A 56,024-nucleotide genomic window follows, 5' to 3' on the forward strand; every position below is an offset into this window, starting at 1 on the left:
CATGCGCAGCAGCCCCATGCAGAGGAGGTAGCGGCATGACCAAAACCGTTCTCATTGCCGGAAAATTTCAGAATGGGGCTGGACTGTCAGGATATGTCGCGGAGCTGACGTCCTGTTTCCTCGGCCAACAGCTCGGCTTCACGGCGCATACGCTCGAGATGAACGCGGCCTACCTCTACAACTGGCTCCGGGTCTTGCGCTCGGATACCAATGCGATCTTCAAGCATGCGGCGGACGCGCAGCGCGCCTGCGACTATCTGATCGCCCGGTCGAAGGCGGGCAGGGTGGAGGATGCCGATCGGGCCGCGTGAGGGAATGTCTCTGAGCAAAGGGAAAGAAGGCTTCGGGTCAGGTGGTTTCAACCCATCCGGAAAGGACAGACCCATGAGCAATCCTGAACCCGCCGAGATCTCCCCGCCCGACGCCGCCACCATCGCCGCACAGAACGACGCCTTCCGCAGGCTTGCCTGTCTCGGCATCGCGCCGGATCAACCGATCCAAGGGCGCATGCATGTCACCCGTTCGCTCATGGAGGCCGGAGACGGTTTCATGGCGGAGGCGGTGAAAGCCACGGGGGCGTTCGAGACCTTCGAGCCTGAGAACGATCCCGAGGGCTGGCACGATTTCGGGGCGGTCACGATCCGCGGTGAGACCGTGTTCTGGAAAATCGACATGTTCGAGGCCGACTCTGACTTCCGATACGGTGCCGAGACCCCCGACAACCCCAAGACCACCATGCGCGTGCTGACCGTCATGATGGCGCGCGACTGGTAAGGGCGGGCCAAGCCTGCCGAGCAGTGAAAGGCCCGCTGACCCCATGAAAGGGAATGCGGGCCTTTTGTCCTGTTGGTTCCCGGATCCGGGGATCGGTGAGGCCGCCCGGGACGTCCGGGTGGCGCAGAACCCATAGAAGGACATCTCATGACACAAGCGTTCAAACCCGTTTCCGTCGCCATCGGCGATCTCGTCACCCATCCCGCGAACGTGCGGACCAACTCCCCCGAAACCTATGCCCCCGAGAACATCGCGCATCTGAAGGCCAGCATCGCTGTGCTGGGGCTCCTGCAGCCGCTGCTCGTCCAGAAGATCGATGGCAAGTTCGGCGTTCTCGCCGGCGGCCGGCGGCACGCGGCGCTCCTCGAGCTCGTCGCGGACAAGACCGCCAAGGGGTTCACCAACCGTACCAAGATCGACTGCCGCCTGGTCCCGGACGATTGCGATGTGACCACCGCGCTGTCGCTGGCCGAGAACATCACCCAGGCGCCCATGAACGCCATCGACGAGTTCGAGGCCTTCGCGCGGATGATGGAGGTCGACGGCCAGACGCCCGAGACCATCGCCAGGACTTTTGGCACGACCGTGGCCGCCGTGAAAGGCCGGCTGCGCTACGGGCTCATCCATCCCGACATCCGCGCCGCGGCCCGCGCCAAATCGATTACGCTCGACACGATGAAGGCCTTCGCCGATCACCCGAGCCAGGAGGTGCAACGCGAGGTCTTCGAGGCGCTCACCAAAGAGGACAACTATGTCCAGGCCTATACCGTCCGGAATGCGCTGAAGTCGCGCGGCGTACAGGTCAGCGACGATATCGGTGCCTTCGTGCGGAAAGACTACGAGGCGCGGGGTGGTGCCATCGCGGCCGATCTCCTGGACGAGCATTCCGTGCTGGAGGATTCCGCGCTGGTCGAGACGATCCTGCTGGAAAAACTCGCCGCTGCCGCCGAAGAGGCGCGGGCAGAGATCGGCTTTGCCTGGGCCGATGCGGTGATCCAGTACGACTATGCCGCCATGGCAGACTATGGCCGGGTCTATCCGGGTCCGGTCGAACCCGACGAGAAGGGCCAGAAGCGCTTGGACGCGATCACCGCCGAGCTTGAGAAACTCGAGCGCGAGATGGAGAACGAGGAGCTCGAGGACGAGGCGTACAATGAACTCTACGAACGCGTGGACGCGCTGGAGGCCGAGGCGCGGGACCTACAGGAGGCCTATAGCGCTGAGGATCTTGCGCGCTCCGGCGTGATCGCCTCCTGGTCGCATGGCAAGATCTCCCTGCATGTCGGGATGGTGCGCCCTGAAGACAAGGCGGAGAGCTCCGGCAAGGCTGCTTCCACCGCGTCGGGCGAGAAAGGCACGGCGGATAGTGATGAGATCACCTATCCCGCCTCGCTGACCGAGGATCTGAAGACCGAACGCGCGATGGCGCTCGGCGCGGCCATGGCGATGCATCCGGAGGCCACACTCGACCTCACACTCTTCAAGCTCGTCACCGACGTTTTGGACCACGGCATGGGCGTCACCCAGGCGATCAAGGTCGATGCGCGCCAGGAATATCGCAGTCACGCGAAGATGGACGAGATCGACGGCACCTCGCTCGAACAGGTGGCCGAGGCTCATGACGCGCTCGACCTCTCCTGGGCCAATGACGCGAAATCTCCCGCCGACCAGTTCGCGCTCTTCCGGGCGCTCGATGCGCGCGAGAAGGCGAAACTCGTGGCCTATGCCACGGCGGCGACCACGCAATCCTGTTTCGCACGGGACCGGCAGCGCGACAGCCTGATGCATGATTTCGAGATCGAGGTCATGCCGGACATCCGGGCGCACTGGACGCCGAACGCGGCGCTTTTCAACCGCTTCAAGAAGGCCTGGCTTCTGAAGATTCTCGGTGAGGAGTTGGGGCTCGCACAGGAGGCGGTGACATTGGCCTCTTCGACCAAGAAGCAAGTCGTCGAATTCTGCGACAAGCTTTTCGCCGAGCCCTTCGCAACGCTGACAGATGCGCAGCGGGCGGCGGTCGCCGCCTGGTGCCCGCCGATGATGCAGACGGCGGGTGTCGAGCCGGTTGATGCCAGCGAGGCCGAGGCGCCCGAAGACGAAACCGGGGTCGCTGAAGCGGCTTGATCGAGCAGGCGACCCGCGCCGAAACTTAGGCGCGGGTCGCACCCCTCCCTCCTACCTACAGGTAAATCCCATGTCCCTTCTCAGCTTCACCGCGGCGAGCGTCGCGGCGCAGATCGCGCATGCGCGCGGCTGTTCCACCTTCCTGCCCAACTGGAACGGGCCGGTCGGCAAACCCGCCCTGATCCTGATCGTCGGAAATGGCGTCCATCTGCGCTCAAACGGGATCGACGGCACGACGACGCGGATCGTCACCACTGAACGCGCCGATCCCTCCTACGCCTTCGCCGAGGGCATCAACCCTTTCCGCGATCCGGACTGGATGGCGGCCCGGCAGGCGGCGTTTCGCGATCTGACCGGCCAGTTCTACACTGACATTCTCGATGACGTGCAGATGCTCATCGACCGCGGTCATGACATCATCCGGCTGGCCACTGACGGCCACACGATCCGCGTCTTCCTGCGCCGCGCCGCCGACTATCTGATCGGCGGCATCTATGATGTCCCCTCCGGTCTCGGCGGGACGTTCCGGGTGATCCTGAAGGACGCCAGTGACACCCACGCCATTGTGCAGAACAGTGGCAATTGCGAGGACTTCGACGAGATGCTGCCTTACCGGGTGCCGCTCGATGCGCTCTTCGAGATCGATGATCAGAGGGCGGCGTAACGCGCCCTTTCTCACAATCGCGTCGCCAATACCCTACCGCGCTTCGCGCTCTCGGGACATTGGCGACCAACAATTCCCTTCAAGAGAAAGGACTCTGAAATGGGCTGGCTTTTCTACACCGACCGTCGCGTCAAAACCTACGCGGACGAGAAGGCAGAAATCGCCCGGCTTTGCACGTTCGAAACGGATACGCGCAAGACAGTGCTGCTCAAGGCCTGCAAGGTCGGGTCGACCTGGTATGCCGCTGCAAAAATCACCAATATCAATGACTCGCCAGTGGAAGACGCGACCTACGCCACCGACGACGACGGATCGATCACCTTCGGCGCTGTGTTCCTGACGCGCTACGACGACGGCTGCTGGGGCTACAAGGACATGGAGGAGGGTGCCGGGCCGGTGGAGTCGCGAGCGTCTCTTAGCCTCCTTGCCCTACTGTCTGAGCTGAAGGATCCCGACAGCTATGCCCATGCCTGGCGTCAGCGCTGCCGGGATTGGGCGGCGATCCTGGACTACGAAGAGGGCGACAGAATCAAGCTCGCTGCGCCGGTCACGCTGAGCGATGGCAGCACCTGCCAGATCGTGACCGCCACCCATTACCGGCGCGGAGGGCAAAAGCGTCGCTGCTACCGCATCGAGGAGACAGGCGGCCTCGTGCGTCTGTCGAAAGCCTTGCTCGCCGGGTCCGAGCTCCTCGGCTCGGCGAAGAGTGAGGCGAGTCCGGTTCTGGCCGAGTTTTTCGCCGGGAACGATTCCTGACCGCCGGCAACATCGCTATCTGTTCAGCCTTGAGCCGCCTCCGCGCGTTTGAAAGCGCTGAGGCGGCTTTCTGTCCTGTCGGACCCACAACCTGACTCAAAGGACAGACGATATGGACAACCGAAGCCCGGCACTCGCACGCGATTTCCCATCGAAACCACAGCTTCTGCAGGCCATTCGCCTGATCGGCAGCGAGATTGAGAAGCAACCGCTCAAGAGCTCATCGCTCGCTCGGATCATGCGCGAGAGTTTCGGCGGTAGCGATGCCGGCGGCGCGTGGTCGTGGCGCATGGCCTATGACCTGATGCAGGCCGCCACGGTGACGGCGATCATGCGGGACAGCGGTTCGGACGCGCTCGCGACGGCCAGATTGCTCGCCTCACGGCTCCTGACGGAGACCCGGCGCTCCGAGCAACAGATTCGCCTGCAACAGTTCTCTACGCCGCTGCCCTTTGCGGCACTGGTAATACGCGCAGCCGCCATTCGCCCCGCTGAGACCTTTCTGGAACCCTCGGCCGGCACCGGCGCGCTGGCTGGTTTTGCAGTTTGCGCGGGTGGCAAACCGATGCTGAACGAGATCGATCCCGTCCGTCGGGCGCTTCTCGAGGCGGTGTTCGGGGGCGAGGTGTCCGGCTTTGACGCCGAACATATTGATGATCTCCTGACGGTGCCCGAGCTTCCCGGTGTCATCGTGATGAATCCGCCCTTCGCCTCATCGGTCGATCGGTCGCGCGACAAGCACATTGCGGCGAAACATCTGATCGGCGCTGCCAAACGGCTGGCACCCGGCGGACGTCTCGCGGCGATCATGCCGATGGGATTTTCGCCAAAACGAGACGCGGCCCATTGGGCACGGGCCTCGGCCATCGCAAAGCCCCGTCTCGCGCTCACTATTCCGGGCCACGTTTACCGCAAACTCGGCACCACCGTCGAAACCCAGCTCATGGTCTTCGACAAGGTGCAGGAGGAGATCGAGATCGTCCGTGCCATGGTCGACGATCTGGACGCGGCGCGCCAAATCATCGATGATATCGCCGCAACCCGCACTGCCACTCCCTCGATCCAAACCGGTGCGCAGTTTCGGACTGGGTCGCGCCGGGTCGGTGTCCCTGTTGCACGTCAGCGCCCAATCGCCCAAGCGGCGTCTGCCAAACCCAAATCGCATGCCGCCATCCCGCTGGCCTTCACCTGCCTCGACACCCCCCGCGAGAACACGCCCGTCTCCGACATCTATGCCCGCTATCGTCCGCAGCGGATCGAGATTGAGGGTGCCCGGGAACATCCGACCCCCCTGGTCGAGAGTATAGCCATGGCCTCGGTTGCCCCTCCGGCACCCAACGGCGAAGCCGCCGCTGATCTGCGCCTGCCCGGCCGTCTGATCGAGGAGGGCCATCTCTCCGAGGCCCAGCTCGAGACCATCCTCATGGCGAACGATGCCCACGCGCGCGACCTGCCGGGGCGGTTTACCATTGACCAGGACCAGACCCGGATGACCCGCGCCGACGATGATCCGGAAGCGTGTGCCTACCGCCTCGGCTATTTCCTTGGCGACGGTACCGGCTGCGGCAAGGGCCGGGAATGCGCCGGTCTCATCCTGGTGAACTGGCTCGCAGGTCGTCGCAAGGCGGTCTGGATTTCGAAGTCCACCACGCTCATCGAGGACGCGATCCGCGACTGGACCGATCTCGGCGGCTCGCCCGCCGACATCCAGCCGCTCTCCAAATGGAAGCCAGATCAACCCATTCCGATGGGCGACGGCATCCTTTTCGTGACCTATGCGACGCTGCGGTCGGCGGGCAAATGCGGGAGGACCCGGCTCAGCCAAGTTCTCGACTGGATGGGCGACGGGTTCGACGGCGTGCTGGCCTTCGACGAGGCCCATGCCATGCAGAACGCCGCCGGGTCCGACGAGGGCAGGGGGGTCAAACCCTCCCAGCAGGGCCTCGCCGGGCTGCGTCTGCAGCTCGCGGCTCCCCGGGCCCGGGTCTTCTATGTCTCGGCGACGGGAGCCACCAGCGTGCAGAACCTGGCCTATGCCTCCCGCCTCGGGCTCTGGGGCCAGGGGCCCGAATATCCCTTCCCGAGCCGCGAAAGCTTCGTCTCGGCGATGGAAGCCGGGGGCGTTGCTGCGATGGAAGTCGTGGCGCGCGACCTGAAGACGCTCGGGTTCTACACCGCGCGGGTGCTCAGCTTCGACGGTGTTGAGTACGACGTGCTCGAACATGCGCTCACACCCGCCCAGATCGAGATCTACGATGCCTATGCCGGGGCTTTCCGGACCATCCACCACAACCTCGAAGCGGCGCTGACCGCGACAGGCGTCAATGATGCCTCCGGTCAGACGAACGCCTCTGCCGCGAAAGCCTCGGCGAAGTCGCGCTTCGAGAGCACCAAGCAGCGCTTCTTCAATCACCTCCTGATGGGCATGAAAGCCCCGACCGTCATCCGCGCCATCGAAGAGGATGTTGCGGACGGCTATGCTTGCGTCATCCAGGTGGTCTCGACTGGCGAGAGCCTGTTGAAACGACGCCTCGAGGCGATGGATCCCGAAGACGAGCTGGTGGAAGGTGCGCTCACGCCCCGCGACTATGTGCTGTCCTATCTTGAACAGGCTTTCCCGATCCACGCCCAGAAGCTCGTGGAGATCGACGGAAACATGGTGGCCGAGCCGCTGCGGGATGCGAACGGTGCCCTGGTCGTCTCCCGCGAGGCCGAGGCCTTGCGCGATGCGGCGATGATGGAGCTGATGGCGCTTGCGCCTATTCCCGCCGCGCTCGACCAGATCCTTTGGGCCTTCGGCGATGAGGCCGTGGCCGAAGTAACCGGGCGCTCCATTCGATCCCTGAAATCCAGCGACGGGGCCCTGTTTATCGAAAAGCGCAGCGCCAACAGCAATTCCTCGGAAACCCGCGCCTTCATGGATGGCGAGAAGGACATCCTCATCTTCTCCGATGCGGGCGGGACGGGCCGGTCCTATCATGCCGCAAAGACGGCGAAGAACCAGAAGCGGCGGCGCCACTATCTGCTGGAGCCCGGCTGGCGGGCCGATGCGGCAATCCAGGGGCTAGGACGCACGCATCGTTCGGCTCAAGTGTCAGCACCCTTCTTCCGGGTCTGCACCTCGGATGTGCATGGCGAGAAGCGCTTCACCTCCACCATCGCCCGGCGGCTCGATCAGCTGGGGGCGCTCACCAAGGGCCAGCGCGAGACCGGCTCGCAGGGCATGTTCCGCGAGGAGGACAATCTCGAGAGCCCGATCGCAAGGGGTGCGCTGCGCGGCTATTACGCCGACCTGGCCGCCGGGCGTGCCGGGGCCATGAGCTATGAGAAGTTCTGCGATTGGACCGCCTTGCGGCTGATCGACCAGGACGGCGTGCTGCTCGAAGAGCTTCCACCAATCCAACGCTTCCTGAACCGGGTGCTGGCGCTGCCCATCCACATGCAGAACGCGCTCTTCGCCGAGTTCATGAGCCGGATCGCCGATCAGACCGAGCGGGCGCGGGCGGCTGGCACGCTCGATCTCGGCGTCGAGACACTGCGTGGCGAGCGGATAGAGCAGGTCTCGACCGAAGACCTCTGGACCTGTCCGCGCTCCAGAGCAGTGACGCGCATAATCGGACTTGAGGTGACGGACCCCGTCCATATCCTCTCCGCAGAAGAGGTGCTGGATCGGAACCCCGACAGGTTGCCGATGATCAACCGCGCGTCGGGTCGCGCGGCGTTCATCTCAGCCCGTCCGATGCAGATGTACGACGAGGAGATTGTCACGCTCATGCGCAAGGTGACCCGGCCGAGCGGGTCCACCTATGTCGAGGAAGGGAAGTTCCAGGCTTCCGCCTGGGAAGAGATCGAGCCGTCCGAGTTCCGCCGCCTCTGGGACGAGGAGGCCGATAGCCTGCCGAAGGTGACCACGACGAAGCTCTATCTGCTGACCGGGCTGCTACTGCCGATCTGGAAGGACATCCCCTCGGGCAACGAACGCATCTACCGGGTCACGCCCGAGGGGCAGGGGAGCATGATCGGCCGCACAGTCAGCGAGGACGGTGCGGCCGCGCTCAGAGCCCGTTTTATGGTCGGCACCCCGAAAACCCCGCAGGAGATGCTAACGGCGGCGCTCGGGTCCACCGCGCCGGTCGATCTGGGCCGGGGCCTCACGCTCACCCGCCGCCGGGTCGCGGGCGCGGCCCGCCTCGAGATCGACGGGGCCGACCGGGGCACGATCGACGGGCTGAAGGCCATGGGGTGTTTCACGGAGATCATCGCCTTCCAGCTCCGGGTCTTCGTGCCCCACGGGGAGGGTGTTGATACCGCCGCGATCCTGGCCCGGATCGTGGGGGAAGGGTCTCCAACGGCGGCAGATCGCGCCGCCTGAAAGGAAAAGTGGGCTTTGGGTCGGGGGAACGAGGAGGGGGTCTAGCCCGTCCGCGTTCCGGCGCCGTGGCCGGTCTCCGACCGCCTCGGCGCATCCCTAAATCCCAGACACAAGGACGAGACCCATGACCGATCCCCAGATCGACTTCGCCGAGACGATGGCGAAATGGCAGGCCGAGCGCGAAGCCGCGAACAAGGCTGCCAGGGGCGAACTGCTCCCGCAGTTGCGTGCCCTCGGCGTTACCGAGGTGGCCGCCGAATACGAAGGCTACGGCGATTCCGGCAATGTCGAAGACGTGACGGTGCAGCCCGCGGGCATCGAACTCCCCGACGACCTCCGCACGAAAGTCGAGGATTTCGCCTGGTCCGTCGCCTATCACCAGCATCCGGGCTTCGAGAACAACGAGGGCGGCTATGGCACGCTGACCTGGGATGTCACCGCCGACAGCATCACGCTGGATCACGCCGACCGATATGTCGAATGCTCCCACAGCTTTGACGAGGGGCTCTGATATGGCCCATCCCCTGCATCATGCCGAAAGCTCCGCCCGGAAGTACGGCGGCAAGCCTTCGGACTACCAGGCGCTGCACGAGTTTTTTGATGTCTCCAAGGAGCACCTCGCGCTCTTCGTCCACCGAGCCTACAGGCACAACACGCTCGGCATCTTCGAATTGGAGCGCCAGTTCGGCAGAACGCTGACCAACAGTGCGGGCCGGGTCATTCCGACCCGCTGGATCGGCGAGCAGCATGTCCGCGAGGATTGCCAGGGCCGCATCCCGTCGCTCGCCGACTGGCTTATCCGCATCCGGCCCGAGCCATGGATGGCCAATGGCCGGATCGACTTTGATCCTCCAGATATCGTCGGCGATCCGCGGGTCGCCTGGATGGCAGAGGTGGCAGCGGGCAGGACGATCCTCGGTCTCAAGGACTGGATGGAAGGGAGGGGCTGATCATGCGCAATGTCCGCAGGTTCTACGATTGCAGCACCGCACATTTGCCCGAGGAGACCGCTCAGGCCATCGAAGACGGGCTCTTCGCCAAATCGCCAACCATGCTCAGCGAATATGGCTGGCTGTTCTCCGTCCCGGAAACGCTCGCCGACTTACCGGAAGGCGTCAACTGTGACGCCTTCAAGAGGGTCATGGCGTTGGCGATGGATGCAGGCTGCGACTGCGTCCTCTTCGATCGGGACGTCCCGCCGGTCCCCTATCTCGAGGCCTTTGACTGGTAGATCAATCGCAGTTGCACTGAGGCCCGATCCGCGGATCGGGCCTCTCTTGTTTCTGCCGCCAACACTGAAATGGAGATCCAGATGAACATTGCGGAGATCAAGGCCGCCGTGGGTGCCGGCAAATCCGTCCACTGGGCGAACGAGGGCTACCGGGTTCACCGGGATGGTCTCGGCCAATACCTCATCACCTTTGTGCCAAACGGCAGCACCATCGGTCTGACCGACCGGAGCGGCCGACGGCTGAACGGAGCCGAGGCCGATTTCTTCATATCTGAGCCGATGCACTGTGCAGCGGCAGAGCAGGGGAGGGACGCGCACGTGGCGACGTGGGACACCTCGTCCAGCGCCGGGCCGGGCTGACGGTCAGGAGAGAAAGGAAAGAGGGCTTTCGGTTTTGCGATCCCATGAGGGGTCGAAAAGCAATCCCGCGTGCTCTGGCAAAAAGCCGGGCAGCGGCAAACCCAAGGAGAAGACCCATGTTCGCAGGAACCCTGACGAAAAACGCCGAGACCGCAGCCACCGCCTATTCCGGCATAATCCATTCGACCCGGTTCGATGTTGCCATCCAACTCGAAACCCGGACGAAGATGTCCGAGCGGAGCCCGGACTATGACGTGACCGCGGTGAACAAATCCGGCCGCAAGGTGCGCATCGGCACGGCCTGGAACGAGACCGGCAATACCACCGGCAATCCCTACATCTCGATGCAGATCGATGTCGGCCTCGGGCCGTTTCGGGTCAACGCCGTGCAGACGAAGGAAGCGCGCGAAGCGATGACCGGTGAATTCGAGATCATCCCGCTGGTGTCGAACGGTGCCATGAAGTCCGGCTCGATCTCGGGCGAGTTGACCGCAATGGATGCCGACAACGCCTTCGCCGGTTACATCGCCAACATGATGTTCGACCTCGATTTCATCCTCGTCGAGAACGCGTTCAAGACCGAGGAGACCCATCCCGACTACCGCATCGAGGTCAGCTCGCCCAAGGGCCACCCGATCCGCGTGGGCTCGGCCTGGATGGCGAAGAGCAACCGGACCGGCAACGACTACGTCTCGCTCCTCATCAACACGCCCGATGGCGATCTGCGGGTGAACGCTGTTCAGAACGAGGAGCAGCGGGGCGGCCAGACCTTCTCGATCATTCCCTTCGTCGAGAGCGCCGGCCAGGAGCGGTCTGACAACACCGGCCTCGCTTTGGTGGGCTGACGCGCGACGACTTCCACCGAACGGGCGTCCCGGGCAACCTGGGCGCCTTTCACCCGTGCAGGCCTGATCCTCCTCCGAAACCAGGCCTGACGGGGCGGTGCCGGTCCTGTCTCCGACCGGCCCGCGCCTCCTGTCCCCGAAAGGCAGGTCCCGTGAGGGGAGCCGCGGCAGCGCGGCTCCCCTCTTCTCGTTTCACCCCATCAGAAGGACGACAGCCATGTTCAATCTCTCCCATCCCAAACTGGTCACGCTCGCTGAGACCGAAGGTTACGCCGAGGTCGCGGACTTCCTGGAGGACTATGCGCTCGACAGCATCGTGCCCGCGATCTGCATGGCGCCCAATTGCGATCACACCGCTGATCTCGAACCGGATCAGCGCGCCGGCTTCTGCGAGGCCTGCGGTCGTCCCACCATGAAATCCGGCCTCGTCATCGCTGGCTTGATTTGAGCGGCAAGGATGAGGGGCTTCCCATGACACATAATCAATACACGACGCCCGGCACGCGGCTTACCTGGTCCGACGTCGGCGAATGGGTCGATGCGGCCCACCGGATCGGCAGGCGCCGGCCCGGTGCGGCGCGCAACCGGGCCTTTGCCGCCCATGCGGCGGCATTGCCCCGCGACCTCACCAACCGCGAGACGCATATGCCATCGCTGGAGGCGGCGATTCACCTCCTAAAACACGGACATCCCAGTCTCGCCCGGCCGCAGAGAGGCCATCGGGCGGATCACCCGACCACGCCGGTCATCATGGATCTGATGAACCGTCTCGCCGTCCTGAAACGCCGGGATGAGATACCCGCCGGGAACAACTGGACCGCCATGTTCGGAGGTTCCGATGCGCATTCCGGCTGACATCACCGACCTGATCGAGCGCGGCGCCCTTGTGGCGATCAACCATTCCGGCGGCAAGGACAGTCAGGCCATGTCGATCAGGCTGGTTGAGGCTGGCATCCCGCGCGACCAGCTGCTCATCGTCCATGCCACCCTCGGCGACGTGGAATGGCCGGGAACGATCAGCCATATCCGGAAGACCACGTTCGGGCTGCCGCCGGTGATCGCACGACCGCGCCGGTCGTTCTTCGAGATGGTCCGGGCACGGGGCATGTTCCCCTCCCCGCGATACCGCCAATGCACCTCCGACCAGAAGCGCGGCCCGATCGAGCGGGAGTTGCGTCGCTATCTCGCGGCCAATCCCCGCTTCGCCGGACGCATCGTCAGTGCGATGGGCATGCGCGCCGAGGAAAGCGCCGCGCGTTGGAGCCGTCACGTCGTCAGGCTGAACAACCGCAACAGCGTGGCGGGTCGAACCTGGATCGACTGGCTGCCAATTCATGAGCTATCCCGGCGCGAGGTGTTCGACGCCATCGCCGCGGCGGGGCAGGAGCCACATTGGGCCTATGGCCGCGGCATGACGCGGCTGTCCTGCAGCTTCTGCATCATGTCCTCGCTGGCCGATCTGCGATGCGCGGCGCGGCTGCGACCGGACCTACTTTCCGCCTACATGGCTCTCGAAGACGAGATCGGCCACACCCTGCGTCCCGACGGGACGAACCTCCGCGAAACCCTCAACCGATTGGATGCCGCATGACCGTGCATGACCCCCAAGAAATCGTCGAACGTCCGGGGTCCGGCTTCTCCGAGGCCGAGATCGCCACCATCGACGCCGCGCGGGACATCCTGCGCAGGCATGCCCGGTCCACCGCCGCCTTGCAGTCCTGGACCATGCTGACCGACTACCTGGCGCTCAACGCCGTTCGCGAGCGCGTCGAAGTGTTTCGGGTGCTGCTGTTGGACCGGAAGAACAAGCTGATCCGCGACAGGGTCATGACCCGCGGCAGCATCGATCACGTTCCGGTCTATGTCAGCGAGGTGCTCCGCTCGGCTCTCGTTCTTGATGCCTCAGCCATCATCATGTGCCACAACCATCCGTCCGGCGATCCGCATCCGAGCCAGGCCGACATCGATCTCACCCGGAAGATCGTTGAAGCCTGCAAGGTGATGGAGATTGTCATCCACGATCACATCATCGTCGGTTTCGGACGGGAGAAGAACGCGTTCAGCATGCGGGCGGCCGGGATGATGGGTGACTAGAAATCCGGGAACATGTGCCGGGTGGACGCCAGCCTCATCCAGTTCCGTCCACCAAAGGCAACAAGTGTGAGGTAGATGATACCCGCCTCGACACCCGGCCTGAAGACGATGGTCAGACGATGGCCGGACCCGCCATGTCGCACGAGCCAGCCTTCGAGCTTTCCTTCAAGCCGCACGCCAGATGTCGGGTTGTCTGCAATGGATCGCAGCAAGGCATCGACCTCATCCAGGCGCCGAAGAGCTGCTCCCGAGTCGCCCTGGGTGACTTCGATGATGTGATCGACGATGCCGATGAGATCCCGCTCGAAGAACGGATGCCGGACGAACTGCATCAGGCCTTGCGGGTCATTGCGGTCAGATGCGCCCGCGCGCCAGCGGTGACGTCGGAGGCGTCGCCGACCGGTTCCCATTGGTCGAGCGGCAGAGCCAGACGCCGTTCAAGTTCTGCTTCTAGCACCGCCCGTTCGCGCTCACGTTCTGCCTTGGCCTTCGCCAGTTCCCCCGAAACCGCCGCGCTCACATTGGGATATTCTCCGGCTTCGACCAGCTCCCTGGCGAACGCGTAGGCGGTATCGGTAAAGCTGACGGATTGCTTTTGAACGCTCATGGCGGACTCCTTGGTGCTCCAATAGAGTACTGAAATCCGCGGCATCTGGCAAGCCGGTCAGCCCCGACCGAGGGAACCGACCCATGCCTGACGGCCTCCCCTGCTCGGCTGCGCGTGTCGCAGGGGAGATATCGGCCGTCGGCCGATCGCGCATTCGGCCATGCGGCCTCACCGCGGCGTTGCACCCAGGCCCCCGGTTTGCCCGTCTCGCGAGCACGTCGCTCCCCGGCCACTCCGCCGGATTGCACTCTGGTCTGTTTCGGCCAGAGGCCAAAACGATCCCGCCGCTCCATCCGTCTCCCGCGTCCGGTCGCGCCGTTTGCCTGCTCGCGTCGGGCAAACCTGCCGTCAAAACACACACACATGAGCGTGGAAGCATATCCTCCGGATGGCCCCCGAATCAGCCCGCCTCAAGGATCGCAAAACTTTTCGGCGAGGCCGGCGGGTGTGGAGAAGGCAGTCCAGTGCTCGATGACGCGCCTGTGGTGAGCGATGCGCCCGGAAAACTTTTGCGCCCGGCGCGCCGGCGGCTTCGCCGTCCCTGACCCGGACAGATTCGGTGAACCAGACGTACGGCCATGCCACCACACTCACGTGGTGGTTCCCCGAACATCTGGAGACACCAACATGACATACGAGAACGCGAATGCCTACGAGACCATCGAACTTTTCGGCCTGACGGAGAAAGACGCGGAGCTGCCCATCCCCGAGGATCACGTCCTGACCGATAGCATCGTCCGCGAGACTTTCGAGGCCCTGCTTGGCCAGCTGCGCGGCACCGGTCTCGAGACCGAGATCGAACCGCTCGCGCACGGGCTCGCCACGATTCTGCAGCGCCGCAAGATCGCTCTGGGCAAGGAGCTTGACCGCACCGCTGACAAGATCGGCGCCCTGGCAAAATCCCATGACGGGTCGGAGATCGCCGAGACCGCGCTCGAAGAGGCGCAGGCCCGCTTCCTGCAGGTCCGCGAGATCGTCGGGGCCATCGAGGTGATGAGCGAGGCGGCGGCGGAATGCTACGAGGTCGAGACCGGCCACGCCTTCATCCCGGCCGCGGGATCGCGCGCCAGTGCTCGCGCTCAGGAGACCGGAGCGGTCTTCGAGGCCCGGCAGCTGCTGGAACAGCACGATCGCGAGACAGCCGCGAAGTCGAAGGTCGAGGGGGTTCCCCTGATCGTCTCGGGGGCGACCGACTGGACCGATATCGACGTCATCTTCACGACACTCGACAAGGTTCGCGAGCGCATCCGGCAGAACCGCAACCAGGAGATCTTCCTCTGCCACAAGGGTGGCAAGCACGGGGCCGAGATGATCGCCGCCCGGTGGGCTCGGGCGCGTGGCGTCGCGCAGGCGCGCTTCGATCCGCGCTGGTCCGCGCATGGGCGGGCAGCACCCTTCAAATGCAACGACGAGATGCTGGACGACAAGTTCGCCGCGACCGGGGTCGTGCTCTTCGGCGGCAACGGGGTCGCACTGAACCTCGGGCAGAAGGCGGAAGCCAAAGGCCTGACGGTGATGCGGGTCGCCGATCCGGCGAAGAAGACGGCAGACGCGTGAATGAGAGAGGGTCGCCTTTGGGCGGCCCTTTCGTCGTTTTCATCTGCCTGCCCGTAAACTGGCGGTCTCCTCCGCACAGTAAGCCAAGTCGCGGTGGAGGTATCGGCCTGAGGCCGATCGCGCATTCGGCCATGCGGCCTCACCACGGCGCAGCACCCGGCGTCCCGGTTTGCCCGTCTCGCGAGCACGTCGCGCCCCGGCCGCTCCACCGGATTACGCTCCGGTCTGTTTTGCGGGGCAAAACGATCCCGCCGCTCCATTCGTGTCCCGCGTCCGGGCAGCACCCTTTGCCTGCTCGCGTCGGGCAAACCTGTCGTTAATCACACACACATGAGTGCGGAAGCATATCCTCCGGATGGCCCCCGAACCCGTCCGCGTCAAGGATCGCAAAACTTTTCGGCTAGGGGGGCCGGGGAGGAGAGGGCGGTCCAGTGTTCGATGACGCCCCCGTGGTGGGCGATGCGCCCGGAAAACTTTTGCGCCCGGCACGCCGGCGGCTGCGCCGTCCCTGACCCGGACAGTTTCGGCAACCAGGCATTCGGCCATGCCACCACACTCACGTGGTGGTCCACGAACATCTGGAGATGAGATCATGACCGACGAGAACAAGACCGAGGACGACCTTTGCCGACACTGCGACCGCACAGGCACGTCGCAGCGCGGAACTTCCACCGGGAAAGACCATCACGATATTGGCGGCCATGTCGTCCCCTGCGTCGCCTGCGGGAAAGACGCGTTGCGGACCGATTGGGAGACTATCGATGGCGGGAGCGTCAATTTCCACTGGCGGGAGGCCTGTGCGCATTGTTCGCACCTCAGCGAGTCTCTCTTCGCCTGAACAGTACCTTTCATCGGGCGGCCCCGTCGCCCGGTGATCCCTCTCTCTAACCCTTCCACGCTCTCGACGACTGCGACACCATCCATAAGTGCAGCCCCGCCCGGCTAAGGCCGGGCGGGGCTGCTGCGCTCCTCAACTGTCTGTGGCCCCTCAGTCAGACGCAAATAACATGAAGGTCGGTGGTGATCGATCGTCGGTCATGCCGGGCCCCTGCCGGCGGTTGCACCGCCGTCACCGCGCTCGCAGGTTCCGGCCGTGCCGGCCTCCACCCGGAACACGAGGCCCCTGGACGTGCTGAGTGGCATACCCCGGCGGCGGTCTCCTGACGGAGCCAGCCGGCGGGGTTGCCCTCATGCGCGCCAGAAACCCCGCGATCCGCCCGTCCGGGTGCAGATCGCTGGGGCGGGCGCAGCGCATCGACCGCGCCGCCCGATGACGGCGACCCGTCCGGGCCGACAACTCTGCTGCCAGACCTGCGGCTGTATCACCGCCCCGGATCGCCACACAGGCGACGGGGAAGCCGAGCTTGAGGCAGACGATCGCGGTCGTGCCGATCGGGCGCACGCGAACCATCGCGCCGACGCGTTGGAAGCGGGGGCGGACCTGGTCACGTCTGACATAACTCGACAGGACCGATGGCGGCTGAGGAGCGGGGTGCACATTTGGGTCTCCCCTCTTTGCTCATAGATGTGGATCGCACGGGGTCGGGCGGTCCGTGCCCTCCGCTCACGCTCCGGCAAACACAAATACGGTTTCCACGCGCGGGGCGCGCGGACCCTCCGCATTTGTGTTTGCGGACCTCCCTTGCCCCCCGTGCCGGGTGATCCCCATCGCAAAAAGGAGAGACCCAAATGACCAACCACTACGTCGCCACCGTTCCCGTCAAGTTCACCGACAACGAAGGTCAGGAGCGCACCCGCTTCCAACGCGTCGGCGCGATGTTCCGCAACACTCGCAACGGGGACGGCTCGGAGTTCTTCAGCCTCAAACTCGACTTCCCCGTCGCGGTCCAGGAGCTGGTGATGTTCCCGCCGAGCGCGAAGGAACCGCAGGAATAGTCCGCCTCAAAGATGGGCCGCCCTAGGGGCGGCCCTTTCCCTGTTTCAGGGAAGGCTGCGCTGTACCCGGGAACCCCTGCCTTCGGCCGGCGTCCCCGGGAAGGCGTCAGGACCGCAAGCGGTCCTGACGGGGGATATCAGAGATCGCCTGGAACAGGTCTGCCGGCCAGCCTCAAGGGGGCCATCCGGAATAACAGTCGGGCTACGCCCGCCGGTTTTTCCGGCAGAGATTTGGGCCGAGCCAAATCTGGCCGCCCTTGACCCTGTCCGTCAGCCCCGTCGGTGGAGGGATGCGCCGCCCCTCGCTTCCGTCCGAACACGGGTCCGTGTTCGGCCAGACCCTCGGGCGCGGGCATGACAACGGGCGGCCGAGGTGCGGTTGGAGATGGTCGGGTTTTCTGGGCCCTTCGGGCCGGGCCTCGCACCTGCGGTGCTCGGCTCGAAGCGGAATTCAAGGTCGCCTGGGGGCAATCTGCAATAATATTGTATTGACCGGTAAATATAGTTTCGTATGATGAAGGCGACCTTGAATGAAGGTGGCAGGAAATAGGGGGGCTTTCTTCGTATGAGCCGGACCAAGAGACTGACACAGACGGAGCGGGCGGAGATTATCCGTGAGGCCGCAGCAGGTGTGGGGACTTCCGCGCTCGCGGAGCGGTTCGGGGTCACGCCGCGGGCCATCCAGTACACGTTGAAGGCGGACGAAGAACGCCAGAAGGATGCGGCCGTGGCGACGGCCGCGGTGACGGTGAAGCTGACACCAGAAGAGCTTGCTGCGCTGGATGAGGTGCTGTCCGCGGCGGGGATCGAGACCCGCACGGAGGGGGTCCGGCGGCTGATCCAGGCGGCGGGGGGAACGTTCGTTCCGGACGCGAATCTGGCGGCTGAGATGGCGCGCTACCGGGCCTCCTTGCACGAGGTCGGCAACGGCGTCGTGCAGGTCGCCAAGCAGATGATGAAAGCCAGCCGGGAGGGGCAGGGGGAAGGCTCCGCGCCGAACGCAGAGTTGTCCGAACTGCGCCTCGTGCAGATGCGTGCGCTGGCGCGGTTCATCCTCGATTCCGCTGACGAGATCGACCTGCTTTTGCGCCGTCGTCGGGATGGGATGCGGCTCTCCGCCACTGCCGCTCTGAGGGAGTTCGCCCATGCGGCTGAATGATGCCGTCCATGACGTCACCGGAGAGATCTTCCGGGATGGCTGGAGCCGGATACGGGGCTCGATGCAAGGGCTGCAGGCGTCCCGGCAGAGGCAGCTCGTGCGCGCCGCTGCGGGGCATCGTGCGGCGGTCTTCAAGGCGATCCGGGGCGGGGGCACGCATTCCAAATCCCAGCTCATGAACCAGCTTGATTACCTCACCACCAAGTCCTCGCATATCGTGGACAGCAGCGGGTTCCTGGATGGGAAGACGAGGCTTGAGGGATCGGAGATCAAGGACCTGACGGAGCGGTTCGCCAAGCGCTGGAGTGCGGGGTTCAAGCCCAAGCTCGGACAGACGACGCATATGCTGATGTCCTATCCGATCGGCACCCGGGGCGAGGACGTGCGCGACATCACCGCCAATGTCGCCGAGCGGTTCTTTCAGTCCGAAGAGGGACATTTCGACTACATCATCGCGGTGCATGAGGATCGCGATCACCCCCACGCACATATAGTTTTGAATCGCCGGTCGCAGGAGGGTGAGTTCTTCTTCCTGGGTCGCGATCACCGGTTCAACTACGACGATTTCCGCCTCGCCATGGTGGAAGAGGCCGAGCGGTTCGGCGTGCGTCTGGAGGCCACGCGGCGGCTCGATCGGGGTGTCGTGCACTACCCGCCGCGCACCCGCGAGGTCTATGCGGCCAAGGTTGAGGGGCGGGCCGCGGAGCCACGGCCACGGGTCGGGGCCGATCTTGATCGCGCCCTCGAAGAGATCGCAAACACCCGGATCATCTATCACTCGCTTGCCGCTGAGGCCTCTGCGGACAACCGCGAGGACATCGCCGATGCCCTGTTCCGCTCGGGAGAGCTTCTGGCCAAGGGCGGCAAGCTGACTTTGGAAGGAGGCGTCTACATGGCAGAGGAGCAATCGTTCGAGGATCTGAGGACCCGTTATGCCGATCAGGTCGCGCGCGTCCAGGGCATGATCGATGCGAAGCCGGAGGCCGAACGGCCGCGGCTCGAGCGCAGCCTCAACGAGATCCAGTCGCGGCTCGCGCATATGCAGCCGCTAGGGCTCAGATCCGTGACATTGACCGAAAAGCCCTCGGAGGGCGGGGTCTATTCCGAGACCAATATCGATGCGGCCCGGCTCGACCGGTTGCGAGACCCCGAGGTGCGGGCGCAGGTCGACACCGCGCTGCGCGGGACCGGGATCAGTTCGTCCGTGGTGGTCGCCCGGATGGAAACCGGCGCGCAGAACGCCGCGCTCGAGCGGCAATGGATCGCTGACGATCTGGCGCGGGTGGCCGAGAGGGACGGTCTCAACCTCGAGCGCCGCGCGGATCTGGAGACGGCGCGCGAGACCCTCAACCGGGCCCATGTCCAGCTCGGCGTCGCGCTGGAGCGGGCAGGGGTCTTGCGTGAGGACGGTGTCGTGGAAGATCGCACCGTGACGGAGAGGGTCCATTATCATCGGGACGCCACTGAGGACATGGAGCGCGCCATCCGCCAGGACATGCGTTCGGAAGGTCTGACCGAAGACCAGATCGAGGCGCGGGAGTGGGAGATCGTCTCCCGCGCGGAGCGGCGTATCGAAGAAGAGCAACGCAGCTACCTCGATGCGCATCCCGAACTGCTCGCGCGCCCGGGCGACGTGATCGACCGGTCCGAGCCCTACCGGGAGCGCATCACCGACGAGGCCCGGGCCCGCGAGATCACCCGCGAAGTCGACCGGATCATGGAAGGTCGCGACGCGCGGACCCCCGTTGCGGATGCCGTCACGGACGAGTTCCGCGCGCGCTATCCCGATATGCCGTCGCATCTCGCCCGCGGGCTTGGCGCGACCTATGCTTCCGTCACCGATCTGCGCGACACCGAGGCCCTCAACCAGGTCCGCCGCGACAACGAGTTGCGGGAGGTGGCGCTCGACCTGCGCGACGGGCGGCTTTCGGACGCGCGCGAGGGGGACGCTGTCGAGGGGGCACCGATCGCCGATCCGGACATCCGGCGGGTCGTCGACCATGAACGGGCCGGCAATCTGCAGTCGCCGTTCCAGGACGACGGTCAGCGACTGACCTACCGCGACGCCGTCGAGCGCGAGCTCGACGCGGCGCAGATCGACCGGCTGCGGGACGGGGATGTCGACGTGCTGAAGACCCAGATCGAAGACCGTCTCGATCGGCTCTACGCCGCGAAGACCTACCTGCAGTCGGACGCGGCCACCGCCAACAGCGAGGCGACCCGCGCCGTGGTCGAGGAGATCGCCGACCGCGAGTTCGAGCTCCACCGCGCCGATCTTGTCGATGGCGAGACCGAGCGCGGGGAGACGCACTGATGGGAGGGGTAGGGAAGGGCCGCCTCGCCCTCGGCGTCGCGCTGGTCACACTGGTCGCTATCGCGATCGGCTATGTCATCGCCTCGGCCGTGATCAGTTTCCGGGACCTGGGTTTCCGGGCCGAGATCGACTTCTTCTATATCGTGCAGAACTACCGCGCCATCGGGGCCGCCCGTCCCGACGACTTCCGCCTGATCAACCTGATCATGGGCGGGGCCGGGGTGGCGGGCCTCATGATGAGCCTTGCGATGTCGGGCTCGGCGCTCACCCGGTTCGGCTATACCCATTGGCAGACCCGCCGCGAGATGAAGCGGAACGGCTTCTTCGGCGCGCCGGGCACGGGCTTTGTGATCGGCAAGCTTGGAAAGCCAAGCTCGCGTGCGCCGTTCCTGTGTTCCAAGACCTTTCCCCATGCGTTGATCGTAGCGCCGACCGGGCGCGGCAAGACCACCGGCTTCGTCATTCCGAACCTCCTGACCTGGCAGGGCTCAGCGGTGGTGCTCGACGTAAAGGGAGAATGCTTCGAGGCCTCGGCCCGCCACCGGGCGGCGCAGGGTGACGAAGTGTTCCGCTTCGCGCCCACGGATTGGGAGGACAGGCGGACGCATCGCTACAACCCACTTCTGCGCATCTATGAGCTCAAAGACCCGGCCCGCCAGCAGATGGAGTTGCAGCTCCTGGCCACACTCTTCCTGCAGAACGACAACGACCGTGTTCAGGGGCTTCTCAAAGGGGGGATCGATCTCTTCGTCGCGGCCGGGCTACTCGCGTTCCAACGCCGCAGGCCGACGCTCGGCGAGATATACCGCATCGCCGCCTCGGGCGGGCAGAAGCAGAAGGAATATCTCGCGCGCGCCCATGAGGTCCAAAACGCCGCGGCGCGGCTGATCTTCACACGGCTGGCGTCCACCAACAACGATACGCTGACATCCTATGTCTCGCTCCTGATGACCTCGGGCCTCGATCAATGGCAGAACCCGGCGATCGACGATGCGACGGCGACCTCGGACTTCGACTTCCGGACGATCCGCAAGAAACCCTTCAGCGTCTACCTCGTCGTCCAGCCCCTCATGGTGAAACCCCTCGCACCTCTGATCCGGCTCTTCTTCTCGGACCTGCTGTCGGCGCTTCAGGACAAGGAACCGGGTCCGGACGAGCCCTGGCCGGTTATGATCATGCTCGACGAGTTCAACCGGCTCGGAAAGATGCCGATCGTGGCCGAGAGCATCGAGGTGCTGCGCGCCTATCGCGGGCATCTCGCGGTGGTGACCCAGACCATCCCGGCCATCGACGAGATCTACGGCGAGAACACGCGGCGCGCCTTGCAGGGCAACGCCGGGATCAAGCTCTACCTGACGCCCTCCGACGAGAAGACCGTCGAGGAGCTGAGCAAGGCGGTCGGCAAGACCACGAAAACCGTCGTCACGCGGTCCCGCGCGGTCGGGAAGAACCCGTTCGAGGGCCGCAGCCAATCGGAGCGGACGGAGGAGGTGTCGCTCCTGCCCGAGGATGAGGCGCGGCGCCTGCCGCTCGACGAGATCGTCGTCGTCGTGGACGCCCAGATGCCGGTCCGGGCCAAGCGCGTGGTGTATTTCGAGGACCCATTCTTCAAGGGCATCCATGCCGCCCAGGAGGGGGAGCTACCCTTCCCGACGGGGCCGGTCCCTCCGATGGGGGAATTGCCCCTGAGCGTCAGGGCGATGCCCACGGCGCCGCGGGGGTCAGGTCTCACGGAACGTGATTTCGAGGCCAGGATGGGGCTAACAGAAGGCGGAGGGATTGCACCCCTTGAGTCCGGTCCGGCTCAAGCGCCTCGGCGCGGCCGCGCCGCTGTTCTTGCGGATGATCAGCGGCAGATGGAGATGGAGTTCGGGCGGCAGGCAGATCTGGAGGTGGAGGCTGCGTCCGAAAACGACGTCGCCCGAGTTCAGGACGCCGTGAGTGATCTCGAGCGGTTGGAGGCGGAGATGTCCGGTTCGGAAGCAAACGTCAGCGAGACGGGCGAGAAATTCGGGCTTGGCTGAGCCGCCATGCGGGCGACACGAAAGAATGTCGCGATGGTGTCTTGTGGCCACGGCCTTGAGCCGACCATTGTCACGGGTGAAGAAAGCCAGGGTCGTCGCGCTCTGGTCGAGGGGCTCGCTCAATCGTCGCAGGGTCGATCTCACGCATCGTCAACTGGGCGTTCACCCTGCGGGCCGCGGGGCCCGCACGAAACCACTTCGCGGCGGAAGCCAGGTTAAAGCGCGGACGACGCTGCCCCTTTGCCGGGTTTGCGGCCTCCATCAGAACCTCGATCATTTCATCGATGCGGTAGAGGCCACCCGCAACGGGGAGGGGCATCTTGCGCTGCTGGAGCGCCTGTCGCTTTATCTCGAGCTTCTCGGCGACATCCGCGAGAGACACCAGGTCGGGACGGACCTCGCGCAGGACTGTGCCTTGCGGCAGCGCCTTGATCAGAGCCCGCGCCGCTTCAAGGATCGCGCTCTCGGCCTCATCCCCTTCAAGTTCCAGTTCTACACCCAGAAGACCGGCGTGACCGGTGCCCACGAGCGCATCTTCAAAACCCGCCTCGAAGATCGCGTCAGAGAGCGAAAACGCATCGTGCTCTCCGTCGGGGAGTGCAAAGACCAGTTCGAATTCGAATTCTTCAGCCATTGGCATTACCTTCGTCGTTCTTCTGAAGCTTCACGCAGGCCAGGGCCTTCTGTCGGATCTTTTTCGCGAACTGCTGTGGATTCTTCGGGGTCGACCAGACAGACATCTGACAAAACTCGCCACAGCGGCAATCCTTATCGTTGGCCGGGCATCGGAGGATCCCCCACGCGTGCCCCTTGCCCTCAATAAGGTCCCATCCCAGCTCTTCGAGCTCCTGGATGACGGCCTCGATTTCCTTTGACGTGTGCTTCTTCCTTGGCACCCTAGATACCCCACTTTCTTAAATTGTCAAGTGACAAGTTAATAGCTCAGCAAAACGTCGCTGCAATTTACTGTCCGCTACCGGCAATTTCCCATAGGAAGCTTGCCGTCAAATGCTTTGATGTGAGAACGGGATACAGGACGGACGTCCCAGACAGAAACACCGGCGCGGATGCCGTTGCGTCTGATCCTGTAGCAGTGTGCCGTCCCCAGACGCGGCACGATGCCACCAACGCAAAACCATTCATGCTGTCTGTCATGATCCCAGCAGGCAGCAAAGGTTTGACCTGCGAACAGCCTGTTCCGGCTAGTCGTGCCACCTCCGGTCAACTCTACCGTCGGCCCAGCCTGTTCAGCCGTGCCAGTTGCGCAAGCATGCGGGCACCGGTGCTAGATGAGTCGCCTGAAGGTGCAGCCGGCGCACCACCCGCGGCATTAGGGCGGGTCGGGAGCGCCTGTACGCCGAGAAACTGCCTGGCCCGAAGCGCGGCATATTCGGCGCCTGTCGCGCCTCCGATGGCGTATCGGTTATAGACTTGCTGACTTCCTGCCAAGCCTCGGGCGAAGGCGTAGCTTCCGCCAAAGCCCGCCGAAAGCGCCGGCATCATGATGTTTCCGGAGACCGACCGGACGATGAAGGGCGTGGCGATGATGAACCCCTTGGCCATGAGGACCATCATGAAGAAGGGCAGGAGGGCGCCGATGTTCGAAGCCCCCTCCGGATCACCAAGTTCGGCGAGCAATGCGCGCGAGACCCCGGTGATGGTCGCGAAAACGCCGGCGATGACGATGGGGTAGATCGCGAAGGAAATCAGCGCCGAGAGCCATCGCGCGAAATAGTCCTTGGTCACCTCGAAGAGGGTCAGGAAGATCATCACCGGCGCGATCCCGATCAACAGCGTGATCATGAGCCTGGAGGCGACGACAATGAAGGCCGCCAGCCCTCCGAGGATCGAGAGCAGGAGAACGCCGAGCGTGTCGAGAAGCGCGCCGGCCATCCAGTTCAACTCGGAGCCTGCTGCGTTCAGGTAATCCCCAAGCGCCGCGATGAGCTGATCGAACTCCTCGGCGAAGGTTCCAGACGGACCTGGCATCCCGCCGCCGACCGACGCGACCAGCGATCCGGCGATGCTGTCTATCCCGTTCAGGATCGCGGATGCGAGTGCGTTGAACTGGACCCAGTTGGTCGCGAATATGCCAATCAGGCCGATCTTCACGGCGAGCCAGAAGGCGGTCCGGCCGTCCATGGAACGGTATTGGTAGATCATGTTGAGACAGACGAGGATGACCACGAGCGTCGTCCCGAGGACCAGCATCGTTCCGACCGTGGCGGCCACGGCCCCGAACTGGGTTTCCGCCGCTGAGTCCAGATAGCCTTCGGCCGTTTCCACGAAATACGCGACGACGCTCATGACCCGCTACCAGTTGCCGGCCGCGTCGCAGATCGGCATGGCCTGCTTTCGGAGATCGTTCGCCCGTCGGCGATAGTCTGACGTCGCCTCGACCACGCTCCAATAGTCAGTTGAGGAATAGAGATCAAAATAGACCGCCTCAGTTGCCTCCCAAGGCGGATACCGGGTGGCGCAGGTGCAGCTCTGCGCGTCGACGATGCGTTCCATGCTCTGAAACCGGTAGATTTGCTGGACCAGGAGCCGCTTGTAGGCGTCGCGCGCCTCTGTGTTTCGCATCCACTCCGGCTCGGGCGGCTGATCGGGGCAGACATCGGGTTGATTGTCGAGCGTCGGGACTAGGTCGCGCTCGGCCGATGCGATACTGCCCGAAAAAAGAAGGAATGAGCAGACGAGAATGGTGACGCGTGTCATGTCGCAGTCTCCGTCAGCCGGTCCGCGACCTCACGCTTGAGGAACGCGGTATAGCCGTAATCGCCCGCCTCGGCCGAGATCACCTCCCAGCCTTCGGCGCCCCGTTCGTTCAGGGCGCGCCGCATCTCTTCATAGTCCTTCTGCTTCTTCACCTTGCAGAACAGGATGTCGTACTCAAACTGCTTCATGCATTGTGCCTTTCCTGCAATTCGGTTCCAGGGAGATAGAATTCGGTGATGCCGCGTTCGCCGTCCTCGCGGCCGGCCTGGATAATCACGTCGATCGAGCTCTCGATGTATTGGATCATGTCCTGGTAGGTCATTGGGATCTCGGTCTTGAGCGCTGCGATGGCCAGCCGCTGGACGGCGAGTTGTGGGGTCTCGGCGTGGAGTGTTGTCATCGAGCCGCCATGGCCGGTGTTGATCGCCTCGAGGAAGGTCATGGCCTCTTTGCCGCGCACCTCGCCGAGGATGATGCGGTCGGGCCGCATGCGCAGCGTCGCGGTCAGGAGCACGTCGGCGGACTGGAACTCCGCGTCGCGGTTGGCGATGAGCGTTACGGCATTGGGCTGGGCGGGCAGCAGTTCCGCCGCCTCTTCGATGGTGACGATACGTTCCTCGTCGGGAACGTAGGAGAGGATCTTGCGCGCCGCGACGGTCTTGCCGGTCGAGGTGCCGCCGGAGACGATCATGTTGAGCTTGTTTTCGACGCAGAAGCGGATGGCCGCGTAGATGTCACCGGAGGCGACGACCTCGCGCAGCGCGCGGTTCTTCTCCTGGCGCAGTTCCTCGAGCTTGCGTTCTTCGCCGTAGAGGAAGCTGAGTTCGATCCGGTCGAGCGGCAGGTTGGAGAAGAATCGCAGCGAGATCGACATGCCCGCGAGGACGGCGGGCGGGGTCACGACCTGGGCACGGATCGGTCGGCCCCGATAGGTGATAGAGACCGAGACGATGGGCTTGTCCTTGCTCATCGTCGTATTGGCCGACGACGCGATCTGGTTGCCGAGATCGCGCAGCTCGGTGACGCTCAGGCGCTGGTCCAGCGCGCGCATGAAGTGATCCCCTTGGAACTCACCCCAGCAAGAGCCGTCGGGGTTGATGCATATCTCGATGACGTCGTCGCGACCGGCGTCCGCGAGCTTGTCGAGTGAGGTCTGCAGATAGGAGAGCGTCATCTCAGAAAATCTCCAGATCCCGGTCGACCATGACGGTGACGCGTGCGCCTTGGTCGACGTAGATGACGGGCCCGATGGCGAGATATTCGCCGATCACGGAATCGGTGGCGTCCGCCAGGTCATCGCCCACATCTTCAAGTACGTCTGCGGTGGTCTCATCCTCGACCTGGGCGGCGGCCACACTCGGGGCGGCCGAAATGATGGAAATCAGCGCGGCGGAGCCGAACCGCTCGTCAAAGCGGGTATCAACAAAACCGGTGACACCCGAACGGCCCAACGCGTCTCCCCCGAAGGAGCTGATCTGGACGGTCTGGTTGTTTGGTAGAATGATCCGGTCCCAGGCGATGGTGACGCGCTTCTGGGCTATCTCGATGCCGGAGCGGTAGCGTCCAATAAGGCGCGAGCCGCGCGGGATCAGGAGCCGTGAGCCGTCATAGCTGAAGACGTCTTCGGAGATGATGGCACGGGTCTGTCCGGGGAGCGAGCTGTCGAGTGCGGTCTCCATCACGGCCTGGATCATCGTGCCCTGAATGACCGTGTTCGAGGGATTTGCGATGACTTCGGCTTGTGTGATGGCGCTCGGCAACGCGCCGTTCAGCACGAAGTCTGTCACCTCGCCGAAGGTGCGTTCGGTGAGTTCTGTCTCGCCCGCATTGGCGCCGCCCGTTCCGCCGAAGGCGATAACGGGGGAGGAAATCCGCCGTTCCTGGAAGGCACGCTCCTCCTCGGCCCGGCGTTGCAGCTCGGCCAGCCGCCGCGCCTCTTCCTCACGTCGCATCCGCTCATCTTCGCGGGCGCGCAACTCTTCGTCGGTGGGTCCGAGCGGGGCGGGTGCCGGCTTGTTGGCCTCCAGCCGCGCGAGGTCCAGGTCCATACGCAGCTGTTGCAGCTCCCGATCTCGTGCGGCGAGTTCGGTCTGGAATTGTTCCTGAGCATTCTCGGAGGCGTCCTGTAGGGCTGCGATCCGTGCGGTCAGGGCATCGATCGCCTCCGCTGCCGCGCTGTCCGCCCCGGCGTCGGTGTCCGGCGCGTCGCGCAGTTCCTCGATCTGGGCCTGGAGTGCGGCGATCTGCGCCAGAAGTTCGGCGTTGGGTTCTGGTTCGACGAGAACGATCTCGGGTTCCGGGGCGGGCGGCGGCACGAAGGGTTCGATCTCTCCGAACCCGTCACCCTCGGTTTGGAACTCGTCCGGGGTGGCCGTCGGCAGGGCGACCTCTTCCCCCGGGCCCGAAAACAGCAAGAGGACCAAGCCGCCCGCCAGGATGAGCCCTGCGAGGAGGAGGGCGAGGAGCGGTAAGCGGTGTTTCGGGGCGGGTCCGTGGCGCGGGTTGCCCCGTTCGAGCGCAGCAAGACGCTGTTCGAGATCCGGGTTGTTGTCACTCATGAGGCGGCCTCCGCGGGCGGCGTCGCCTCGATACACACCACGTCCTCGCCCAGACGCAGCACCCATTGGCGCCCCACGCCCGAGACACGGATCACACCGTCTTCGACCGCGCCTGTGTTCACCGTGCGCTCGCGCCCGTTCGTGTAACGGAAGATCGCCGGGACGGGTGCGTTCCGTGGGAAGGCGAAATAGGTGAAGGTGCCGTCGTCCCAGACCCGGGTCGGCGTGAACTCCGTCCGTGCGCTGGCCCCGTAATTGGTGTTTGGCGCGGCGCGTGCGATGGCGTCGGCCGAGCGGCGATTGTCTTGCGGGTAGCGGAATTGCACGACATAGAAGGTTGGGCTCGAGACCTCGTTCACGTTGAAATAGTAACTCCGTCTGTTGGTGTAGACGGTCACGTTGGTATGGACGCCGCGGGCGACAGGTTTGATCGCAAAGGCGCGACCACCTGGGACGCCGTCGATCTCAAATCCTTCCGTGTCGCCGGCGATGATTGAGCGGATGCTCTCGCCTGTCCCGAACTCGATGGTCGTGACATGGGTCAGGGAAACGTTCAGCCTGTAGACCTGGCCTTCCTGGTAGGACGCGACCCGCACGCGGTGGTCGTTGGGTCCCCCGCGCGGGATCGCCTCGGCTGACGCGTGGGGCGTAAACAGCGAGACCATCAAAAAGGCCGCGACGAACGCCCGGGCGTGTGCGGTGTGTTTCGCATTGTTATTGCCCTGCCGCTTCTGACGTATGTGGGACGCTGGCAAGGCGTTCTCTGAATTCTTTTTGGTGAAACGCACTTACTGGTTCTCCAATCTGTCCGAACGGATCGCGTATTCGACGACCGTGAAGCCAAACGGGTTAGTCCAGACCTGGTCGATGGAGCGGCTCTCTTCCGGGCGGAACTCGAAGAGGAGCGTCGCGGTGAAGAGGCCCGCCTGAACCCCCTGAATCGACGTCAGGCGCTTGCGAAGCCGCACCGTGGCCCGGTTGTTGCCGATCAGGTTGATGCTGAGAATCTCCACGTCGAGGCGGGCGTTGGGTCCATAGACGGTCGGGGGATAGTCGGCATTGGCCGAATTCCAGATCTGGCGCAGTGAGGCCCCTGCGGCACGGTCCGAACGGCGCAACACGCTGCGGATACGCACGTCATTGTCGAGCTGGTTGTAAACCTCGCGGTCGGTCACGTAGCGGAAGACCTCCGCCTCGATAATGGCGCGGTTCTCGGTGACGGTGGTGGCCCCGACGGTGGCTTCGGGGAGGGCGAAGCCGGTGGCGGGATCGTAAGGTACCACTACAGGGGGCGGATCGACATCGAGGATGGACACGGCGGCCGCGCTGAGGCAGCCCAGGATGCCAAAGCCGAGGCCGAAAAGTCCCAGGCGCTGCCAGAGCCGTTCCCGTCTCAGCGCGCCGTAGACCAGTTCCTCCTCGATGATGGCGGTTTCTTCGTCCAACAATCAGTCCTCAATCCGCATTCAGTTCCGGGAGTGTGAACTCCATGAAGCGTTGTTCTTCGGCGATGGTGGCGGCATCGATCACGCCGCCGGTGCCATCTCCTACGGTCTGGATCGCTTCGAGCTGCCACATGGCGACGAGCGCGATGGCGAGCTCTGCCGTCACCCGCGTGTTGAGATCGACGCTCTCCTTGAGCTCATCCATGTCATCGATAAGCCCGACGAGCCGGTCGACACGTTCGAGCGATTGCCCGGCATCCTCGTAGCTGTTCTGGGCGGCGGCCGAGACCAGCGCGCCGGTCGTGGCCTGTGTCGCCACGCGCTCGGCCCCGGGATTGCCGCTGCGCGCCATTTCCGAGAGCGTGTCCTCGTCGAAGCCGAGATCGGCCAGCACCCGGTCCATCTGGGTTTCGATCTCGCTGGCACCGGATCCGGTGAGCCCGGAGAAATCCCCCGTCTTGATCGCCTCAATGGTGGCGATGATATCGCCGAACTCCTGGTCCAGGAGACCGTTCAATTCGTCCTCCATCTGTGTCCGGATGATCTCGGGCAGCTCTGCCAGACGGGTCAGCGCCTCATACGTTCGTTGTAGCTCGGCGAGCTGCTCCGTAAGCGTGGCAAGCTGTTCGCGGAGCTGCACGAGTTGCTCGTTTTGCAGGATCTCGTCCTCGATCATCTGCCGGAGCTGCTGGATGTTTTGGGCGATGTTCTGGGTGTCCACGACCGGCACGCCCTGGGCCAGGACGGGGGGATTGGTCACGAAAGGCGAGCAAAGCGCCAAGACGCTGGCCAGGGTCAACGTGCGAAGTGGTGCTGAAATGAACATTCTGCGGGGCATCAATCCAGATCCTCCAATGTGAACTCCATGAATTCGTTCTCGACCATGCGGGCCGCGGCCTGGGCCAGTTGCGCGGCACTGAGCGGCCGGGTCCGTGCGGCTTTCAGGCGAATGCGTGCGGCCATCAGCCGGACTAGTTCGGCGCGGGCATAGGTATTGAGCGCCATGCTCTCCTGGAGGTCCTCGGTGCCGCCGATCCGGGTGACGATGTCCTGGACGCGCAAGGCGGCTTGCCGGATGGCGGTGGGGGAATTGCTGCCGTAAAAGGCGGCCCCGAATCCGCTGAGCGAGAGATGGGCATTGGCGAGAAGCGCAGGGTCGATCGTGCCGAGCGCCTCGATGCCACCGATCCGCGCGAGGTAGAGATTGTAGCGTTCGGGGATGACCCTGACGTAGTGCCGGGTCTCCTTGAAGGGCGGTACGCCGCCATATTCGAACACCCGGCCCGGACCGGCGTTATAGGCCGCGAGCGCGTTGACGATGTTGCCGTCAAAGGTGGCGAGCTGCGCCGCGAGGTAGCGCGCGCCGCCTGTCACCTGCAGGTAGGGGCTTTCATAGTATTCCGGGTTGATACCGAGATCGCTCGCGGTGCCCGGCATGATCTGGGTGAGGCCGAAGGCGCCCACAGGCGAGCGTGCGCCGATGGAGAACCGGCTTTCCTGCCAGATGAGCGCCTGCAGGAGGGCGCGCCATTGCACGACGGAAAGACCGGCCCGCCCGACCCCGGGTTGCCCGTGGGTCTCCTGGGCGACCCGGATGATCAGCTGCTCGATGTTTTCGGCCGCATCCCCGAACATACCCGCGCCGCCCGGATTGGGATCGACATCGCCGGAGCCATAGACCGCCTCCGCGGACCGGTCCGGATCGCTGCCGCCACCCTCGAGGTCTGCGACCATGCCCGGCAGCCCCTGGCCACCGAAGCTCGTCTGCGCGTCGAGGATGGCGCGCAGCGTGGCGAGCTGTTCCCGTTCGATCTCGGTCAGCAACTCTTCGACGATGAGTTTCTCACGCTGGACGGCGAGGTCGGCGTCCCGGTCGCCCGTCTCGACGATATCGCGGGCCGTCAGCCCGGAATCGTTGGTGGGAACGCCCTGGGCGAGCGCGGCTGCCGACAGGAGAGCCGCCAGGAGAATATGTGCGACCCTAGACCTCAACGCCGTCTTCCGCGTTTCCGATGGGTGTGAAGATGCAATCCGGCTCGGCGCGGTAGAGCGAGGCGCGGAAGGCGAAACAGTTGGCCTTGGGTTCGCGATATTCGGCGCAGGAAGAGAGAACGCCGAGCGCGGCGAGGAGGATAAGGGGTCGGATCATGAGAGCCTCCAGAAATCAGGACGGTCGCGGTAGTCGGGGCCGACGAGGGCCTCGCCCTTTTCCATGCCGCCGAGGATGGTGAGGAGGGGGCCGAGGGCGGAGAGGTCGGCATCGACCACCACCGAGCCACCGTCGTCACGGATGAGCGCGAGGCGGCTGTCGCTGCCGGTGTTCAGGAGCACGTCGAGTTCCTTCTCGAAGAGGTTCAGCATCGCGTAATCCGAGGCGTGCGCCCGGATGTTGGGGAGCAGGATCTGGGTTGGCACCGCCTCGACGATGGTCTTGCCGGTCCGCGTGCGTTCGAGCTGGCTCGCATATTGCGTCATCATCACCGCGACCGTGTTCTGTTTCCGGGCGGTCACCAGCCAGTTCGAGAGCCGTTCGGCAAAGTATGGGTTGTCGAGCGCCTTCCATGCCTCGTCGATCACGATGATGGTGGGACGCCGGTCCTCGATCTCTCGCTCAATCCGGCGGAAAAGATAGGAGAGCACCGCCATGCGCTCCTTCTCGCTTTCGCTGTCGAGAATGCCGGTCAGGTCGAACCCCACGACGTCGCCATCAAGCGAGAAAGTGTCCTCCAGGCTTTGGCCGAAAATCCAGCCGTATCGCCCATCCTCGGTCCATTCGAGAAGCCGCTGGTGAAGATCGCCATTGTCGTCGGTCGAGACAAAGAGCGAGGCGAAGTCCTTCCAGTTCCGCAAGGCCGGGTTGGTGGCTGTGGCGTTCTGGCGGACCACCTCCTGGATGCGGTTCGTTTGCGCCGGGGTCAGGGGCTTGTCGGAGCGGTAGAGCAAGGAGGCGAGCCAATCCGAAAGCCAGGCCGTGCCGCGCTCATCGATCTCGGTCCAGAGCGGGTTGAGGCCGGTCGCCTGTCCCGCCTTGATCGAGGCGTAGCGCCCGCCATTGGCGCGGACGGCCATTTCCATCCCGAGCCGGTAGTCGAAAACGAAGATGCGCGCGCCGACCCGCCGGGCTTGCGTCATGAGGAAGGCCGAGAGGACGGACTTGCCGGAACCGGGGCGGCCTAGAATGAGGGTGTGGCCGCTGGTGGGCTCCGTCTCGGGGCTGCCCTGCTCGTGGTAGGAGAACCGGTAGGCGCTCTGCTCCGGGGTCGGGAAGAGTGTAATCTCCTGGCCCCAGGGAAGCTGGTGTTTTTCCTTGCCGAGTTGCGTCCGGTGAAGTGCTGCGAAGTCCGCAAAGTTGCGGTTGGTGACGGCACTGGCGCGGACCCGTTTTGGCTGGTTGCCCGGATGCTGGCTGAAGTAGTGAGATTTCGCGGCCATCCGCTCGCCGATCATCTTCACGCCTTCGGCGGCCGCGGCGTTGACGATCTCGGCCCCGAGGGTTTGCAACTCGTCGAGACTGTCACAAAAGACGGTCACGACCATGTGGTGTTCGCCGAAGCTCTGGCGTTTGGCTTCGAGATCATCGTGCGCGATGTCGAGCGCTTCGAGGAGCGAGAGCGCGGCATCCTGCGAGGCTTGCATCTGGCGTTTCTGCCGCTTGATCCGGCCCGCCATCAGGTTCGAATTGATCGGTGTGAAGGAATGGGTGACGATCATGTCGACCGGCAGGTTCAACATGTCGAACATGGTGCAAGTGGTGCCTTCGGCATATTCGCCGATGGTGAAGCTCTTGCCGTAGCGATGACCGACGACGCCATCGGATAGCTCGAAGTGATCCTCCAGAAACGTGACCCGGGTATTGGCAACATTGTAGGCGAGAAACCCGTAGCGGTTTGCCGGATAGAGCGGCAGTTCGCGGCCGGTGTTGAGCGCGCCGAGGAACCCGACCAACTCGCCAGAGTCTGCTGAAAGGATGCGGGGCTTGAGTTCCGCCAGGCCGGAGGTGAAAACCCCGACTGCCTCTTTGAGCCGCCGGACCCGTTTCGCGGTCTCCTCCTTGAACCGCTCCGGTGCGGAACGGTTCACGAAGCCAAGAAAACTCCTGGGCGGCGGGCGGTGGATGATGGTGAGTGTGAGGGTCTTGTCCCGGAGACCTGCCGAGGCCAGCTTTGCGCGCCAGGCATCATCCACGGCGTGAGCGAAGCCGTCCCCCTTGACCGGGAGCAGGTCCGGCGTGATCGACTTCGAGACCTTGTGCACGTAGTAGCTGAACTCGGGGCCCAGCTGCGCGATGATCCGGGCAAAGAGCGCCGTCACCTTGTCGAGATAGGCGTCGTCCGTGGTGTAGCTGTTCACCCCGCTCAGGCGGATGCATTGGAAGAGTTCGTTGACCCGGGTGCGGACTGTCTGATCATCGACGAGGCTGACATAGGGCAGCATGTGCGCGAGGCGTTTCTCGCGGGCATACCAGTCCGGCATGAGGGTGCGCTCGTCCACGGTCTCGTGCAGGGCTTCACTATGGCGCATAGCTGTCGCCCCCGTGGATGGAGCGGTTCCGTGTCGGCGGGGTTTCCTGAAGCGCGGTCATCATCACGTCGATGAAGCGTGGATCCCAATCCGCCGCCTTCCAGAGGACCGGATAGAGCACTGCCGCCACCGCCAGCACCACCATGTGCTGAACCCAGACGAAGAGTAGCACCGAGCCGAAGAGCCAGACCATGGCATACATGATCGGCAGGCCAAGGAGTTTTGGCGGGCGGACAAGGCCCAGGAAGAGGGGGGATCGCTCTGCCACGTTGTCGACCCCTTACGGCGTACCACCACCAAAGACGGCGGCAACGATCGTCGGCGCTGCTGCAACGCCGGCGATGCCGACCATCACCCAGAGGGCCTGGCGCAGGTCGATGATGTTGAAAAACCAGCTGAGGAACACGCCGAGGACCGCGAGGGTGGCGATGACGACGCCAAGCGGCCCGGTCAGCGCGTCCACGATGCCCTGAAGCAAGCTCTGAATCGGGGAGAGGTCGATGCTCTGGGCCAGGGCCGGTTCTGCCGAAACGATGAGGAGAGCGGCGAGGGTGATCAGGGATTTCGTCATTGGCTTCATGGGGACGCTCCTTCCAGCCGGTTGAAGACGGCCAGCACCCGCTGGACGTGGTTTTGGGTTTCTCGAAACGGTGGAATGCCGGAATGCTCGCGCACAGCGTCGGGCCCGGCATTGTAGGCGGCGAGCGCGAGGCGCGCATCGCCAAACTCGGCCAGCATTAAGGCGAGGTAACGCGCGGAGCCGTCGAGGTTCTGCCGCCAGTCATGAGCGTCGACGCCAAGTGCCCGGGCCGTATTGGGCATCAACTGCCCGAGCCCGACCGCCCCGACATGGGAGACGGCGTGTGGATTGTACGCGCTCTCGATCTCGATATTGGCGCGATAGAGGTGGAGCCAGTCCGTGACGGTGATATCGGCTGCACGGAGCCCAGGGTGGCTCGCATAGCGCAGTCCGGTCTCCTCGATCGCGGCGAGAATATCCGGGCGTGGCGTGAGCGCGCGAGGGGTCACCGCCGCGACGCGCACCCCTTCACGTCCCTCGGTGCGGCTCTCCTCGCCCAGGATGCGCAACCCGTCTGAGGTCGAGCCAACGCCGACCCCGTCATTGTAGTTGCGCGCGAACCGTTCCTGAGCGCGCGACGGCGAAAGAGAGCCATCCCCCGCCATCACCAGGACCATGTCTGCCGATGCCGGGAGGCCCAGGGAGGAAAAGAAAAGGGCGCTAAGCCCGGCTGGCAGCCATCTCTTCGCTGGAAAGCTTCTGAACCGTCCGCTTGCCCTCTTCCAGGGGCACGTCGGCGTGCGAGAAACCGATCCCTTGCAGGAAGGAGATGACCCCGGTGACGGTCTTGATCTCGCGGATCTTGATGTCGTTGCGCGAGGTTCGGGTCCGGGCCGTGACCAGAAGTTTCTCGATCCCGTCGTCGCTGACAGCGCGCATGATCCAGACCCCATGCCAGTTGGGGCCTTTCTTGAAGGCGTCTTCCTTGCAGACAACTTCGACGCGATAGCCGCTGGCGACCAGATCGCGGAATCTGGGTTCGGTGACCACATTCGGGGCTTCTTTTTCTAGGTCCATCACCCGGATCACGTTCTCCAACAGGGCGAATGACCGGGCTTCAGGTGTTGAAACCAAGTCATACGATGATATATTATTGACGCACAAGATAAACTTTTGATGCGACAAGCGGATTCTTGCTCAATTAACGAATAGACGGTTCCCATGCATTTGATCAAGGAAATAGGGGGCTTGGACGCCCTCAGGTTGTGCACATCGACCGTGGCACAAGCTATACTTCTGGTCACGTGCCTGGTGGGTGAAGCCTCCGCCGCGTCCTGTTTGCCGCCGCCCAGGCCGTTCGTGCCAAGCGATTCCGAAGCCGCGCAAGCCTATGCCGATCTCATCCGCAGCGACTTTGAGCTCTACATCCGGGACATCCAAAGCTACTTTCGGTGCTTGGAGGAGGAGCGTGCCCGGGCGTTCGAAGAGGCGCGCGAGGTGAGCCAGGACTACGGACGCTTCCTGGAATTGATGGACGAGTGAATTGGCCGCGACCTTTTCGAAGGGCCGCCGTCTTGTGACATTCCGCCGTATCGGCGGCGTGCAATTCGGAGTCTCTATCATCATGTAAACGCTCATTATCCACTTTTTAGATAATCTATAAAGTAGATTAGCCCTGTCACAAGAGGTTTGTGACACGTGGCGAAAACGATCAGGAGTTCGGGACATGAAGCACTTCGCGACGCTTTGATTGCGGCGCGGAAGGTGGCTGGTTTAACGCAGGCGGAGCTCGCTTTGCGTCTGAGATGTCACCAGTCTTTTGTCGCCCGTCTGGAGAGCGGCGAGCGTAGGGTCGACGTGGTTGAGTTGATCGTACTCGCGCGTGCTCTGCAGATCGATCCGGTTACGCTATTGGCGGCAGCCGAGGCGGCGACGGATCTCAATCACCGGATTTAGGACGAGGCGATGGGATCGTCGCCTCTTATGGAGTGATGAGCTCAAGCCCCGGTGGGACCGAGGGGCAATGATAACAACGAATTGTTACGGGGCGCTGCGACGCACGGCCTCTGGTACAGGTTTGGTGCAGGGAAAACGTCTTAGTAGTTCACCTGCTCGAACCCGTAATTGCCCTCGTAGTCTCGCCAGTCGACGAAGACCGAGCGGTGATAGATTGAGGGACAATGATCGCCCCAACGTTCCAAGCCGACATGGGCCTCGGGCAACGCCGCGACGGAAGAACGAGACCACGAAAAATCGCCCTGGGTTCCATAGGTTCCGAGACGGATGTGTTCGTACCGGCTGCAATCACTGTCACGGGACTCGACTTGCTGCGCGTAGCGCACATCATAGACACGGATAGAGCGGACGAAATTGAATTCCGGCCCACTGATGTCGATATCGGCGCGGTTCTGGATCAAATGTAATGCGAACCCGTCAGGTTGGGGTAGGGGGTCGACACCTTTCGACCGCAGGACGGCTGGCAAGAGGGCGCCAGCGTTCTCGGGATCAGATTCTGCGAGGCTCTGGGGCAGGTGAGAAGCGTTGGAGAAGAGGATGTCAAAGACACGCGGAGTGCGACCGGGATCGTCTACAGGTTCGAAGGAGGCCCCCATGGGGCAACGCCAGATCTGCAGCGGGGGCTCGACAGGCCAGGGCGTGATCCGACGGATGAACTCTGCACGCGCCCGCGAGCAAGGTTCTGACGCCGGCCAGCCGCCGGAGAGGCAGAGCAGAATGGCGCAATCGATCGGGTAGGTCTGTGCCGAAGCCTTGGTCGAGGCGCCGAAGAGGGAAGCCGTGCTCACAATCGTTGCAAAAGTAAAATGTCGAAGGAAACTGCGCATGACGAGGTTCTCAGTCGGCTGATATGCGTATGTTATGAGCTTCAATAGTATATTATTGTAAGAATGTCAATCTAACGCAGTTTGTTTATCGCGGTTTCAGGTTTAGGGCGGGTCCGGTGAGATCGATCGCCCACGTGACAACTTTTCAAGGAGATCTGTGACTGCATCGTTGGCTACTGCCTTCGCAGCAGCGAGCATGTCCTTGCTCAGAAGTGGATCTATTTGGTCGGCAGCGCGCTCGGTGCCGAGCCAGAGTATGGACAGCTCGGATGTGTTCCATTGATAGACCCAGCCAACAGTTCGGCCCTCGGGACTACGGATGAGTCGAGCGACCGGAGCCGCTTCTTCCTTGTCAACACTCACTGGTTCTTGATCGCCTTTACTATGTACAATCTGTCTGTCAGGTGGGCCGCCGCGTTTGTTTGGTCGTTCAGGGCAAACTCAATCCCATTCCGGTGAAAAGAGGCGGCACCGGCGGAGCCGATGCCGCCAAGGTTTCGCCCACAGGGAGGTGGTAGAGGGCGAAATTCAATGATATCAATGCGCCGAAAGCATTCGCATAACGCGTCTTATGTTAATTTACAGACTCCGCCATCTTGTACCGCCCGCGACTCAGACAACAGCTTCTCCAGATGCGCCGCAACGTTTCATCCTGCGGCCATTGCGATATGTGGGTCGGTTTTCTGGTAGACGGAAGCGGCGATATTCTGGACCGAATCCGGGGTGTTTGAGAGGTGGGCGAGGATCTCCGCCTCGCGACGCATGCGGTTGGAAAGCAACCGTTTGACGTAAGGTTGCGGATCCCGGAGTATAGGTCCGTGCCCCGGAAAGTAGATCCTATCGTCGCGCTCAATCAGCCGCTGTAGCTGCGCGCAGTAGTCGTGCATGTTTCCGTCAGGGGGGCTGACGATCGAACTGTTCCAACTCATAACGTGGTCGCCCGTGAAGAGCACTCCGTCAGGTCTCGCGAAACAAAGGTGGTCGCTCGCGTGACCAGGTGTGTGCAGGACGGTAAGACCGGCAATGACCTGTCCGTCCTCCAGAAACCGGTCAGGTCGAAATGCATCGTCAGGGAATGCCCGTGAGGCATAAACAGGTGCGTCTGTCCGTGCTCGCAGGGCTGGGACGACTCCAAAATGATCAGAATGGTGGTGTGTGAGCAGAATCCCAGATGGTTTGGCCCCCAAATTTTCGATGATTGCCCCGAAATGTGTACTGTCTTCTGCTGGGCCGGGGTCGATTATGAACCGACCATCAGGCGTATCAATGATGTAGCTATTTGTCCCGTGGTAGGTCATCTTTCCGGGATTGTTCGCGACGATCCTCAGAATTCCAGGGGCCAATTCGACTCCCTTCGCGCGGCAAGGCTCCGGCTCTGAGAAAAACATGCTGCTTCTTTTCATTGTGTGCGACCAGGTATTGATTGCGAACAATTTGGTTCGCACAGTTTTGCGCATTGCTCTCGCATGGCGCCGGAAACCTCAGGCTGGCGTCCGGTGCCTGCCAAATCTGGCATCGGACCATTTCAACTTATATTGGACTAAGACCGTATCAGACTGAAACAGTCTGATACGGTCTTGGGCTGGCAGTCACACAGCGCGGCGATTATGGTAAGCTGTATACAGAACTACAGCAATTGTCGCCTTCGTCAGATCCCCGAGAAGGAACGGATAAAGACCGGCGTTCAGCAACTTTTCGCCATAGCCGACAAAGCCACCCAACCAGAGCAGCCCTGCGCAATACATGACTATCGAACCCAAAAAGACCGCGACAGATGCTCTGAATGAAGGCCAAAGTCCTTGCAGTGCTTGAACAATCCATCCGGCAGCGGCCGCTGCAAGTGCGAAGCCTACCAGGTATCCGCCTGTGGGACCCGCAATATACGCCAGTCCGGCCGGCGCCGGAGGCGTGCCTGCGAAGACCGGCAGGCCAAGCAGACCTTCAAAAAGGTATGCCACAACAACAAGACTACTGCGCACCGGCCCCAGGAAAAGGCCCAGACCCAAGACAACCAGGGTTTGTGTAGACATGGGAACCGGGTAGAACGGCACCACGATTTTGGCGGATAGTGCCAAAAGAATTGTGCCGACGAGTATTATCGAGATTTCTCGGGTCAGTCTTGCGACTGATTGGCTTTGAGTGGTTTCCAGATTCATCTTTTTCGTCCTTGTTTCTGAAGATTGTTATTTTTTTTGGATAGTAAGCTCACATGCGCTTGGCGACTTCTTCCAACATGACTTCGCTCGCCCCGCCGCCGATGGCCTGCACACGGGCATCGCGTGACATGCGTTCCACCGGTGTTTCGCGCATATAACCCATGCCGCCGTGAAACTGGACGCAGTCATAAAGTACGCTGTTCACCAGTTCGCCGCAATAGGCTTTGACCATCGAGACCTCTTTCACGCAGTCACCGCCCGCGGCATCCAGACTGGCGGCGTGATAGACCAGCTGACGTCCTGCCGCGATCCGCGTCTGGCAGTCGGCCAGCCGTTGGCGCACGGCCTGCTTGTCCCACAGAACGCCGCCAAAGGCTTTGCGCTGCTTGACATAATCCACGGTCATGTCGAGCGCGGTTTGCGCTTCGGCACATGCCATCGCACCCAGCACAATGCGTTCGTTCTGGAAGTTCTTCATTACCGAATAGAAGCCGCGGTTGACCTCGCCCAGAACGTTTTCGGCCGGGATGCGGACATCTTCGAAGATCAGTTCGGCAGTGTCCGAGCACAGCCAGCCGGTCTTGTTCAACGCCCGTCCGACCGAAAAGCCCGGCGTGCCTTTTTCGACCGCAAATATGGTGATCCCGCGCGACCCCTTGGCATCGGGATCGGTCTTGGCACCGACAAAGTAGAGATCGCCATGCACGCCGTTGGTGATGAACATCTTGGTGCCGTTCAGCACCCAATCCGACCCGTCCCGCACCGCGCGGGTGCGCATGCCGGCCACGTCCGAGCCCGCGCCCGGCTCGGTCACGGCGACGGCGGTGATCATTTCGCCAGAGGTGATCGACGGCATCCACCGCGCCTTCTGTTCGGGCGTGCCGGCGTTTTCCAGATGCGGCGACGCCATGTCGGTGTGGACCAGAACCGTGGCCGAGAATCCGCCGAAGGTGGATCGCCCGACCTCTTCGGCCAAAACCACGCTGGACATCACGTCCAGCCCCGCGCCGCCATACTGTTCGTCATAGCGCATCCCCAGAACGCCGAGATCACCCATCCGGCGCAGCACGTCGCGGGGCACCATGCCCTCCTCTTCCCAGGCCTCGGCCTTGGCGGTCACCTCGGTTTCGATGAACCGGCGCAGCTGGTCGCGGATCATCTCGAGGTCTTCGTTGAACGGGCCGGAGGCCGCGGTGATGTTGTCTTGTCTGGTCATGTGTTTTCCTCTGGATCGAGTTTGATAAGTGGGGCGTGCCCGGCAACCGTGTCGGCCGGTGCACAATAGATTTCCGTCACCACGCCCGCGACCGGCGCGGGCAGGCTTTGCAACAGCTTCATGGCCTCAAGCACCACCAGCGTGTCACCGGCTTTGACGCGGTCGCCGAGTGCGACGCGCACCTCGGCAACGGCGCCGGGCATGGGTGCGGACAACAGGTCAGCGCCGCCAGATCCACCGGTGGCACGTTGCAGATGCTGGTCTTCCAGCGTGCGCAGGTCTGTCGCGGTCATTCCGGCAGGGGTTTGCAGGTGCACTCGCCAGTGACCCGGCGCGCGCACGACGTAAGTGATGCGCGAAAACGGAACCCCGTCGATGCGTCCGCTCAGACGGCATTCGGTTAAAGCGGCACTCTCGACCGTGATGGTCTGGCCGTCCGGCTGTACGGCTGTCAACACAGACCCGGAGCCGTTTACGCGGATCGGGTCGTCTTTGGTCGTCTCCCAATAGGATGCTGCACCGGGCCACCCCGCAGGTGCCGTGAGCCGCCATGACCCCAGGCTTTCCCAGGGCGACGCGCCCGCCGGGGCGAGATGCAGATACAGCGCCATCGCGGCAAGGGCCATGTCCCGGGGATCAGCGGACGGTTCACTCCAGCCGCCTGGGAACATCTCGGGCAGGCCCGAGGTATGGTGCCGGAACGCCGCAAAATCCGGGTGTGTCAGCAACGCGCGCTGATAGGCCAGGTTCAGACCGACGCCACCGACTGCAAAGGCATCCATTGCGACAACCGCCTGACGGATCGCACCGGCCCGGTCCGGCGCGTGGACGATCAGCTTGGCAATCATCGAATCGTAATGGTGGCTGACGACCGAGCCTGCCTCGACCCCGGTATCGAGCCGCACGCCGGCGGGCGGAGCCCAAAGGCTGATCTCGCCCGTTTCGGGGCGGAAATTCTCGGCCGGGTTTTCGGCGGCGATGCGGATTTCAATGGCGTGCCCGTCAAACTGCACATCGCCTTGCGTCAGCGCCAGCGGCTCGCCCCGCGCGATGCGCAACTGCCATTCGACCAGATCGATGCCGGTGATCGCCTCGGTCACGGGGTGTTCCACCTGCAACCGGGTATTCATTTCCAGAAAGTAGTATTCACCGCGCCCGGGGTCATAGAGGTATTCCACCGTCCCGGCGGAGCGATAGCCGATCGCCTGCGCCAACCGCACCGCTGCCGCACGCATGCGGTCGCGCACAGCCTCGGGAAGATCGGCGGCGGGGGCTTCTTCGATCAGCTTTTGGTGGTTGCGTTGCAGCGAACAATCGCGGTCGCCCAGATGCAGCACGGTGCCGTGAGTGTCGCCCAGAACCTGCACTTCGACGTGGCGGGCACGGGGTGCATAGCGTTCGAGGAACACCGCCGGATCGTCGAAGGCGCTCTGCGCTTCGGCCCGGGCAGATGCAATCGCGTCGGGTGCGTCGCCCAGATCGGAGACCAGCCGCATCCCGCGTCCGCCGCCGCCGGCGCTGGCCTTGACCAGAAAGGGGGTGCCAAGCGCCTCGGCCTCTTGCAGCAGGCGCGCGTCGGACTGATCCTCGCCGCGATAGCCGGGCAGGACGGGCACGCCTGCGGCTTCGGCGGCAGCCTTGGCCTCGATCTTGGAGCCCATCCGCGCGATAGCGTCGGGTTCCGGCCCGATGAACACAAGGCCCGCCGCCTCGACCGCCGCCGCGAAACCGGCATTCTCAGACAGAAAACCATAGCCCGGGTGTACCGCATCCGCGCCCGTCGCCCGCGCGGCCTCAAGGATGGCCGCGACGTTCAAATAGCTGTCCGACGGGGCGGCCCCGCCGATGCAGACGGCATGATCGGCCTCGGCCACGAAGGGCGCGTCGCGGTCCGCGTCCGAAAACACCGCTACGCTTTCCAGCCCCAGTTTGCGGCACCCGCGCTGGATGCGCCGGGCAATCTCGCCCCGGTTGGCGATCAGAACGCGGGTGAAGCTCATTTCACCCGCCATGACGGAACGCCCTTGTTGATGAAACTGTTGATGCCTTCGATACCTTCCTCCGTCTCCCACGCATCGGCCAGCCGGTCGGCGGTGTAGATCATGTTGGTCTCCAGATCGTGGGACGCGACATAGGCGATCAGCGCCTTGGTATCGGCCACCGCACCCGGCGCGGCCTGAAGGTGATCATGCACCACCCGGTTCACCGTGGCGTCCAGGTCGCCCGGCGCGACAACCTCGGTCAACAGACCGATCCGCTCGGCGCGGGCGGTGTCGAACAACGCCCCCGACAGCATGGTCTCACGCGAATGCACCTTGCCGATGCGGGCCACCACGTAAGGCGATATATTCGCGGGCAGAAGGCCCAGTTTGACCTCGGTCAGACCGAAGCGCGCGCCTTCGGCGCCGATGGTGTAGTCGCAGACGGAGATCATGCCGACACCGCCACCGTAAGCCGGGCCGTTGATCCTCCCGATCAAGGGTTTGGGCAGCGTGTCAAGACGGCGCAACAGCCGCGCCAGCGTGGCGCTTTGTGCGACCCTTTCACTACGGGTTTTCTCGACATTAGAGGCGAACCAGTTGAAATCGCCGCCCGCGCAGAAGCTCTTGCCCGCGCCGGTCAGGACCACAATACGCACATCGTCATCTGCAGCCAGCTTTTCGGCGGCATCGTATAGCTCTGCGATCAATTCGCCATTCAGCGCATTGTGTTTGTCGGGGCGGTTGAGCGTCAGCGTGGCGACGCCGCGCGCATCGGTTTCGACAAGGATCGTGTTGTAGGTATTGGTCAACTTGAAGCCTCACATTCTGAATACAGGCGTATGGCGACCGGCTTCGGGCACCGATGTCACGATGGCCAGGCACAGGCCAAGGATATCGCGGGTTTGCGCGGGTTCGATCAGCCCGTCATCCCAAAGCCGCGAGGTGGCATAATAGGGATCGGACTGTTCACCGTACTGGGCCCGAACCTGCTCCTCGATCAGCTTCATGTCGGCCTCCATCTTGCCCGGGTCGCCCCCTTTCTGGCGGCGCAGTTCCAGCATCACATTTGTGGCGATGTCGGCAGACATGGTGGCCAGTTCCGCAGTGGGCCAGGCAAAGAGAAAATTCGGGGCGAAGCCACGTCCGCACATGCCGTAGTTGCCCGCCCCGTAAGAGCCACCCAGCAGCACCGACAGGCGCGGCACCTTGGCCACCGACATGGCATAGACCAGCTTGGCGCTGTCCTTGGCTATGCCGCCGCGTTCAGCGTCGGTGCCAACCATGAAGCCCGAGATGTTGTGCAGGAACAAAAGCGGGATGTTGCGTTGATCGCACATCGACACGAATTGCGCGCCCTTCAGCGAACTTGCGGACAAAAGCGCACCGTTGTTGGCCAGAATGCCAACCCGGTATCCATGGATGCACGCTGTGCCACAGACCAGCGTCTCACCCCATCCGGGCTTGAATTCGCGGAATTCGCCGGCGTCGATCATGCGCAGCAGAACCTCGCGCATGTCATAGGGCTGTTTGCGATCGGCGCTGATGACGCCAAGCAGTTCCTGGGGATCATGCGCGGGCGGCTGTGGTACCTTGTCGGGCTGCATCGCGCGCGACTGGCCCAGCTCGGCCACGATGTCGCGCATGAGTGCCAATGCGTGGTACTCGTCCTCGGCCAGATGGTCGGACACCCCCGAAACACGCGAATGCATCTCGGCCCCGCCCAGCGTTTCGCCATCGACCTCTTCGTTGATCGCCACCTTGACGATCGACGGCCCGCCCAGATGGATGCGCGCGTTGCCGCGCACCATGATGACCTCGTCCGACAGGGCCGGGATATAGGCCCCACCGGCCGTGCAGCCTCCAAAGACCGCCGAGATCTGCGGCAGACCGCTCGCCGACATGTTGGTCTGGCGATAAAAGGAATTGCCGAAATGCCGGGCATCGGGGAAGACCCTGTCCTGCTCTGGCAGATAGGCACCGCCGCAATCCACCAGATAGAGGCAGGGCAGCCGGTTCTCGGCTGCGATTTCCTGGGCGCGGATGTGTTTCTGCACGGTTTCGTGATAGAAGGAACCACCCTTCACTGTCGCATCGTTGGCGATCACAACGCAGGGCAGCCCGTGGACGATCCCGATACCGGTCACGATCCCCGCACCGGGCACCTCGCCTCCATATTGACCGTAGGCGGCAAGCGACGACAACTCAAGAAATGCAGTGCCCGGATCCACCAGCAGGTCGATCCGTTCGCGGACCAGCAGCTTGCCGCGCTTGCGATGCCGCGCGACCATGTCGGGGCGGCCGCCAGCCGTTGCTTCGGCGATCCGCGCACGCAGCGTTTCGACGCGCTCGCTTTGTGCGGCGTGGTTGCGGGTGTAGGTCTCTGATGCGGTCAGCACCGCTGTTTCAAGACGTGCCATGTAGTCAGGTATCCTGTCTTTGGAGTATCCCGTTGAGGAACACATCGGCATAGGTGCGTGACAACGCATCGGCGCTACCGCGGTCCGGGTCGAACCAATCGAGCGTGGCGTTCAATGTACCGATCAGCATCAGGCGCAGGCGACGGATATCGACGTCTTGCTTCAGCGTGCCATCTTTCTTAAGCTGGGACAGAAGACTGTCCCACTCTGCCTCATAGGCCCTTCGCGTGGGCAAGTTGGCATCCCGGACGGATTGCGGCACCTGCCCGAAAATACGCACATTCGCCGATGTATAATCGCTCACATCAAGAAGCGCGCGCAGATGCGCCCGGATCGCGGCGCGCAGTACCGTTTCGCCGTCGGTATCGGCCCGCAGGTCGGTGATGGCGTCTCTCATGCTCGCGTGAACGACTCGAATCCCTGCATCAAGAACGGCCGCGACGATCTCGTCCTTGGAACCGAAATGATAGTATATGCTACCCGCCTTGATCCCGGCGGCCTCGGCAATTTTTCGGAGCGAAACGGACCCGTAGCCTTGTTCGCGGAAAAGCCGCGCGGCAATGTCCAGCACCCCGTCCCGTCCAACCGCGCTGCGCGATGTCTCGTTGGCTTTGATTGCCGTGTTCTGTGCCATAGACCTTCGTATCGCTCCAACGCCTAACTAACGCCTGTTAGGTTAACAACGCAAGTGAGTCAATCGTCGTGATCGTGCCAGACTAGAGTTTGCGGAAAATTCCGCATTGGCGACCGCCAAGAGGCCGTCCAGACATTAATGTGCTTGCCCGGACCCCGTCATCGGGTCCGGGCAAATGCCTTAGATCACGAAACCGCCACCGCAGATGACGTGCTGGCCTGAAATGAAGTTCGATTCCGGCGCACAGAACAGATAGACGGCACCGGCAGCTTCTTCCGGAGTGCCGACCCGGCCCAGCGGGATCATGCGCTCCATCTGGGACAGGAGATCGGGGTTCACGCCGACCTTGATCTCTTTTTCTTCGACCTTGATCGTGCTGTCGCCATCCGCGCTGCCTTCGGTCAGGCGGGTGCGGATCGGGCCGAAGGCGACGGCGTTGACGTTGACCTTGTAGCGGCCCCATTCCTTGGCCATCGTCCGGGTGACCCCTAGGATACCGGCCTTGGCGGCGGAATAGTTGATCTGGCCAGCATTGCCGCCGGTCCCTGCGATGGACGAGATGTTGACTACCTTGCGGAACACCTCTTGCCCGGCGGCGGCCTCTTCCTTGGCCTTGGCGCTGATCACCGGCTGGGCAGCGCGCAGGATCTTGAAAGGTGCCGTCAGGTGGACGTCGATGATCGCCTGCCACTGTTCGTCGGACATCTTCTGAACGACGCTATCCCAAGTGTAGCCTGCGTTGTTCACGATGATGTCTAACCCGCCAAAGCTGTCCACGCCGGTCTTGATGAACCGTTCGGCAAAACCGTCTTCGGTAACGCTGCCGGCACAGACCACGGCCTCAGCACCCATTGCGCGCACCGCCTCGGCGGTTTCATTGGCCGGATCGGCGTCCAGATCGTTGATCACCAGCCGGGCCCCTTCCGAGGCCAGTTTGAGAGCGATTTCGCGGCCAATGCCCCGGCCCGAGCCCGAGACCAGCGCCACGCGCCCGTCGAGTTTTCCAGTCATATTGATTCCTCCCGAAAGGCGCTATCAGGCTTTTTCATAAAGCGTGGTGACGCAGGCCCCGCCGAGGCCCAGATTGTGCTGAAGCGCCAGACGTGCGCCATCAACCTGGCGCGCATCTGCCTGGCCGCGAAGCTGCTGAACGAGCTCGGTACATTGCGCTAGGCCGGTCGCCCCAAGCGGATGGCCTTTGGACAAAAGACCGCCCGACGGGTTGGTCACGTATTTTCCGCCGTAGGTGTTGTCGCCATCATCAACGAATTTCGCCGCTTCGCCGCGACTGCAAAGGCCAAGCGCCTCATAGGTGATAAGCTCGTTGTGGGCGAAACAGTCGTGCAGTTCGACCACATCCACGTCCTCGGGCCCGATGCCCGCGTCCTCGTAAACCTGATCGGCGGCGCGCTTGGCCATCGAAAAGCCGACCACTTCGCGCATGTCATGGGCTTCGAAAGTTTCCGGGCCGTCCGTCGTCATGGCCTGCGCCGCGATCCGAACCGAACTGTCCAGTCCGTGCTTGTCGGCGAATTCCTTGGAACAAATGATCGCGGCGGCCGCGCCACAGGTTGGCGGACAGGCCATGAGCTTGGTCATGACGCCGGGCCAGACGACCTGGGCGGCCATGACGTCTTCCGCCGTCACCTCCTGCCGGAACAGGGCAACCGGATTCTTCGCAGCATGTCGGCTGGCCTTGGCGCGGATTTTTGCGAAGGTTTCCAGGGGGGTGCCGAACTCGTCCATATGCGCCTTGCCCGCACCGCCGAAGTACCGCAGCGCCAGCGGGATCTCGGCACTGCCAACCAGTTCGTCGGTTTCTCTGTCGAATGCCGCAAACGGGCTGACCCGGTCATGGAACATCGCACCGATTGCGCCGGGCTGCATCTGTTCGAACCCAAGTGCCAGAGCACATTCGACCGCGCCGCTTTCAACTGCCTGCCTGGCCAGGAACAGGGCGGACGATCCGGTCGAGCAGTTGTTGTTCACATTCAGAACCGGGATGCCTGTCATTCCGACATGGTACAGGGCGCGCTGACCGCAGGTGCTGTCGCCATAGACATAGCCAACATAGGCCTGTTGGACTTTATCATAATCCAACCCTGCGTCTGCCAGAGCGGACCGGGTCGCAGCGGTCGCCATCACATCGTAGCTTTCGGATTTTCCCGGCTTCTGGAACGGGACCATCCCAACGCCTGCAACATAGGCTTTGTCTGTCATTTCTCTCTCTCCCAAGTTCGGTCAGGCCACCCTAATCGGTCCGCCAGCCTATTTTCTACCATTTGTTAGATTTTAAATCCCAACCTTGGGAAGTGTCAATATTGCCAAGCTGTGACGTAGGGAGCTTGCGCTATTTTCTAACTTGTGTTTGTTTTCGGGCCACACGCCCTGATCGGCGGCACAATTGAGGGATTCTGGTCCCGGCGCAACCGCTGACAAGCGTTTAGCACTCAGCTTACGAAAGGTGGTCGGAATGGCATACTGTTATGAGTTCAAGGGTTTTATACCCGTCGTGCCCGAGGATACATATGTCCACCCCCAGGCCGTTCTGATCGGAAATGTCATCTTGGGTCATGGATGCTACATCGGCCCCGGAGCAAGCTTGCGGGGCGATTTCGGCAGGATCGTGATCGGGGATGGAGCCAATGTTCAGGACAATTGCATCATCCATTCCTTTCCCGGCCGCGACGCCGTGGTGGAAAGCGACGGCCACATCGGCCATGGCGCGATCCTGCACGGTTGCACAGTGGGCCGGAACGCTCTGGTCGGAATGAATTCCGTCATTATGGATGGTGTAGAGCTTGGGGCGGAATCGATTGTCGGCGCGCAGGCGTTTGTGCGTGGCGAAACCGTGATTCCGCCGCGTTCGATGGTGGTGGGATCGCCGGCAAAGGTGATCCGCGAGGTCAGCGAGAAAGAAGTCGCGTGGAAAACGCGCGGCACCGCGGAATACCAGCAACTTGCGCGCGACTGTCTGGCCGGATTGACGCCGGTCGAACCGCTGAAGGCGGTCGAGGCAGACCGGCCCGGCATGGCGGCCTCTGACGTCGTCTCCATTCAGGAGGCGCGGCGGACATCGTCCTGACCTGTCCGGGAACCGGACCGGTCAGGACTACTTCAGATTCCGAAAGCGCCAGATGGAAGCGCCTTGACGCGGAACGGCACTCCCCGACCCGGTGTGCCGTCCCTCAAGCCTTTACAGACGGAAGATCCCGTAGTGCGGATCGTCGATCGGTGCATTGAGCGAGGCAGAAATCGACATGCCAAGCGCGTTGCGTGTGTCCGCCGGATCGAGGATGCCGTCATCCCACAGTTCCGAGGTGGAGGTATAGGCTTCGACATCGCGCTTGTATTTTTCCAGCACCGGTTCGCGGATCGCGGCGATTTCTTCTTCGGTCAGCTCTTTGCCTTCGCGCTGAAGCTGCCGAATCTTGACGTCCGCCATGGTATTAGCGGCCTGATCCGCCCCCATCACGCCGATCTCGGCTTGCGGCCACATAAACAGCGTGCGCGCATCCCAGGCCCGCCCGCACATGCCGTAATTGCCTGCCCCGTACGAGGCATTGGCGATCACTGTGAACTTCGGCACGACCGAACCGCCCTGCGCCATCAGCATCTTGGCACCGTCCTTGGCGATGCCGCGTTCTTCGTATTCGCGGCCCACCATATAGCCAGTGATGTTCTGAAAGAAGACCAGAGGTGTGCGGTTCTGATTGCAAAGCTGCATGAAATGCGCCGCCTTCAGCGAGCTGTCGTTGAACAACACCCCGTTGTTGGCAAGGATGCCAACCTTGTAACCCCAGATATGGGCAAAGCCGCAAACCATCGTGGTGCCATAGTCGGGCTGGTATTCGTGAAAGCGCGAGCCATCGACGATCCGCGCCAGAACCTCGCGCATATCAAACTGGGTTTTCCGGTCCTTGGGGATGATCCCATAAAGCTCCTTGGGGTCGTAGTATGGCTCTTCAAAAGCGGCGGTTTCGATGATCGTTTTCGGGGTGCGCTTCCATTGGCTGACAATCTCGCGCGCCAGTGAAAAGGCGTGCTGTTCAGTGGCGGCTCGGTAGTCGCCGGTTCCCGAAACCGAGGTATGCATAACCGCCCCACCAAGTTCCTGAACACCGACCTCTTCGCCGGTGGCCGCCTTGACCAGCGGGGGACCGCCAAGGAAAATCGCGCCTGTGCCTTCGATGATGATGTTGTAGTCGCTCAGCGTCGGCACATAGGCACCGCCAGCCGTGCAGTGTCCGCCGACCACGGCAATCTGCGGGATATTGGCCTGGCTCAGCTTGACCTGGTTGCGGAACACCCGCCCGCCCAGATACCGGTCGGGAAACACCCCGTGCTGCAGCGGCAGGAAACCGCCCGCGCTGTCGCAGATATGGATGACCGGCAGGCGGTTTTCCAGCGCGACATCCAGAAGACGCACGACCTTTTTGACCGTATGTGGATACCAAGCCCCGCCCTTGACGCTAGCGTCGTTGGCGTGGATGGCGACCTCGCGACCCTGCACAATACCGATGCCCGTCACCACAGCGGCGCCAGGCACGGTGCCATCGTATTCGCGACAGGCGGCAAGTGTGGAAAACTCCAAAAACGGAGTGCCGGGGTCCAGCAGCAGTTTCAACCGCTCGCGCACGCCCAGTTTGTTCTGGCGGGCAAGGCGGTCGATATCGCGTTGCGGACGTTCGAAACGCGCCGCGTGCTGGCGGGCGTGGAATTCCTTCAGCCGTTCAGACATGGCGGCGAAATTTGCCTTGTAGTCGGCGGCATTGGTGTCGATCTGACTTTCAATCCTGCGCATTGTCACTCCTCCTCCGGGGCCAATTGGGCCAGGATGTCTTTCAGACCAAAACTGTCGCCTTCGGCGAATGGCATTTCGGCAACGACCCCGCCGCGCGGCGCCGTCAGTGTGGTTTCCAACTTCATGCTTTCGATCACCAGAAGCGGCTGGCCTTCTTCAACCGCATCGCCGGGTTTAACCGCAACCGACACCACGACACCCGGCATGGGCGCCACCAATCGGTCGTCGCTCGCGCCACCGTCGCTTCCGGCCAGGCGTTCGGCGGGATCAACCCGCCCGACTTCGTAGGTTCGCCCGTCCATGTGCACAAAAGTTGCTTCCGGCCCCACGGCCAGTCGCAATTCGCGCACAACACCCTTGGCCCGCAGCTTGTAACCGCCCGGCAGACCCGTCGGGTCCAATTGGCAGGTAACAGCGCCAGTGGGGGTATTGAGCACGAACCGGCTGCCATCATGACCCAACCAGCAATCAGTCTCTTCTCCGTCGATCTGAAAAATCCGTTGCATCAGTTTCTCCACCCGCCCATCTTGCGGTACATTTCCGGTATCTGCATTACGTCACTCACCAGGCGCTCGTCCGATAGGGCCGCCGCCGCTATCAGCAAGTCAGAGACATCTTCGCCCGGCGCGGTCAGCGTTTCGGATTGTTCAGCCAGGAAGCCAGTTGAAACGTCACCAGAGGCGAAATCCGGATGTGCAAGGATTGCATCCAGGTAACCAGTGTTGGTCGTTACCCCGAGAATCACATAGCTTTGCACCGCGCTCCGGGCACGGGCGATGGCCTGCGCGCGATCCGGGCCATGTACGATCAGCTTGGACAACATCGGGTCGAAGTCGGTTGTCACCTTGCCGCCATCCAGAATGCCGCTGTCCACGCGGATCCCCTCGCCCTGGGGTTCGTCCAGCAGCAGGATATCGCCGATCGCGGGCCGGAAATCGGCCGTCGCGTCCTCGGCGCAGATGCGCAGTTCGATCGAGTGTCCGGTTTGGGGAATATCCGCCTGCACGGCGCTCAGCCCGTCGCCCGCCGCGACACGCAGCTGCTCGGCAACCAGATCGAAGCCGGTCACCAGTTCGGTCACCGGATGTTCGACCTGAAGGCGGGTGTTCATTTCCAGGAAATAAAAGGCCCCGTCCTGCGCATAGATGAATTCAACGGTCCCTGCCCCGCGGTATTTGACGGCACGGGCAATTCCGGCAGCGGTCTCGCAGATCTCATCCCGTTGCTCGGGGGTCAGCGCCGGTGACGGCGTTTCCTCGATAATCTTCTGGAACCGGCGCTGGATCGAACATTCACGTTCCCAGAAATGGACCACGTTGCCCTGTCCGTCGCCCATCACCTGCACCTCGATATGGCGCGGGCGTTCGATATAGCGTTCGACGAAAAGCCGCCCGTCGCCGAAATATCGTTCGCCTTCGCGGCGCGCGGTTTCGATTTCGGTTTCCAGCGTGCTGTCCTCGCGCACAACGCGCATGCCCTTGCCGCCACCGCCGGCCGAGGGTTTGATCAGCAGCGGATAGCCCACGGCGCGGGCGCGTTCGACAAAGCTCGCCGGATCATCATCCTCGATCGCCGAGGGGGCGACGGGAAACCCGTGTTCCTCGACAAAGGCGCGGGCGCGGACCTTGTCCCCCATCAGGTCGATGACCTCGGACGTCGGGCCGACAAAGGTCACTCCGGCTTTTTCCAGCGCCGCGACAAAACCGGCATTCTCTGACAGAAAGCCATAGCCGGGATGCACCGCATCCGCGCCGATCTTTGTTGCCGCCGCGACGATCTGCGGAATATCGAGATAGGCGGCCACGGGCGTCGGGCCGTCGATCATCACGACCTCATCTGCGATCAGATGCGCCGGCCCCTCTTGCTCGGCGACATGACGCAACACGGCCGTCGCAAGCCCGCGGGCCTTGGCGGTGCGCAACACGCGCGCCGCGATCTCGCCCCGATTGGCGACCAGGAGTTTCGAAATGGTCATGGTGTCGTCCTCTTAGTTCCGGGCCGCGGCATTCAGTCCGTCACGTGCAGCCAGATCGGCTGGCACGGGAATTTCGATATCAAGCAGCATCTGCGCGAACCCTTTGCCCTGCGGGTCTATGCGAACCGAGGCGATGCCGCCACCGCCAAGCGATTCATGCAACAGGAAATTCAGCGAATGGCTTCCAGGCAAGTCGAACCGTTCTACCCTGCCGTCGCAGACATGGGCGAAATAGTCCTTCACCACCTCTTCGCTGAGAGCCGAGCGGATATATGGCAGGTAGTCCGGCTTGCGCGCGAGGATGCCGATATTGGCGATGTCCCCCTTGTCGCCCGAGCGGCCCCAGGCCAGATCGACGAGGCGGACCTTGACAGCGTCCGGGCCGGGCTCGCGGCTATCTGCGGGCGGTGCGGCAGGTGGATCAAGGTGGACTGGCGTAGTGGCCACGCTCACGGGCACATCCTTGCCGTCGACCTCGACCGCGACGGGGGTCTCGGCCTTGCTCTGAAGGAAGGAGAACAGGCGGACCACCGGTTGCACCTTGGGCCGTCCGGCGAAGAACCCGGTCAGACCCTGCGCGGTCGAAATCGCCATCGGTGCTATTTCGCCGGCAAAGATGTTCAGCGCGGCGCGATCGTCATGGACCGCGCCGATCTTGAGCACCACCTCGCGGGTTCGGGCGCGCGCATTTGCGCCATAGGCCGCCTCGGCCCCCAGCACCTCGACGCTGACCTGCCGAAAATCGCCCATGTTGCGGTCGCGGAAAATCCGGCGACAGCGGGTCAGGATCGCCTCGGCCACACGTTCGGCCTTGGCGGGTGCATCAATCGCGGCCAGTGTCAGGGTAGAGACCGCGCGCCAGCCATCGGCATGGGTCGCCGACACCTTGTAGCTGTCGGTGCGCCCAAGCCCCCTGCCGCCCTTGACCAGCACCTGATCGGGTCCGACCTGCTCCAGGGTGACCCCGGACCAGTCGCAGATCACGTCGGGCAACAGGTAGGCGCGCGGATCCCCGATTTCATAGAGCATCTGCTCTCCGACTGACCCGGGCACGACCAGCCCGCCGGTGTCAGGCGTCTTGGTCATGATGAAACTGCCGTCTTCGGACGCCTCGACGATGGGCATGCCCATATTGTCCCAACCCGGCACGTCCTGCCAGTCGGTGAAGTTGCCGCCGGTTCCCTGGGGGCCGCATTCGATCAGGTGGCCGGCCAGCGATCCCTGGCTGAGCTTGTCCCAGTCATCGTCGCCCCAGCCGTATTCATGCATCAGGGGACCAAGCGCGACCGCGCTGTCGGCGCAGCGTCCGGTGATCACGATGTCGGCCCCGGCATCCAGCGCGGCAGCGATGGGGCGGGCACCCAGATAGGCATTCATGCTCCAGATATCATCTGGAAATGCGACACCCGAGAACATTTCCGTCTGACCGTTTTTGCGAATTTCATCGGCCCTGGGCAACAGGTCATCGCCTAGCACGACTCCGATGGACAGATCGATCCCGGCCTGGGCGGCGGCTTTGGCAAGCGCATCGCTGCAGCCACGCGGGTTCACGCCCCCTGCATTGGCAACGACCTTGATCCCTTTTGCCTTGATATCCGGCAACCAGGGTGCCAGCGCCTTGACGAAGTCCGGCGCATAGCCCGTCTCGGGCGCTTTGGCGCGGGCCCGCGCCATCAGCGACATTGTCACCTCTGCCAGATAGTCAAACACCAGATAGTCGATCTCGCCCTTTGAGACCAGTTGACCGATCGCTTCCGGCGTATCGCCCCAGAAGCCCGACGCGCATCCGATGCGCAGCTTGCGTTCCGACATATTCCTCTCCTCCCCGTTTGATCAGCGGCCCGTCCATTCAGGTTTGCGCTTCGAGATGAAGGCATCAAAGCCTTCGCGCGCGTCTTCGGTCTGCGCCACACGCGGTAAAAGTGTTTCTGCAAACCGCATCTGCTGCGGATAGGTCATATCCTCCATCGCGTGACAGGCGTATTTTCCCAGCCGGATCGCGCTCGGCGACTGCGCGGCGATCTGGGCAACCAGTTCTGCAACCTTGTCGTCCAGCCCCGCGGCATCGGTCACATAGTTGACCAGATTGAACTGCAGGGCTTCCTCGGCCGTCAGAGGAACGCCGGTGATGAACATCTCCATCAGCCTCCGCCGGGGCAGCACGCGCATCATGGGTGGCACGATCGTCATGGGAAACAGACCCACCTTCACTTCCGGCGTTCCGACGCGGGCATGATCCGCCATCACAGCCAGATCGCAGGCACAGATGATGCCCGCTCCCGCCCCCATCGCGACGCCATTGATGCGCGCGATCGTTGGCTTTCGGCACGCCTGTATCGTCTCGAACAACCTTCCGGCAAAATGATCCGGGTCCGCCGGATCCTGAACAAACGGGCCGCCATCCGCCCCCGCCTTGATGTCGCCCCCGGCACAGAAGGCGCGCTCGCCCTCGCCGGTCAGAACGATCACGCGGCAATCGCTGTCCCTCTCGGCAGCACATATGGCGGCCATGATCCCGTCTGCGACCTCACGGTTGAGGGCATTTCGATTATCAGGACGTCGAATCGTGATACGCACTTCTTTGCCGAGCACCTGCGATTGAACAACGCTCTCAGTCATTTCCGAAGTTCCCCCCTGCATTCAGGACGCCGCGCTTTCTTACGTCAGGTCGTCAAAAGCTTGGCTTGATCTATTTTCTAACATGTGTTTGATTTTGGTCAACAACGCAAACAACATTTTTCGGGAGGACGATATGACCGCTCAAAGTGAGGCCATCTCGGCTGATCTGGAAGCCATCAGGGCGAACTATTCTTTGACTGATGAGCAACGCCAGATCGTCGATCACGTGGATCGGGTATCGCGCGAGGTGCTGCACCCGCTGCAGGCGCGCATGGATGACGAGGAATGGTGGCCCGATGATCTGTTCAAGCAGATGGGCGAGCTGGGCCTGCTGGGGATTACCGCGCCGGAGGAGCTGGGCGGATCGGGGCAGAACGAGTTCACCCAGGCGCTGGTGTCCGAGGTGATTTCGAAGTGGAATCCGGCTGTGGGCCTCTCGCACGGGGCGCATGACAACCTGTGCCTGAATAACCTGCTGCGCAATGGCTCCGAAGAGCAGGTGAAGAAATACGTGCCGGGCCTTTGCTCGGGCGAGCTCGTCGGTGCTTTGGGCCTGACCGAACCGGGTGCGGGATCCGATGCGCTCGGATCCATGGCCACCACTGCCCGCCGCGACGGTGATGATTATGTCATCAACGGCTCGAAGATTTACATCACCAACGGCCCCATTGCCGATGTGATCCTGCTTTATGCCAAAACCGACAAGTCGAAGGGCGCCAAGGGCATTTCTGCTTTCATCATCGAGACGGACAATCCCGGTTTCAAGGTGGCGCAAAAGCTTGACAAAATGGGCTTTCGCGGCTCGCCAACCGGAGAACTGGTGTTTGAGGATTGCCGCG

General features: G+C 63.0%; 58 protein-coding genes and 1 pseudogene (1 of these 59 running past the window's edge). 25 read left to right on the forward strand and 34 right to left on the reverse strand.

Translation table 11 applies throughout. The annotated features are described in order from the left end of the window. Positions 1-95: 95 nt before the first annotated feature. The 15 genes and pseudogenes from F3H87_RS16185 to F3H87_RS16255 form a co-directional block, all read left to right on the forward strand. Positions 96-311 (forward strand): annotated as a pseudogene (locus F3H87_RS16185) (zincin-like metallopeptidase domain-containing protein); the annotation flags it as partial. Positions 312-384: 73 nt separating this feature from the next. After that, complete coding sequence (locus F3H87_RS16190; protein ID WP_100931398.1) at positions 385-774, forward strand: DUF3768 domain-containing protein; 390 nt, start codon at positions 385-387, stop codon at positions 772-774. A gap of 147 nt (positions 775-921) precedes the next feature. Further along, entirely contained in the window at positions 922-2,898 is a 1,977-nt protein-coding gene (locus tag F3H87_RS16195) for a ParB/RepB/Spo0J family partition protein (protein WP_100931399.1), read from the forward strand. A 70-nt stretch (positions 2,899-2,968) separates the two neighbouring features. Continuing rightward, positions 2,969-3,562 (forward strand): regulator, encoded by a 594-nt coding sequence (locus F3H87_RS16200; protein ID WP_100931400.1) that lies wholly within the window; start codon positions 2,969-2,971, stop codon positions 3,560-3,562. Positions 3,563-3,661: 99 nt separating this feature from the next. Then, positions 3,662-4,318, forward strand: coding sequence for a DUF6927 domain-containing protein (locus F3H87_RS16205; RefSeq protein ID WP_100931401.1), 657 nt, complete (start codon positions 3,662-3,664; stop codon positions 4,316-4,318). A 112-nt stretch (positions 4,319-4,430) separates the two neighbouring features. Further along, positions 4,431-8,690: a strawberry notch-like NTP hydrolase domain-containing protein gene (locus tag F3H87_RS16210; protein WP_149788991.1), complete on the forward strand. Its 4,260-nt coding sequence runs from the start codon at positions 4,431-4,433 to the stop codon at positions 8,688-8,690. A 124-nt stretch (positions 8,691-8,814) separates the two neighbouring features. Beyond that, positions 8,815-9,201 (forward strand): DUF6878 family protein, encoded by a 387-nt coding sequence (locus F3H87_RS16215; protein ID WP_071974368.1) that lies wholly within the window; start codon positions 8,815-8,817, stop codon positions 9,199-9,201. A 1-nt stretch (position 9,202) separates the two neighbouring features. Next, entirely contained in the window at positions 9,203-9,640 is a 438-nt protein-coding gene (locus tag F3H87_RS16220; RefSeq protein WP_071974367.1) for a DUF6915 family protein, read from the forward strand. A 2-nt stretch (positions 9,641-9,642) separates the two neighbouring features. Beyond that, positions 9,643-9,921, forward strand: coding sequence for a DUF5983 family protein (locus F3H87_RS16225; protein ID WP_071974366.1), 279 nt, complete (start codon positions 9,643-9,645; stop codon positions 9,919-9,921). Positions 9,922-10,002: 81 nt separating this feature from the next. After that, positions 10,003-10,281: a hypothetical protein gene (locus tag F3H87_RS16230; RefSeq protein ID WP_071974438.1), complete on the forward strand. Its 279-nt coding sequence runs from the start codon at positions 10,003-10,005 to the stop codon at positions 10,279-10,281. Between the two features lie 116 nt (positions 10,282-10,397). After that, the gene (locus tag F3H87_RS16235; RefSeq protein WP_071974365.1) at positions 10,398-11,126 is read left to right on the forward strand and encodes a DUF736 family protein; all 729 of its coding nucleotides are present in this window, start codon (positions 10,398-10,400) and stop codon (positions 11,124-11,126) included. A 217-nt stretch (positions 11,127-11,343) separates the two neighbouring features. Continuing rightward, positions 11,344-11,574 carry a hypothetical protein gene (locus F3H87_RS16240; RefSeq protein WP_027264463.1) on the forward strand — a complete coding sequence of 77 codons (231 nt, stop codon included), beginning with the start codon at positions 11,344-11,346 and terminating at the stop codon, positions 11,572-11,574. Positions 11,575-11,597: 23 nt separating this feature from the next. Then, positions 11,598-11,981 carry a hypothetical protein gene (locus F3H87_RS16245; protein ID WP_027264462.1) on the forward strand — a complete coding sequence of 128 codons (384 nt, stop codon included), beginning with the start codon at positions 11,598-11,600 and terminating at the stop codon, positions 11,979-11,981. Continuing rightward, positions 11,965-12,717, forward strand: coding sequence for a phosphoadenosine phosphosulfate reductase domain-containing protein (locus F3H87_RS16250; RefSeq protein ID WP_036051621.1), 753 nt, complete (start codon positions 11,965-11,967; stop codon positions 12,715-12,717). The genes F3H87_RS16245 and F3H87_RS16250 overlap by 17 nt, the downstream gene beginning before the upstream one ends. After that, the gene (locus F3H87_RS16255; protein ID WP_071974364.1) at positions 12,714-13,220 is read left to right on the forward strand and encodes a JAB domain-containing protein; all 507 of its coding nucleotides are present in this window, start codon (positions 12,714-12,716) and stop codon (positions 13,218-13,220) included. The genes F3H87_RS16250 and F3H87_RS16255 overlap by 4 nt, the downstream gene beginning before the upstream one ends. On the opposite strand, the gene F3H87_RS16260 is transcribed toward F3H87_RS16255, so the two are convergent. Both F3H87_RS16260 and F3H87_RS16265 read right to left on the reverse strand, forming a co-directional pair. Further along, a complete protein-coding gene (locus F3H87_RS16260) occupies positions 13,217-13,552 on the reverse strand; it encodes a type II toxin-antitoxin system RelE/ParE family toxin (RefSeq protein WP_027264460.1) in 336 nt (111 codons plus the stop codon). The two genes, F3H87_RS16255 and F3H87_RS16260, sit on opposite strands and share 4 nt — an antisense overlap. Continuing rightward, positions 13,552-13,827, reverse strand: a complete 276-nt coding sequence (locus F3H87_RS16265) for a hypothetical protein (RefSeq protein ID WP_027264459.1) — start codon at positions 13,825-13,827, stop codon at positions 13,552-13,554. The genes F3H87_RS16260 and F3H87_RS16265 overlap by 1 nt, the downstream gene beginning before the upstream one ends. 627 nt (positions 13,828-14,454) lie before the next feature. On the opposite strand from F3H87_RS16265, the gene F3H87_RS16270 reads away from it, so the two are divergent. The 6 genes from F3H87_RS16270 to F3H87_RS16295 all read left to right on the forward strand — a co-directional run bounded on the left by F3H87_RS16270 (position 14,455) and on the right by F3H87_RS16295 (position 22,777). After that, entirely contained in the window at positions 14,455-15,384 is a 930-nt protein-coding gene (locus tag F3H87_RS16270; RefSeq protein WP_027264458.1) for a DUF2493 domain-containing protein, read from the forward strand. Between the two features lie 592 nt (positions 15,385-15,976). Continuing rightward, entirely contained in the window at positions 15,977-16,222 is a 246-nt protein-coding gene (locus F3H87_RS16275) for a hypothetical protein (RefSeq protein WP_027264457.1), read from the forward strand. Between the two features lie 851 nt (positions 16,223-17,073). Continuing rightward, on the forward strand, positions 17,074-17,280 hold the full coding sequence (locus F3H87_RS16280; protein WP_027264456.1) for a hypothetical protein: 207 nt from the start codon (positions 17,074-17,076) through the stop codon (positions 17,278-17,280). A 565-nt stretch (positions 17,281-17,845) separates the two neighbouring features. Beyond that, positions 17,846-18,439, forward strand: coding sequence for a helix-turn-helix domain-containing protein (locus F3H87_RS16285; RefSeq protein WP_027264455.1), 594 nt, complete (start codon positions 17,846-17,848; stop codon positions 18,437-18,439). Next, a complete protein-coding gene (locus F3H87_RS16290; RefSeq protein ID WP_027264454.1) occupies positions 18,426-20,753 on the forward strand; it encodes a relaxase/mobilization nuclease domain-containing protein in 2,328 nt (775 codons plus the stop codon). Before F3H87_RS16285 ends, F3H87_RS16290 begins: the two co-directional genes overlap by 14 nt. Beyond that, entirely contained in the window at positions 20,753-22,777 is a 2,025-nt protein-coding gene (locus F3H87_RS16295) for a type IV secretory system conjugative DNA transfer family protein (RefSeq protein ID WP_027264453.1), read from the forward strand. The genes F3H87_RS16290 and F3H87_RS16295 overlap by 1 nt, the downstream gene beginning before the upstream one ends. 70 nt (positions 22,778-22,847) lie before the next feature. On the opposite strand, the gene F3H87_RS16300 is transcribed toward F3H87_RS16295, so the two are convergent. From F3H87_RS16300 to F3H87_RS16375, 17 genes are all read right to left on the reverse strand, one after another. After that, a complete protein-coding gene (locus F3H87_RS16300; RefSeq protein ID WP_017467933.1) occupies positions 22,848-23,411 on the reverse strand; it encodes a hypothetical protein in 564 nt (187 codons plus the stop codon). Further along, entirely contained in the window at positions 23,404-23,673 is a 270-nt protein-coding gene (locus F3H87_RS16305) for a hypothetical protein (protein ID WP_036051617.1), read from the reverse strand. Before F3H87_RS16305 ends, F3H87_RS16300 begins: the two co-directional genes overlap by 8 nt. A 331-nt stretch (positions 23,674-24,004) precedes the next feature. Further along, a complete protein-coding gene (locus F3H87_RS16310; protein ID WP_027264452.1) occupies positions 24,005-25,084 on the reverse strand; it encodes a type IV secretion system protein in 1,080 nt (359 codons plus the stop codon). A gap of 6 nt (positions 25,085-25,090) precedes the next feature. Further along, positions 25,091-25,495, reverse strand: coding sequence for a hypothetical protein (locus F3H87_RS16315; RefSeq protein WP_027264451.1), 405 nt, complete (start codon positions 25,493-25,495; stop codon positions 25,091-25,093). Next, entirely contained in the window at positions 25,492-25,683 is a 192-nt protein-coding gene (locus F3H87_RS16320) for a hypothetical protein (RefSeq protein WP_027264450.1), read from the reverse strand. The genes F3H87_RS16315 and F3H87_RS16320 overlap by 4 nt, the downstream gene beginning before the upstream one ends. Next, entirely contained in the window at positions 25,680-26,669 is a 990-nt protein-coding gene (locus F3H87_RS16325; RefSeq protein WP_027264449.1) for an ATPase, T2SS/T4P/T4SS family, read from the reverse strand. Before F3H87_RS16325 ends, F3H87_RS16320 begins: the two co-directional genes overlap by 4 nt. A 1-nt stretch (position 26,670) precedes the next feature. Then, positions 26,671-28,053, reverse strand: a complete 1,383-nt coding sequence (locus F3H87_RS16330) for a TrbI/VirB10 family protein (RefSeq protein ID WP_027264448.1) — start codon at positions 28,051-28,053, stop codon at positions 26,671-26,673. Further along, positions 28,050-28,718: a TrbG/VirB9 family P-type conjugative transfer protein gene (locus tag F3H87_RS16335; protein WP_036051669.1), complete on the reverse strand. Its 669-nt coding sequence runs from the start codon at positions 28,716-28,718 to the stop codon at positions 28,050-28,052. Before F3H87_RS16335 ends, F3H87_RS16330 begins: the two co-directional genes overlap by 4 nt. A 123-nt stretch (positions 28,719-28,841) precedes the next feature. Continuing rightward, the gene (locus tag F3H87_RS16340) at positions 28,842-29,498 is read right to left on the reverse strand and encodes a virB8 family protein (RefSeq protein WP_088626511.1); all 657 of its coding nucleotides are present in this window, start codon (positions 29,496-29,498) and stop codon (positions 28,842-28,844) included. A 10-nt stretch (positions 29,499-29,508) separates the two neighbouring features. After that, positions 29,509-30,336, reverse strand: coding sequence for a type IV secretion system protein (locus F3H87_RS16345; RefSeq protein WP_223228094.1), 828 nt, complete (start codon positions 30,334-30,336; stop codon positions 29,509-29,511). Continuing rightward, entirely contained in the window at positions 30,336-31,469 is a 1,134-nt protein-coding gene (locus F3H87_RS16350) for a lytic transglycosylase domain-containing protein (RefSeq protein ID WP_394444260.1), read from the reverse strand. Before F3H87_RS16350 ends, F3H87_RS16345 begins: the two co-directional genes overlap by 1 nt. A 10-nt stretch (positions 31,470-31,479) precedes the next feature. Further along, complete coding sequence (locus tag F3H87_RS21845; protein WP_169730257.1) at positions 31,480-31,647, reverse strand: hypothetical protein; 168 nt, start codon at positions 31,645-31,647, stop codon at positions 31,480-31,482. Beyond that, on the reverse strand, positions 31,644-34,019 hold the full coding sequence (locus tag F3H87_RS16355) for a VirB4 family type IV secretion/conjugal transfer ATPase (RefSeq protein ID WP_027264443.1): 2,376 nt from the start codon (positions 34,017-34,019) through the stop codon (positions 31,644-31,646). Before F3H87_RS16355 ends, F3H87_RS21845 begins: the two co-directional genes overlap by 4 nt. After that, positions 34,009-34,287 (reverse strand): type IV secretion system protein VirB3, encoded by a 279-nt coding sequence (locus F3H87_RS16360; protein ID WP_027264442.1) that lies wholly within the window; start codon positions 34,285-34,287, stop codon positions 34,009-34,011. Before F3H87_RS16360 ends, F3H87_RS16355 begins: the two co-directional genes overlap by 11 nt. A gap of 12 nt (positions 34,288-34,299) precedes the next feature. Beyond that, the gene (locus F3H87_RS16365) at positions 34,300-34,599 is read right to left on the reverse strand and encodes a TrbC/VirB2 family protein (protein ID WP_027264441.1); all 300 of its coding nucleotides are present in this window, start codon (positions 34,597-34,599) and stop codon (positions 34,300-34,302) included. Next, entirely contained in the window at positions 34,596-35,216 is a 621-nt protein-coding gene (locus F3H87_RS16370) for a lytic transglycosylase domain-containing protein (protein WP_027264440.1), read from the reverse strand. The genes F3H87_RS16365 and F3H87_RS16370 overlap by 4 nt, the downstream gene beginning before the upstream one ends. A 43-nt stretch (positions 35,217-35,259) precedes the next feature. Next, positions 35,260-35,616 carry a hypothetical protein gene (locus F3H87_RS16375; protein ID WP_027264439.1) on the reverse strand — a complete coding sequence of 119 codons (357 nt, stop codon included), beginning with the start codon at positions 35,614-35,616 and terminating at the stop codon, positions 35,260-35,262. Between the two features lie 144 nt (positions 35,617-35,760). Here F3H87_RS16375 and F3H87_RS16380 point away from each other — a divergent pair, with 144 nt between their 5' ends. Beyond that, on the forward strand, positions 35,761-36,081 hold the full coding sequence (locus tag F3H87_RS16380; RefSeq protein WP_223228095.1) for a hypothetical protein: 321 nt from the start codon (positions 35,761-35,763) through the stop codon (positions 36,079-36,081). 156 nt (positions 36,082-36,237) lie between these two features. Further along, positions 36,238-36,495: a helix-turn-helix domain-containing protein gene (locus tag F3H87_RS16385; RefSeq protein WP_027264437.1), complete on the forward strand. Its 258-nt coding sequence runs from the start codon at positions 36,238-36,240 to the stop codon at positions 36,493-36,495. Between the two features lie 140 nt (positions 36,496-36,635). Here the strand turns inward: F3H87_RS16385 and F3H87_RS16390 are convergent, their stop codons facing one another. From F3H87_RS16390 to F3H87_RS16435, 10 genes are all read right to left on the reverse strand, one after another. After that, on the reverse strand, positions 36,636-37,382 hold the full coding sequence (locus F3H87_RS16390) for a hypothetical protein (protein WP_027264436.1): 747 nt from the start codon (positions 37,380-37,382) through the stop codon (positions 36,636-36,638). 647 nt (positions 37,383-38,029) lie between these two features. Further along, the gene (locus F3H87_RS16395) at positions 38,030-38,770 is read right to left on the reverse strand and encodes an MBL fold metallo-hydrolase (protein WP_081710590.1); all 741 of its coding nucleotides are present in this window, start codon (positions 38,768-38,770) and stop codon (positions 38,030-38,032) included. Between the two features lie 201 nt (positions 38,771-38,971). Next, positions 38,972-39,538 (reverse strand): biotin transporter BioY, encoded by a 567-nt coding sequence (locus tag F3H87_RS16400; protein ID WP_027264434.1) that lies wholly within the window; start codon positions 39,536-39,538, stop codon positions 38,972-38,974. A 49-nt stretch (positions 39,539-39,587) separates the two neighbouring features. Beyond that, positions 39,588-40,754, reverse strand: coding sequence for an acyl-CoA dehydrogenase family protein (locus F3H87_RS16405; protein ID WP_027264433.1), 1,167 nt, complete (start codon positions 40,752-40,754; stop codon positions 39,588-39,590). Beyond that, on the reverse strand, positions 40,751-42,754 hold the full coding sequence (locus tag F3H87_RS16410; RefSeq protein WP_223228096.1) for an acetyl/propionyl/methylcrotonyl-CoA carboxylase subunit alpha: 2,004 nt from the start codon (positions 42,752-42,754) through the stop codon (positions 40,751-40,753). The genes F3H87_RS16405 and F3H87_RS16410 overlap by 4 nt, the downstream gene beginning before the upstream one ends. Next, the gene (locus F3H87_RS16415; protein WP_009803479.1) at positions 42,751-43,545 is read right to left on the reverse strand and encodes a crotonase/enoyl-CoA hydratase family protein; all 795 of its coding nucleotides are present in this window, start codon (positions 43,543-43,545) and stop codon (positions 42,751-42,753) included. The genes F3H87_RS16410 and F3H87_RS16415 overlap by 4 nt, the downstream gene beginning before the upstream one ends. Positions 43,546-43,554: 9 nt before the next feature. Beyond that, complete coding sequence (locus tag F3H87_RS16420) at positions 43,555-45,153, reverse strand: acyl-CoA carboxylase subunit beta (protein ID WP_027264431.1); 1,599 nt, start codon at positions 45,151-45,153, stop codon at positions 43,555-43,557. Between the two features lie 4 nt (positions 45,154-45,157). Beyond that, positions 45,158-45,787 (reverse strand): TetR/AcrR family transcriptional regulator, encoded by a 630-nt coding sequence (locus F3H87_RS16425; RefSeq protein WP_036051609.1) that lies wholly within the window; start codon positions 45,785-45,787, stop codon positions 45,158-45,160. Between the two features lie 180 nt (positions 45,788-45,967). Then, on the reverse strand, positions 45,968-46,798 hold the full coding sequence (locus F3H87_RS16430; protein ID WP_027264429.1) for an SDR family NAD(P)-dependent oxidoreductase: 831 nt from the start codon (positions 46,796-46,798) through the stop codon (positions 45,968-45,970). A 24-nt stretch (positions 46,799-46,822) separates the two neighbouring features. Then, positions 46,823-48,007: a lipid-transfer protein gene (locus tag F3H87_RS16435; RefSeq protein ID WP_027264428.1), complete on the reverse strand. Its 1,185-nt coding sequence runs from the start codon at positions 48,005-48,007 to the stop codon at positions 46,823-46,825. A 253-nt stretch (positions 48,008-48,260) separates the two neighbouring features. Here F3H87_RS16435 and F3H87_RS16440 point away from each other — a divergent pair, with 253 nt between their 5' ends. Next, entirely contained in the window at positions 48,261-48,872 is a 612-nt protein-coding gene (locus F3H87_RS16440) for an acyltransferase (RefSeq protein WP_027264427.1), read from the forward strand. A gap of 111 nt (positions 48,873-48,983) precedes the next feature. Here F3H87_RS16440 and F3H87_RS16445 read toward each other — a convergent pair whose 3' ends face one another. The 5 genes from F3H87_RS16445 to F3H87_RS16465 are packed head-to-tail and all read right to left on the reverse strand — an operon-like array spanning position 48,984 to position 55,185. After that, positions 48,984-50,591, reverse strand: coding sequence for an acyl-CoA carboxylase subunit beta (locus F3H87_RS16445; RefSeq protein WP_027264426.1), 1,608 nt, complete (start codon positions 50,589-50,591; stop codon positions 48,984-48,986). 2 nt (positions 50,592-50,593) lie between these two features. Continuing rightward, entirely contained in the window at positions 50,594-51,109 is a 516-nt protein-coding gene (locus F3H87_RS16450) for an acetyl-CoA carboxylase biotin carboxyl carrier protein subunit (RefSeq protein WP_027264425.1), read from the reverse strand. Further along, the gene (locus tag F3H87_RS16455; protein WP_027264424.1) at positions 51,097-52,566 is read right to left on the reverse strand and encodes an acetyl-CoA carboxylase biotin carboxylase subunit; all 1,470 of its coding nucleotides are present in this window, start codon (positions 52,564-52,566) and stop codon (positions 51,097-51,099) included. The genes F3H87_RS16450 and F3H87_RS16455 overlap by 13 nt, the downstream gene beginning before the upstream one ends. Before the next feature lie 12 nt (positions 52,567-52,578). Continuing rightward, on the reverse strand, positions 52,579-54,378 hold the full coding sequence (locus F3H87_RS16460) for an acyclic terpene utilization AtuA family protein (protein WP_027264423.1): 1,800 nt from the start codon (positions 54,376-54,378) through the stop codon (positions 52,579-52,581). Between the two features lie 21 nt (positions 54,379-54,399). After that, complete coding sequence (locus tag F3H87_RS16465; RefSeq protein ID WP_027264422.1) at positions 54,400-55,185, reverse strand: enoyl-CoA hydratase-related protein; 786 nt, start codon at positions 55,183-55,185, stop codon at positions 54,400-54,402. A 133-nt stretch (positions 55,186-55,318) separates the two neighbouring features. Between F3H87_RS16465 and F3H87_RS16470 the strand changes: the two genes are divergently transcribed. Continuing rightward, a protein-coding gene (locus F3H87_RS16470) for an acyl-CoA dehydrogenase family protein (protein WP_051372710.1) crosses the window boundary here: on the forward strand, positions 55,319-56,024 show its 5' portion. The gene runs 509 nt beyond the window's last position; 706 of the gene's 1,215 nt are visible here — the first part of the coding sequence; its start codon is at positions 55,319-55,321; the stop codon falls past the right edge of the window.

Origin of the sequence: Lutimaribacter pacificus (genome assembly GCF_900142185.1) — a bacterium.
Taxonomy (GTDB): Bacteria; Pseudomonadota; Alphaproteobacteria; order Rhodobacterales; family Rhodobacteraceae; genus Lutimaribacter; species Lutimaribacter pacificus.

Excerpts from the sequence above, each read along its gene's own strand:
- F3H87_RS16190 (WP_100931398.1), top strand. The coding sequence starts at position 385 with ATGAGCAATCCTGAACCCGCCGAGATCTCCCCGCCCGACGCCGCCACC.
- F3H87_RS16195 (WP_100931399.1), top strand. The coding sequence starts at position 922 with ATGACACAAGCGTTCAAACCCGTTTCCGTCGCCATCGGCGATCTCGTC.
- F3H87_RS16200 (WP_100931400.1), top strand. The coding sequence starts at position 2,969 with ATGTCCCTTCTCAGCTTCACCGCGGCGAGCGTCGCGGCGCAGATCGCG.
- F3H87_RS16205 (WP_100931401.1), top strand. The coding sequence starts at position 3,662 with ATGGGCTGGCTTTTCTACACCGACCGTCGCGTCAAAACCTACGCGGAC.
- F3H87_RS16210 (WP_149788991.1), top strand. The coding sequence starts at position 4,431 with ATGGACAACCGAAGCCCGGCACTCGCACGCGATTTCCCATCGAAACCA.
- F3H87_RS16215 (WP_071974368.1), top strand. The coding sequence starts at position 8,815 with ATGACCGATCCCCAGATCGACTTCGCCGAGACGATGGCGAAATGGCAG.
- F3H87_RS16220 (WP_071974367.1), top strand. The coding sequence starts at position 9,203 with ATGGCCCATCCCCTGCATCATGCCGAAAGCTCCGCCCGGAAGTACGGC.
- F3H87_RS16225 (WP_071974366.1), top strand. The coding sequence starts at position 9,643 with ATGCGCAATGTCCGCAGGTTCTACGATTGCAGCACCGCACATTTGCCC.
- F3H87_RS16230 (WP_071974438.1), top strand. The coding sequence starts at position 10,003 with ATGAACATTGCGGAGATCAAGGCCGCCGTGGGTGCCGGCAAATCCGTC.
- F3H87_RS16235 (WP_071974365.1), top strand. The coding sequence starts at position 10,398 with ATGTTCGCAGGAACCCTGACGAAAAACGCCGAGACCGCAGCCACCGCC.
- F3H87_RS16240 (WP_027264463.1), top strand. The coding sequence starts at position 11,344 with ATGTTCAATCTCTCCCATCCCAAACTGGTCACGCTCGCTGAGACCGAA.
- F3H87_RS16245 (WP_027264462.1), top strand. The coding sequence starts at position 11,598 with ATGACACATAATCAATACACGACGCCCGGCACGCGGCTTACCTGGTCC.
- F3H87_RS16250 (WP_036051621.1), top strand. The coding sequence starts at position 11,965 with ATGCGCATTCCGGCTGACATCACCGACCTGATCGAGCGCGGCGCCCTT.
- F3H87_RS16255 (WP_071974364.1), top strand. The coding sequence starts at position 12,714 with ATGACCGTGCATGACCCCCAAGAAATCGTCGAACGTCCGGGGTCCGGC.
- F3H87_RS16260 (WP_027264460.1), bottom strand. The coding sequence starts at position 13,552 with ATGCAGTTCGTCCGGCATCCGTTCTTCGAGCGGGATCTCATCGGCATC.
- F3H87_RS16265 (WP_027264459.1), bottom strand. The coding sequence starts at position 13,827 with ATGAGCGTTCAAAAGCAATCCGTCAGCTTTACCGATACCGCCTACGCG.
- F3H87_RS16270 (WP_027264458.1), top strand. The coding sequence starts at position 14,455 with ATGACATACGAGAACGCGAATGCCTACGAGACCATCGAACTTTTCGGC.
- F3H87_RS16275 (WP_027264457.1), top strand. The coding sequence starts at position 15,977 with ATGACCGACGAGAACAAGACCGAGGACGACCTTTGCCGACACTGCGAC.
- F3H87_RS16280 (WP_027264456.1), top strand. The coding sequence starts at position 17,074 with ATGACCAACCACTACGTCGCCACCGTTCCCGTCAAGTTCACCGACAAC.
- F3H87_RS16285 (WP_027264455.1), top strand. The coding sequence starts at position 17,846 with ATGAGCCGGACCAAGAGACTGACACAGACGGAGCGGGCGGAGATTATC.
- F3H87_RS16290 (WP_027264454.1), top strand. The coding sequence starts at position 18,426 with ATGCGGCTGAATGATGCCGTCCATGACGTCACCGGAGAGATCTTCCGG.
- F3H87_RS16295 (WP_027264453.1), top strand. The coding sequence starts at position 20,753 with ATGGGAGGGGTAGGGAAGGGCCGCCTCGCCCTCGGCGTCGCGCTGGTC.
- F3H87_RS16300 (WP_017467933.1), bottom strand. The coding sequence starts at position 23,411 with ATGGCTGAAGAATTCGAATTCGAACTGGTCTTTGCACTCCCCGACGGA.
- F3H87_RS16310 (WP_027264452.1), bottom strand. The coding sequence starts at position 25,084 with ATGAGCGTCGTCGCGTATTTCGTGGAAACGGCCGAAGGCTATCTGGAC.
- F3H87_RS16315 (WP_027264451.1), bottom strand. The coding sequence starts at position 25,495 with ATGACACGCGTCACCATTCTCGTCTGCTCATTCCTTCTTTTTTCGGGC.
- F3H87_RS16320 (WP_027264450.1), bottom strand. The coding sequence starts at position 25,683 with ATGAAGCAGTTTGAGTACGACATCCTGTTCTGCAAGGTGAAGAAGCAG.
- F3H87_RS16325 (WP_027264449.1), bottom strand. The coding sequence starts at position 26,669 with ATGACGCTCTCCTATCTGCAGACCTCACTCGACAAGCTCGCGGACGCC.
- F3H87_RS16330 (WP_027264448.1), bottom strand. The coding sequence starts at position 28,053 with ATGAGTGACAACAACCCGGATCTCGAACAGCGTCTTGCTGCGCTCGAA.
- F3H87_RS16335 (WP_036051669.1), bottom strand. The coding sequence starts at position 28,718 with ATGGTCTCGCTGTTTACGCCCCACGCGTCAGCCGAGGCGATCCCGCGC.
- F3H87_RS16345 (WP_223228094.1), bottom strand. The coding sequence starts at position 30,336 with ATGCCCCGCAGAATGTTCATTTCAGCACCACTTCGCACGTTGACCCTG.
- F3H87_RS21845 (WP_169730257.1), bottom strand. The coding sequence starts at position 31,647 with ATGATCCGACCCCTTATCCTCCTCGCCGCGCTCGGCGTTCTCTCTTCC.
- F3H87_RS16355 (WP_027264443.1), bottom strand. The coding sequence starts at position 34,019 with ATGCGCCATAGTGAAGCCCTGCACGAGACCGTGGACGAGCGCACCCTC.
- F3H87_RS16365 (WP_027264441.1), bottom strand. The coding sequence starts at position 34,599 with ATGAAGCCAATGACGAAATCCCTGATCACCCTCGCCGCTCTCCTCATC.
- F3H87_RS16370 (WP_027264440.1), bottom strand. The coding sequence starts at position 35,216 with ATGGTCCTGGTGATGGCGGGGGATGGCTCTCTTTCGCCGTCGCGCGCT.
- F3H87_RS16375 (WP_027264439.1), bottom strand. The coding sequence starts at position 35,616 with ATGGACCTAGAAAAAGAAGCCCCGAATGTGGTCACCGAACCCAGATTC.
- F3H87_RS16380 (WP_223228095.1), top strand. The coding sequence starts at position 35,761 with ATGCATTTGATCAAGGAAATAGGGGGCTTGGACGCCCTCAGGTTGTGC.
- F3H87_RS16390 (WP_027264436.1), bottom strand. The coding sequence starts at position 37,382 with ATGCGCAGTTTCCTTCGACATTTTACTTTTGCAACGATTGTGAGCACG.
- F3H87_RS16395 (WP_081710590.1), bottom strand. The coding sequence starts at position 38,770 with ATGTTTTTCTCAGAGCCGGAGCCTTGCCGCGCGAAGGGAGTCGAATTG.
- F3H87_RS16400 (WP_027264434.1), bottom strand. The coding sequence starts at position 39,538 with ATGAATCTGGAAACCACTCAAAGCCAATCAGTCGCAAGACTGACCCGA.
- F3H87_RS16405 (WP_027264433.1), bottom strand. The coding sequence starts at position 40,754 with ATGACCAGACAAGACAACATCACCGCGGCCTCCGGCCCGTTCAACGAA.
- F3H87_RS16410 (WP_223228096.1), bottom strand. The coding sequence starts at position 42,754 with ATGAGCTTCACCCGCGTTCTGATCGCCAACCGGGGCGAGATTGCCCGG.
- F3H87_RS16420 (WP_027264431.1), bottom strand. The coding sequence starts at position 45,153 with ATGGCACGTCTTGAAACAGCGGTGCTGACCGCATCAGAGACCTACACC.
- F3H87_RS16425 (WP_036051609.1), bottom strand. The coding sequence starts at position 45,787 with ATGGCACAGAACACGGCAATCAAAGCCAACGAGACATCGCGCAGCGCG.
- F3H87_RS16430 (WP_027264429.1), bottom strand. The coding sequence starts at position 46,798 with ATGACTGGAAAACTCGACGGGCGCGTGGCGCTGGTCTCGGGCTCGGGC.
- F3H87_RS16435 (WP_027264428.1), bottom strand. The coding sequence starts at position 48,007 with ATGACAGACAAAGCCTATGTTGCAGGCGTTGGGATGGTCCCGTTCCAG.
- F3H87_RS16440 (WP_027264427.1), top strand. The coding sequence starts at position 48,261 with ATGGCATACTGTTATGAGTTCAAGGGTTTTATACCCGTCGTGCCCGAG.
- F3H87_RS16445 (WP_027264426.1), bottom strand. The coding sequence starts at position 50,591 with ATGCGCAGGATTGAAAGTCAGATCGACACCAATGCCGCCGACTACAAG.
- F3H87_RS16455 (WP_027264424.1), bottom strand. The coding sequence starts at position 52,566 with ATGACCATTTCGAAACTCCTGGTCGCCAATCGGGGCGAGATCGCGGCG.
- F3H87_RS16460 (WP_027264423.1), bottom strand. The coding sequence starts at position 54,378 with ATGTCGGAACGCAAGCTGCGCATCGGATGCGCGTCGGGCTTCTGGGGC.
- F3H87_RS16465 (WP_027264422.1), bottom strand. The coding sequence starts at position 55,185 with ATGACTGAGAGCGTTGTTCAATCGCAGGTGCTCGGCAAAGAAGTGCGT.